This is a genomic window from Caballeronia choica, from assembly GCF_001544535.1.
Classification (GTDB): domain Bacteria; phylum Pseudomonadota; class Gammaproteobacteria; order Burkholderiales; family Burkholderiaceae; genus Caballeronia; species Caballeronia choica.
Genome location: NZ_FCON02000014.1, coordinates 1 through 56,211, shown reverse-complemented (window position 1 = coordinate 56,211; position 56,211 = coordinate 1). Strand labels below are relative to the sequence as shown.

Sequence of the window (56,211 nt, the reverse complement as noted above, 5' to 3'; positions counted from 1 at the left end):
TGCGGTCGACCCGAGTTGGCGCTGTCGGCCAGAGTTAGCGCTTCAGCGCTTACTCTGGCCCCATGCGCCTTACTCCGTGCCCCTGCAACTTGTTACTGATGAGGCCAGTCTCGCGCCGGTTGCTCGTGCTCGTCCCTGTCGGTTCGTAGCGGCGCTGCCGGAAACGCGAAGTCCGGCGCGCATTTTAACCGCCTGGATACTCAGCGGGTCTTCTGCAACGCCTCGAACGTGACGATCCTGCCCGCCAGCGCGCTCGCCGCAACGGTGTAGGGGCTCGCGAGCCACACGTTGCCGGGCCCCGAACGGCCCGGGAAATTGCGGTTGATCGCGCTGATCGTGACGTCGGCGGAAGAGGTCGACTGGCCCGGCCCGCAATTCGCGCACGAGCCGCAGCCGGGCATCACGAGCGTGACGCCTGCCTGGTCGAAGGTCGGCAAATAGCCCTTTTCCTCGCAATAGCGGCGCACTTCCATCGTGCCGAACTGCAGGAACAATTGCGTACCGGCCGCGACTGTCATGCCGCGCTCGACGCCCCAGCGCAGCACCTCGTGGTAATAGTCGAAGTCCTCGCGCTTGCCCGCCGTGCACGAGCCGCCGTACGCAATGTTCACCGCGACTTCACAACCAAGCTGCGACGCCGCCACGCCATTGCCGGGGTCGCCGGGACGCGCGAGCATCGGCTCGATCCTGCCGGCGTCGATGCGGATCACGTCGGCGTAGGTCGCGCCCGCGTCACTCTTCATCCACCCTTCGACCGTGAAGTCGACATTGCGCCGCTCCTTCAGGAACGCGACCGTCTTCTCGTCCGGCTCGACGATGCCCGTGAATCCGCCCAGTTCCGCGACCATGTTGGTGAGCGTCGCGCGCTCGTCGATCGACATCTCGCGCACCGCCGACCCCGCGTATTCGAACACGAGGCCGATCGCGCCGCCCGCGCGGATCGACTCGGTCGCAAGCAGATACAGCACGACGTCCTTCGCTGTCACGCCCGCACGCAACGTGCCCTCGACTTCGACACGCAACGTCTCCGGCACCTTGCAGCGCACGTAGCCGGTGACCCAACTGTTCGCGATCTCGGTCGCGCCCGCGCCGAACGCAAGGCAGCCGAGCGAGCCGGAATGCGGCGTGTGCGAGTCCGTGCCCGCGACGATCTGGCCCGGCAGCGCGTAGCGTTCGGCCATCACCGCGTGACAGATGCCGTCGGAGCCGGGCACGCCATCGGGCAACGCGCCGTGCGCGCGCACCGGATAGCTGCGCGCAAAGGTGGTGTGGCCTTCCATCAGGTTCGCGACGCCCGGCAGCAAGCCGCCCTGCACGTGCGGCACGCTTTGTGGTGCGAGAATCAGATGGTCCTGGAATGCGATGATGTGATCCGGCGCGTGCAGCGCCGCCGGCTTGCCGAACGCGCGATGCATCAGGTGCGCGCACATCCCGGTGAAATAGTCGTGCGAGAAACGCCAGTCGGCAGCGACGAACACGCCGTCGCCGAGCTCGGCGCGTTCCGTGCCCGGATGCAGATGCCGCTCGATGATCTTTTCGACGAGCGTCTTCGGCTGACCGGTGCTCGCGCTCACCTCGCGCGGGCGTGGCGCGGGCCAGTCGGCGAACTTGCTGTACGCGAGCAGCCCGCCGCTGCGGATGATCTGCTGCGTGAGGGCGTCGCGGCCGCTCAGGAATTCGTCGATCGGCACCGGCTCACCCGCGAGAATGCGGTCGAGCACGGAGAAATCGGTGGTGGTCAGAATGCCGATGTTGTCGCAATTCTGCTGATAGATGCGCTCGAAACTCTCAGCGACGATCAGCCGTATTCCCGCCGACAATTCGGCAAGCGGGCTCGATTCCCGCGACGATCCCTTGCCATAGCGCTTGCCGGCGACCGTGATCTGGAAGCCGCCGTTCTTCACGTCGAAGTCGCCGATCGGTTTTTCGCCGCCCGCTTCGAAGCCGACGTACGGATACCGGCCGAGACGCTCGTCGTAGGTCAGCATGACGGTGACGGGCGTGATTTCGTCGGTCGATACGTTATCGCGCAACGGACCGGCCGCCGCCCGCGTCATCGGCTTGCCGGCGAGCTGCGCGCGGACGATGGCGGGATCCTGCGACAGGTAGAGCGCGCGGCCGCTCAGGCGAATCAGGTCTTCCATGGGCTTCTCCTTGCTACGCGTCACTATACGAGCGGCGCCCGGCGCGGCGAAGTATCGAGTTGGCAACGCTCGCGTCTCGGTTCGCGAGGCCTCTGCCCCTTTCCGCGCTCAACGCGCTAAGTGACTTCCTGCGCGAGAAACCGCACCAGCGCCGCCGCGCTCGCGCTCAACTGCTCGCGATGCTTGTAGACGATCACCAGTTGACGCACGGCCCACGCATCGGACAGTGGCACGATCGCGATATCCAGCGTGCCCAGATAAAGCTGCGCCGTCTGCTCCGGCACGATCGCCACGCCCAGTCCCGCGTGGACCATGCGGCAGAGTGCATCGAGGCTGCTCACGCGGATCTTGACGTCGAGTTGCGCGTGCTGGCGCGCCGCCTCGGCTGCGAGTTGCCGCGTCAGCGCGCTTTCATCGTGCAGGCCGACGAAGCGTTCGCCCGTCAACTCCGCGAACGCGACGCGCGCCGCCGCCGCGAACCGGTGAGCGCGCGGCACCGCGAGCGCGAGGCGGTCGGACCGATACGGCGCGTGCTCGACCTCTGCGGCATCGAGCCCCGTCGCGTTGCAGATGCCGAGATCGGCGCCGCGCTCGGCGATGAGACGCAGCACATCGGCCGTGTGGCGCTCTTCCAGGTCGATGTGAACGTTCGGAAACACGCGCTCGAATGCGGCGACGTCTTCCGGCAGGAACTGCACGATCGACGACAGATTCGCCACCACGCGCACGCTGCCCTTGGCCCCCGACTGAAACAGCGACAGTTCGGCGCTCATCGCCTCGATATCGGCGATGATCATCTGCGCGTAGCGCAGCACCGTCTCGCCGACCGGCGTCACCGCGATGCCGCGCGACTGCCGCTCGATCACCGGCAGGCCGATCAGCCCCTCGATCTCGGCGATGCGCCGGCTCACCGCCGACGACGCGATGAACTCGCGCTCCGCCGCCCGCGCGATGTTCTTCTCCTGGCAGACGGCCACGAAAAGCCGCAGCGAAGTCAAGTCGAGTTTCTTGAGCAGGTTTTCCATCGCGTCGCGCGCTCCGTGAGTGTCCGTTGGTGCCCGTTAGTGCCGCTTAGCGAGGCCCGACGCCGTGCGTGAGCAGCGCGACAGCGTGGCGCGCGATCTGCTCGCTCGTCAGCTTGCGTTCGCCTTCGCGCCACTTCCAGGTGGCAAGCGGGAATACCGTCAGGCCGAACAGCGACACGAACACCAGCGACGGCTCCAGTTCCGGGTTCAGCTTGCCCTCCCTCTGCCACTTTTCGATGCGTTCGATCGTCGCCTTCCGGTGGGCATCGCCGAAACGCTCGGCGATGCGCAGCCGGAGCAAGCCGCCCTCGCTGATCACTTCGCGGACCCAGAGCGACGCGAACCACGGATGCTTGTCGACCGTTGCGACCAGCGCTTCGGCGAACGCGCGCAGGGCATCGGCCGGCTCGTCCGAACTGGTGAACGCCTGGCCGAGTTCGGTCCGCAACGGGCCGAAGCGCTCGTCGATCAGCACGTCGAGCAACTGGTCGCGTGTCTTGAAGTAATAGTGGACCATCGCCGGCGTCACGCCCGCCTCGCGCGCGATCGCCCCGAGCGTCGTCTCGACGATGCCCTGCCGCGCGAACATGCCGAGCGCGACATCCAGTAATTGCTCGCGCGCGTCACTGCCGTGCGCGCCAGTCGGACGGCCGGGGCGCCGGCCCGCCTTCTTCGGCGCGGCGGGCGGCGCGATTGCCAAGTCAGTTTCAGTAACAACTTTTGTCATGGACGCATTGACCTTGTCAGATACCTGGCCTATATTAACTTCCGTGTTAATTAATTTCAACCGAGTCCCTGCAATGGCAGCTTTGCACCAAACCGCGGCCGCCGCGCAAGCTTCCGAAAGGCCGCCGATCCGCCTGCTCTTCACGGCGCTCCTGCTCGTCATGTTGCTCGGTGCGCTCGACCAGACCATTGTGTCGACGGCGCTGCCGACCATCGTCGGCGAACTGGGCGGGCTTGAAAACTTGTCGTGGGTCGTCACGTCATATCTGCTGACTTCGACGATCGTCGTGCCGCTCTACGGCAAGTTCGGCGACCTGTTCGGCCGCAAGGTCGTGCTGCAGGCATCGATCCTGATTTTTCTCGCCGGTTCGATCCTGTGCGGCGTAGCGCAGGACATGACGCAGCTGATCGTGTTGCGCGCGTTGCAGGGCCTGGGCGGCGGCGGCCTGATGGTCATCACGATGGCCGCGATCGCCGACGTCATTCCGCCCGCCGAGCGCGGCCGGTTCCAGGGTCTGTTCGGCGGCGTGTACGGCCTCGCGACGGTGGTCGGGCCGCTGCTCGGCGGGTTTATCGTCGAGCATTTGTCGTGGCGCTGGATCTTCTATATCAACGTGCCGCTCGGTATTGCCGCGCTCATCGTGATCGGCGCCGTGTTCAAGCCGCACACGGCGCACGTCAAACACAAGATCGACTATATGGGCGCGGCGTTTCTCGCCTCCGCCCTCACCTGCATCATCCTGTTCACGAGCCAGGGCGGCACGCTGTTGCCGTGGAGTTCGCCGCAACTGTGGTGCACGCTGCTGCTGGGGCTGATCTCGATCGGGGGTTTTGTGTATGAGGAACGCCTCGCCGCCGAACCGATCATGCCGCTCTCGCTATTCAAGGAGCGCACCTTCGTGTTGAGCGGGCTGATCGGATTCATCATCGGCTTTTCGCTGTTCGGCTCGGTCACCTTCCTGCCGCTTTATCTGCAGGTCGTGAAGGGCTCGACGCCGTCGCAAGCCGGCTTGCAGATCACGCCGATGATGGCGGGCGTGCTGTTCTCGTCGATCGTGAGCGGGCGCGTAATCAGCAAGATCGGCAAGTACCGCTTGTTTCCGATCGCCGGCACGGCGCTCGTCGCCAGCGCGATGCTGCTGCTTTCCACGTTGCAGATCGCCACGCCGATTCACGTCATGTACGCCTACATGGCGGTGCTCGGCCTGGGACTCGGCATGGTGATGCAGGTGCTCGTGCTCGCAGTGCAGAACGCCGTGGAGTTTCGCTTCATCGGCGTGGCGACCTCCGGTGCGACGCTGTTTCGCTCGATTGGCGGCTCGGTGGGCGTCGCCGCCTTCGGCGCGATCTTCACGAACGGACTGCGCTCGCGGCTCGAAGCGGCGATTCCAGCAGGCGTCGAGTTGCCGCGATCGCTTGGGCCGCAAGCCATCCAGCACTTGCCGGCCGCGCTGCATGACGATTACCTGAACGCCTTCGCAGCGTCGATGCACACGGTTTATCTGGTCGCGGCGGGTGTCGTGTTAATTGCGTTCGTGCTCGCGTGGTTCATGAAGGATCAGCCGCTGCGCAAGCGTTGAGCCGACCGTTCGGCACGAGCCTCGCGCGCCTTGAGGTAAGCTCGCAGCCCCGATCCCAGGAGAATCTGATGCAGCAGGCGAAATATCTGGCCTTCGTGGCGTTGTGCGCGTTGGCTGCACTGTCGACGGCCGCCCGGGCGGAAACGTATCACTTCGCGGAGGGCGCGTCTTCCATGCCGGGACAACACTCCGGCGCCCACTCGTCTCATGCGCCCGCGAAACACAAGAGCCACACGTCGAAGCATCGCGCCGGGCAAGCCGGCAAGACGCTCGATAGCCACCAGTAGCCACCAGCAGCAGCCGACAGCGGCCGATAGCCACATTCGAGCGGCGGCGAACTCAGGCCACGGCGAGCACGAGATGGCCCGTCTCGGCCGCGGTCCGCTTCACCGTGATCTCGATGTCGTATCCGAGGCGCGTCAGGCAATCCATCAGTTTGCGTTCCGAAAGATTGGCGAAATCGCCGCGCAGCAGGCCGGACACCTTTGGTTGCGGGATGCCCATGCGGCGAGCCGCCTGCTCCTGAGTGAGCTCAAGCCGACGAATGGCCTTTGCGATCTCGAACACGAGCCCGGACTTGATCTTGAGCTTTTCGGCGTCGGGCAGACCGAGGTCGGCGAAGACGTTACCCGAACCGACTTCGAATTCCACACCATCAATGATACGTTTTTCCACTTCGTAGCTCCTTGGCCAAGATTTCCACCACTTTCAGCCGCGACCGGACGATGTCCATCTCTTCGCTTGGCGTGGCGATACCGCACTTGCTCTTCTTCTGGAAGCAGTGCAGAACAAATACCGCTTCCCGATACCGCACCGTATAGACCGCGCGATAGGTACCCGCAGCGTCGTCCTCCACGATCTCCAGCACGCCCGCACCGCCGAAACTGCGCAACACTTTCGCCGCCTGATGGTGACTACCGCGTTGCGCGACATCGAGCGCGTGACCGAAAAACTGGCGCACCTCCGCTGGAAGCGCGCACAGATCCTTTTTGCTGCTGCCCACCCAGAAGAGCGGTTTTTCGTCTGACTGCATGTATTTATACTCGAACAGGTATACAAACGCAAGTCGCTTTTTGTCGCAACTCATGGACGGCGTCGTGGGGACGTTGGGGAAAGTCCTGGTCATAACGCCAGTTCGAGCATCGCCCGGCGATGAAAGACGGGCAATTCAGCCGGATGGCATACGCCCGGATGCACCAAAGGCCTTGCGGCTCACGCCGCAAGGCCTTTGGGTACAACTGATGAGATTCACGTTGCGAGCCGCACGGCCTCGAACCAGGGGACTGCACCGGGCGATCGGATGCAGGGAAATCAGAATCTCGCGCAGCGCTTGCTAGCTCATCGAAGGATCGCGTCTACTTTCAAGCACCTGACGAAAGTCGAACGTCGAACTTTCGTGCCGGCCCGGATCACGCACTCATCGTCCGATGTCACCAGGCGCGCTCTGCGAACCCGCACGAGGATTGACTCTAATCAGCCGCCATCGGGGCTTTCACTAACTCCGTAACTATTTTGGGATGTTAATCTGCTGCGGATTCTGACTGGACACGATCCGCGGAATAGAAAACCGTGCGGTGCGACTCGCGCCGCCGCCCCGGAAAAGAGACCTGCCGGGATGTATCGACCACCCTCTGGAGTTTAAAACAGTGAAAAAACTGCTTGCCGCCCTGACGATGTCCCTCATCGCAGTCACGTCGCTTACCGCCGTCACCGCCGCACAGGCCAAGGACTATTCCACGATCCGCTTCGGCGTCGACGCTAGCTATCCGCCGTTCGAATCGAAGGGACCGGACGGCAAGCTGGTGGGCTTCGACATCGACCTCGGCAACGAAATCTGCGCGCGCCTGAAGGCGAAGTGCGTGTGGGTCGAAAACGACTTCGACGGCATGATCCCGGCACTGAAGGCGAAGAAGTTCGACGGCGTGCTCTCGTCGATGTCGATGACGCCGCAACGCGCCGAGCAGATCGCGTTCTCGAGCAAGCTCTTCAACACCCCGACGCGCCTCGTCGCGAAGAAGGGCAGCAACATCCAGCCGACGCCGGAAAGCCTGGCGGGCAAGACGGTCGGCGTGGAGCAAGGCACGATTCAGGAAACCTACGCCAAGACCTATTGGGCGCCCAAGGGCGTGAAGGTCACGCCGTACCAGAACCAGGACCAGGTCTACGCCGACCTGATCGCAGGCCGTCTGGACGCGGCGCTGCAGGACGCGGTGCAGGCTGAAATCGGCTTCCTGAAGACGCCGCGCGGCGCGGGCTTCGAATACGCCGGCAAGAACATCGACGATCCGAAGACGCTCGGCAACGGCGCCGGCATCGGCCTGCGCAAAGAAGATACGGACTTGAAGTCGAAGATCGACAAGGCAATCGCCGACATCATCAAGGACGGCACGTACAAGAAGCTGGAGAAGAAGTACTTCGACTTCGACGTGTACGGCAGCTAAGCCACGCCGCAAGCGATCCGAAAGCCGCGCAGCAAGCAGCTTTCACGACGGGCTCCGCGCTTTGCGCGGGGCCCGTTTTGTTTGGACTGCGCGCTCTCCAAGGATTCGCCGCAGCCGTTTTCGGCTAAGATCGAACGTCTGGAGCGCGCGCTGCCGGGCCGAGACACCCGGGCTTCGCCGCGCTCCACTTCCCTTTGCAACCATCCAAAGCGCGACCGGATGCATTCGTCGTGCGCTCGAAGACCATGCAGACCAAAAGCCATAACCTGATTTCACCGACGCTCGGCACTGCCCGCGCCATCACGAGTTTTCACTACGGTCCCGGCGGCGGCCAGAAGATTTATATCCAGTCGTCCCTGCACGCGGACGAACTGCCCGGCATGCTCGTCGCGTGGCGCCTGCGCCGCCATCTCGCCGCGTTCGAGGCGGCGGGGAAGCTGCGCGGTGAAGTGGTCATCGTGCCGGTGCCGAATCCGATCGGCTTGAACCAGCTCCTGCACGGCCAGTTGCTCGGCCGCTTCGAGGCGAACAGCGGCCACAATTTCAACCGCAATTTCCACGATCTCGCCGCGCTCGTCGCGCCGCGCATCGAAGCGCGCCTGACCGGCGACGTCGATGCGAACAAGCTCGCCGTGCGCGCCGCCATGCTTGACGCGCTCGACGAACAGACGCCGCATACCGAACTCGAATCGCAACGCCTCGCGCTGCAAAAACTATCTTACGACGCCGATGTCGTGCTCGACCTGCATTGCGACCTCGACGCCGCGCTGCATCTGTACACGAATCCGGACATCTGGGAAGAAGTCGAACCGCTCGCGCGCTACCTGGACTCGAAGGCATCGCTGCTGGCTCTGAACTCGGTCGGCAATCCGTTCGACGAGATCCACAGTTTCTGCTGGTCCGACCTGCGCGCGCGGTTCGGCGAGCGCTACCCGATCCCGAACGGCGGCATCTCGGTGACGGTCGAACTGCGCAGCCAGCATGACGTGTCGTACGAATTAGCCGACGCCGACTCGCAGGGCATCGTCAATTACCTGATCCATCGTGGCGTGATCGATGCGCCCGCCGCGCCCATGCCGCCGCTCGCCCATCCCGCGACGCCGCTCGCGGGCGCCGAGCCGATCGTCGCGCCGGTGTCGGGCGTGCTCGTGTTCCGCGCTAAGGTCGGCGCGTTCATCGAGGCGGGTGACGCGATCGCCGATGTCGTCGATCCGCTCACCGATACCGTGACCACGCTCAATTGCACGACCTCGGGCGTGATGTACGCGCGGCACATCACGCGCTTTGCGACGGCCGGACTCGAGGTGGCGCGCATCGCCGGCGCGAAGGCGTTCCGCACCGGATCGCTGCTGTCGGCCTAGCTGCACGTTGCGCGGTAATTGCATAGCTAAGACGCTCCGGCATAGCATTGCGCGACCCCTGCCTGCCGCGAAGGCAAAGGAGCGCCCGTTTGACACCGTCCGACTATGACGTCGCCATCGTCGGCGGAGGGCTGGCCGGCGCGACGCTTGCGCGCGCGCTGGCCGGGAGCGGCATCCGCACGCTCGTCGTCGAGCGCGCGCTCGCGTTCAAGGATCGCGTGCGCGGCGAAGGGATGCTGTCTTGGGGGCGTCCCGAGGCCACCGCGCTCGGCATCGACGGCCTGCTCGATAGCGCCGGCGCGATCGAAGTCCGCTACTGGAAGCGCTATCTCGGCGGCGCGCCGCGCGACTGCCGCGATCTGATTGCGACCACACCGGGGCACCACGGGTGCCTCGACTTCTATCATCCCGCCATGCAGCGCCAGCTTCTCGACTCCGCGGAGGCAGCCGGCGCAGACGTTCGGCGCGGCGTCGAAATCACCGCGGTCGAAGCCGGCACGCCGCCGTACTTGCGGATGCGCGGCGCGCACGGCGAAGAGCGAATATCGGCGAGACTCGTGATCGGCGCCGATGGCCGTGCCTCGAAAGTGCGCGCGACGGCGGGCTTCACGGTCGATCGCGACCAGCATCCGCTGATGATCGCAGGCGTTCTGCACGAGGGTCTGTACGTGCCGGACGATACCGTTCAGTACGTCCAGAATCCGGCTGTCGGACGAGCGGCGCTGGTCTTTCCGCTCGGCAAGCAGCGCTTTCGGTCGTATTTCGTGTACTCGTCGGCCAATACGCCGCGCACGATGAGCGGCAGCGGCCATGCCGGCGACTTCGTGACCTCGTGCGTCGAAACGGGTGCGCCGCGGGAGTGGTACGAAAAAGCCGAAGCCGCCGGTCCGCTTGCGGCCTATCCGGGCGCCGATACGTGGGTCGAGCATCCGTATCGCGACGGCGTCGTGCTGATCGGCGATGCTGCCGCAGCCAGCAATCCGGCCTGGGGCTGCGGCCTTGCGCTGACGCTTCGCGACGTGCGCGTGCTGCGCGACCGCCTGCTGGCAACGAATGACTGGGACGCGGCCGCCCACGCGTACGCGCGCGAGCACGATGCGTACTACGGCGCGCTGCATCGCGTGCAGAGCTGGCTCATGCTGCTGATGTACGAGACTGGCCCTGCCGCCGACGCGCGCCGTGCGCACGTCTTCCCCAACCTGGCGAAAGACCCGGGCCGCGCGCCCGACATGCAGGGCCTCGGCCCCGAGACGCCCAGCGACGAAGCGGCACGCCGCCGCTTCTTTGCCGAAGATGTCGTTTGAAGGGAGTCAGAACGGAACGAGGCTGCATTGCGCAGCGATGATCCGCCAGCCGCCGCCTGTTTCACACCACGTGCGCGTGTACCGGAGACTGCCGGCGAACGGCGCGCCGCCGAACGTGCCACGCAACGCGACGCGCGTCACCGTGACGGCGCATTTCTCATACACGCGAACCGTCTGCTCTTCCACGTCGAGTTGCTCGATGCGCTGAACGCCGTATCGATGCCCGTTCAAGTCGTCCGTTTTGGTCCAGACCTTGCCCGTTGCATCGACGAAAGTCAGGTCGTCGGCGAGCAGCGTGCCGAGCGCGTCGACGTCGGATGCCAGCATTGCTTGTTGCAGGCGCGTTTCGAGTTCGCGGATTCCGTTTTCGTCCATGGGTTCGCTCGCTGTCGATTGAACCGCGAGCATAACCTGAAGCCCGGAACGACGAAACGACGGAACGCCGGAACGATCGCGCTGAAACCCCCGATGGCTAACGCGCGCTCGCAATCGGCGCCAGGAATTCGCCGATTCCGGTCAGCATGATCTGCACGCCGACGCACAGCAGCAGGAACGACGAGATCCGCATCGCCACCTTCGTGCCATCGATGCCCAGATAGCGCGAAAAACGCGCGGAGTGGCTGAGCGTCAAATAGACAGCACCGGCGACCAGCGCCGAAATCGCAATCGATGCCACCGCCGACGCCACGAATTCCGACAGCTTGTGCGTGCGATTGGCGTTGAGCGCAATCGCCGTGGCGATGGAGCCCGGGCCGGTCGTGAGTGGAATGGTCAGCGGGAAAAAGGCTTTCGACATCGCGTTGTCGGCATCGACGTTGCGCACGGTCGCTTCCTTCGTGCTGACGTCGGGCGCGTTGAGCATCTGCCAGCCGCTGACCGCCACCGCAAGCCCGCCGCCGATGCGCAGCGCCTGCATCGAAATGCCGAACAGATGCAGGATCGGCGTGCCGGCAAAGAACGCGACCAGCAGCACGCACATCGAATTGATCGCCACCTTCTTCGCGAGGGCGTCGCGCTCTTCCGTGGTGAGGCCCTCCGTGCGGTCGAGAAACACGAACGCGACGCCCAGCGGATTGATGATGCTGATCAATCCGGTGAAGCCGAACAGGATGTCCGAAATCAGACTGCCGATCATGAGTGCCCTCGCTTTTTCATCGATTCCAGCGCCACTGCAATCAATACACCATCGGCGGGCGTTTTGACATGCCGCCTGGCACCCCATCCCGGCGGGAATCAAAGAGAGCACCTATGATTCGATCATCCCCCCAACGTCTGCCAAAGGAGTCGTGTCATGGTGAAGGCCGCATTGTTCGTCCGCCTGGAAGCGAAGCCGGGCAAGGAGCAGGAAGTGGAGAGCTTCCTGATGAGTGGACTGCCGCTCGTCGAGCAGGAACCTGCAACGATCGCGTGGTTCGGCCTGCGCATCGGCCCGTCGACGTTCGGCATCTTCGACGCATTTCCCGACGACGCCGGTCGCCAGGCGCACTTGTCGGGCAAGGTCGCCGAGGCGCTGATGGCGAAGGCCGCTGATCTGTTCGCGAAGCCGCCCGAGATCATGAACATCGACGTGCTCGCGGCGAAGCTGCCTTCGTAAGGTGCCTTCATAAGCGGCCTCCTGGCGTTCGGGCGCGGCGCTTGCTATCGTCGGAGCGCATGAACTCCCGCCCAAAACCTTCCGTCGAAGCATCGCGTGCCGGCTTTGTCCGCGTTCGCGGCGCGCGCGAACACAACCTCAAGAACATCGACGTCGACATTCCCCGCGATGCGCTCGTCGTGTTCACGGGCGTGTCCGGTTCGGGCAAGTCGTCGCTTGCGTTCGGCACACTCTATGCCGAGGCGCAGCGTCGCTACTTCGAATCCGTCGCGCCTTACGCGCGGCGGCTGATCGAACAGGTCGGCGTGCCCGAAGTCGACGCGATCGAAGGGTTGCCGCCCGCCGTCGCGCTCCAGCAGCAGCGCGGCACGCCGAACGCGCGGTCGTCGGTGGGCAGCGTCACCACGCTGTCGAGCCTCGTGCGCATGCTCTATTCGCGCACTGGCAGCTATCCGCCGAAGCAGCCGATGCTCTTCGCCGAGGACTTCTCGCCGAACACGGTCCAGGGCGCGTGCCCGACGTGTCACGGACTCGGGCGCGTCTACGAGGTCACGGAAAAATCGCTGGTTCCCGACGATTCGCTGACGATCCGCGAGCGCGCGATCGCCGCATGGCCGCCGGCGTGGCACGGGCAGAACCTGCGCGACATCCTCGTGACGCTCGGCTACGACGTCGACACACCGTGGCGCGATCTGCCGAAGCAGGATCGCGACTGGATTCTCTTCACCGACGAAACGCCGACCGTCCCCGTCTACGCCGGCCTGACGCCCGAGGCCACGCGCGTCGCGCTCAAGCGCAAGCTGGAGCCGAGCTACCAGGGCACGTTTTCCGGCGCGCGGCGCTACGTGCTGCATACGTTCGCGAACACGCAGAGCGCGCTGATGAAAAAGCGCGTCTCGCAATACATGGTCAGCAGCGAATGCCCGGCGTGTCATGGCAAGCGGTTGAAGCGCGAGGCGTTGTCGGTGAAGTTCGCGGGGCTCGATATCGCCGCGTTTTCGCGCCTGCCGCTGGCGCGCGTCGCCGACCTCCTCGGACCGATCGCGCGCGGCGAATTGCCCGCACACACGCACGGGAACGATGGCGACGGCGCGATCCTCGGCAAGCGCGCCATGCGCGAGGCGACCGAGCGGCGCGTCGCCGCCGGCGGCTCGGCGCACAAGGCGTCGCCCGATGTCAGGCGCACGCCGAACATGTCGGACGAGAAACGGGTCGCGGCGCAGCGTATCGCGGCGGAGCTACTCGAACGCCTCACGACGCTCACCGATCTCGGCCTCGGCTACCTCGCGCTCGATCGTGCGACGCCCACGCTTTCATCGGGCGAATTGCAGCGCCTGCGTCTCGCGACCCAGCTCGCATCGCAACTGTTCGGCGTCGTATATGTGCTCGACGAACCATCGGCGGGCCTGCATCCGGCCGACGGCGAAGCGCTCTTCGCAGCACTCGAGCGCCTGAAGGCGGCGGGCAATTCGCTGTTCGTCGTGGAGCACGATCTCAGCATGATGCGTCGCGCGGACTGGCTCGTCGATGTCGGACCGGCGGCGGGCGAACAGGGCGGACATGTGGTCTATAGCGGGCCGCCAAAGGGGCTCGCGAACGTCGAGGAATCGCAGACGCGCAAGCATCTCTTCGCCACGCACAAGCCCGCCGCGCACACGCCGCGCAAGCCTTCGGGCTGGCTGCGGCTCGCGAAGATCACGCGCAACAACCTGCATGAGCTCGATGCGTCGTTTCCGCTCGGCTGCTTCACGACCGTGACCGGTGTGTCGGGGTCGGGCAAGTCGAGCCTCGTCAGCCAGGCGCTGCCGGAACTCGTCGCGGCTCATCTCGGGCGCACGCTCACGCCCGATGCCGACGAAGAGCTCGATCCGCTGCTCGCCGCCGACACTGAACCGACGGGCGGCGATATCGTCGAAGGCATGAGCGCGATCCGGCGGCTCGTACGCGTCGACCAGAAGCCGATCGGTCGCACGCCACGTTCGAACCTCGCCACCTACACGGGACTCTTCGATCACGTCCGCAAGCTCTTTGCCGACACCCCCGCGGCTCGCAAGCGGCGCTACGACGCGGGCCGCTTTTCGTTCAACGTCGCGAAGGGCCGCTGCCCGACGTGCGAAGGCGAAGGCTTCGTCAGCGTCGAACTGCTGTTCCTGCCGAGCGTCTATGCACCCTGCTCCACCTGCCACGGCACGCGCTACAACGCGCAAACGCTCGAAATCGACTGGCATGGCAAGAGCATCGCGCAGGTGCTGGGACTGACCGTCGACGCCGCCTGCGAGTTCTTCGCCGGCGAAGCGCAAGTCATGCGCGCGCTGAAGGTGTTGCAGGACATCGGCCTCGGCTATCTGCGGCTCGGCCAGCCCGCGACGGAACTGTCGGGCGGCGAGGCGCAGCGCATCAAGCTCGCGACCGAATTGCAGCGCGCGCAACGCGGCGACTCGCTCTATATCCTCGACGAACCGACCACGGGCCTGCATCCCGCCGACGTGGACCGGTTGATGACGCAACTCCAGGGACTCGTCGATGCGGGCAATACGGTGATCGTCGTCGAGCATGACATGCGCGTTGCCGCGCATAGCGACTGGCTCATCGACATCGGCCCCGGTGCCGGCGATGACGGCGGCAAAACCGTGGCTTGCGGACTGCCGCGCGAAGTCGCCAAGGTCGGCGCGAGCCGCACGGCGGCGTACCTGCGGGAACGGCTGTAAACGAAGCACATCGGCCGAAGCCGCTGTTTTTTCGATGCGTCGCGCGCGATGACTCAGTCCGCGGTTTCGAGCATCGGATAGTCGGTATAGCCTTCGGCACCCGGGGCGTAGAACGTCGACGCATCCGGCGCGTTCAGCGAGGCATCGACTTCGAAGCGGCGCACGAGATCCGCGTTGGCAATGAACGGCTGACCCCAGGCCACAGCGTCGGCGTCGCCGCGCTCGAGCGCCGCCTGCGCGCTTTCCTTCGTGAACTTTTCGTTCGCGATATACACGCCGCCGAACGCCTTCTTCAACTGCGGTCCGAGGCTGTCCGCGCCAACGTATTCGCGCGCGGCGATGAACGCGATCTTGCGCTTGCCGAGTTCGCGTGCCACGTAGCCGAAGGTTGCGGCGCGGTCGCTGTCGCCCATCGAGTGAGAGTCGGCGCGCGGCGCGAGGTGAACACCTACGCGATCCGCGCCCCACACGTCGATACATGCGTCCGTCACTTCGAGCAGCAGACGCGCACGGTTCTCGATCGAGCCGCCGTAGATGTCGGTGCGCTTGTTGGTGCTGTCCTGCAGGAACTGGTCGAGCAGATAGCCGTTCGCGCCATGCACTTCGACGCCGTCGAAGCCCGCGCGCTTCGCGTTTTCCGCGCCCTTGCGATATGCGGCCACGATGCCCGGAATTTCGTCGAGTTCGAGTGCGCGCGGCGTCACGTACTCACGCTTCGGACGCACGAGGCTCACGTGCCCCGATGCCGCGATCGCGCTCGGCGCGACCGGCAGTTCCCCATTGAGGAATACCGGATCCGAAACACGGCCGACGTGCCACAGTTGCAGGAAGATCTTGCCGCCCGCGTCGTGAACGGCCTTCGTGACGAGCTTCCAGCCTTCGACCTGCTCATCCGACCAGATGCCCGGTGTATCGGCGTAACCCACGCCCTGCGGCGTGACCGAAGTCGCCTCGCTCAGGATGAGGCCGGCTGCCGCACGATCGGCGTAGTACTTCGCCATCAGCGCGTTCGGCACGCGCGCGGAACCTGCGCGCTGGCGCGTGAGCGGAGCCATGATGATGCGATTGCGCAGCGTAAGGGCGCCGACTTGAAGCGGGTCGAAAAGGTTTGGCATGAGTAGTGATCCTGAATGAACTATGAGGAACATGGAACTGCTTCGACGATTTTCACGACCTGCTGTACCGACGCGGGCCTGGAAGTCCTAAAGGCCCTTGTTGATGTGATCGAGGAACGCCTGGATCACGGCCTCGTCGCGCTTGAAAAACACCCACTGCCCGATGCGCTTCGACGTGACCAGTCCCGCCTTGTGCAGCGTGGCGAGATGCGCCGAAACAGTCGACTGTGACATCGCACAACGCGCGTCGATCTGACCCGCGCAGACGCCATTCGCCAGCGGCATTTCCTGCTGCATGAAATGCGCCTCCGGCTCTTTCAGCCAGGCGAGAATCTCGCGGCGGACCGGATTGGCCAGGGCCTTGTGAATTGCGTCGATGTCCATTTGAGTGCCGAAGGGACCTTCTGAATCGTCTTGAAGCGAACTATATATCGATAAAGTCCGATATGCAAGATTTGACACTACCGGGCATACGGGTAATCCCGGAAGTTCGCGACGCGTGCGATCGACCCTTGGCCTGATGGCCAGGTGCCGCCCGCGGGCGGTTATTCCTCGTACACTGAGGTCGCTGGTGAGAGGACTTTGACGCTGAATCTGGACCCCGTGCGAATGTGAGCATTCCTACAGGACTGGTCAAGTGAGTCGGTTGCAGCGTTATGAGCTTTCTTGACTATTTTGCGATGATGAACCGACTTAAGATCGAGGCTGGAAATGGGAACGCTCCACAAAATTGACTCTCGCGCAGGCGGCCCTTCAACGAACGGAACAGGACAGGAGCCACCGAATATGGAACTCGCGGAACGTGTAACAAGTCTTGAACGAGAACTTCCAGCCATGAAAACAGATATTGCAGTCGTGAAGTCGAACTACGCCTCGAAGGCGGATTTATCGGATGCCAGGAATGCCATCATCGTCTGGGTGGTCTCCGCCGTCTTCATGGCGCAACTCCTTCCGGTGTTCCTCAAACGGTTCGGCCTGTAGTTAGGGAAGCTTCGGCGAGGCTGGCGGCCGCGCGCCGCGCGCCTTCGCCGATGGCGCGGCAACTCAATCTGCTTCGAGGATCGAAAGCACATTGCCAGCCGGGTCCTTGAACCACGCGATCACTGGGCCGCCGCTCGCGCGGCACACGCCCTTCTCATCCGTCTGCAGGTTTGGCTCGTTGTAGTGCTCGAAGCGCACGCCCCGTTTCACGAGCATATCGACGGTGTCATCGACGCTTGCCACCGGGAAATTGAGTACCGTGAACGTCGCCGGCGTGTGATTCGGCTTTGGGTAGATCAACACGTTGTTGCCGCCAGCGAGATGCAGCGTCAGCAGTCCGTTCGACTCGGACACGTTCAGCCCGAGCGTGTCTCCGTAGAAAGACTTCGCCCTCGCGACATCGTTCACCGAATAGCCGCTGAACGCGCGACTCGTTTTCAGAAGGTCATGTTCCTGTTGCATCGTCTGTCTCCTGTTGACCAGAGTGAGCGCTTACTCTGGTCCCATGCAAAATAGTTGCGGTTAGCTCAATGCGTGCCGCCCCAGCGACTGAGATCCCTCACCGGTCGCAGTTCGACGCAGCCCAGTCGCGCCGCCGGAATCGCCGACGCCACGCGGATTGCGTCGTTCAGGTCCTGCGCCTTGATCACGATGAATCCGCAGAGTTGCTCCTTCGTCTCGGCGAACGGGCCGTCCGTGACCGACACGCGGCCGCCCTGCACGCGCAGCGAAGTCGCGGTCGGCGTCGGTTGCAGCGCGTTGGAGGTCACGTAATGACCGCTTTCGCGCATGCGTTCGTCGTAGTCGACCGCTTCCCTCACGAGCGCATCGAATTCCGACGACGAAAGCGCGTCGAGCTTGTGTTCGTCGTAATAGATCAGACAGAGATATTTCATCGACGTCTCCAATGTGTGCCCACATAGTCGTCGTTCGGCGTGGCCGCAAATCGACATGCGGCGCGAAAAAAATATCGGGCACACGAACTCTTGGAGTCGTCATTGCAGAAGGCGCCGTTCAGGCTGCTGCTGCGCGAGCGAGGACGCATTGCCGAACGTGGCGTGCGCGATGGTAAAGCGACAGATCGCCGCGTTCGAGCATCCCATCCACCAGCGCAAAGCCGAGGCGCGGCCCGTCGGGCCCGCTGCAACGCACCCATGGCAACCCCGCGAAATACAAAACCGACGCCGCGTCTGGTAACCTGCGCCCTTTATTCAGCCGCTATTTTTCATCCCATGCAAACGGAACCCCCATTCAACGAGCGAGGCGTCACGCTGTCGCGCGCAGGCCTGAGCGCAGCGGGTCAGATGTTTCCGCTGCGCGACCTGCGCTCCGCCCGTGTCGTAAGAATTTCGCGCAAAAAGCCGCTGCCGATCATCATCGGCGTGATCGGACTCGTCGCGCTCGTCGTTGGCGCGATCATCGGATCGGGGCCGGCGCTCGTGCTCGGCCTGATGATCGCGGTGGTCGGCTATCTGTCCTGGATCACGCAGGACGTCATCTATCAGTTGCTCGTGACGACGCCCGACGGCGAGCGCGAAGTGCTCATCACGAAAGACCAGGAATTCGCCGACCGCGTCGCCGTACTCGTGCACGAGGCCATTGCGAAACACGCGCGCAATACCGCCGCAAGCGCAAATTGATGCTTTGTTTACGCCGGTGACGGCGAGTTTTGTGCGCCGTTTAGGCGCGGCCAGATAGAGTGACTCTGTTATGGCTACCGGCCGTCGCAAGACGGCCCTTCTCGATGTACCACTCAAGTGAAGTTTTCCCGTCGGTCGCGACGACCCTCAGCGCGCACCCGATGCGCATCCCACGCAAGCGACGCATCGAAACCGTCGTCACGCTCACCGTTACGGTTCCCGGTTCGAGTTCGAGCGGCCCGCGCCGCCAGTTGCTCGACGCGCTCGGCGAACGCGTGCGCGTGTATGTCGCGGCGACCGACCGCCGGCACGATTGCATCACGTTGCGTGTCGAAGTCCCGAACGCGAGCCTCGATGCCGTGATCGGGGCGCTCACCGCGAATCTCGCGCAAGCCACGTTGGGCCGCGCGACGACAACCGCCGTGCGTCGCTGACGGCTCCCGGGCGCGGCGGCGGATGGGTCATCAAGTCAAGCTCGAACTCAAGCTCAACTCAGCGTCAGCGGCTCGACGTGCCAGATTTCCTGCGCATACTCGGCGATCGTCCGGTCCGACGAAAAGATGCCCATGCCGGCGACATTCTCGATCGCGCTCCTCGTCCACGCCTCCTTGTCGCGGAACTTCTCGTCGACTTCGGCCTGCGCCTTGTCGAAGCTGTCGAAGTCGGCGAGCACCATGTAGTGGTCGCCCCAGTCGACGAGCGTGTGGAAGATGTCATAGAAGCGATGCGGCTCGTCCGCCGAAAAATGGCCGAGCCGGATCTGGTCGAGCGCGATCTTCAATTCCGGGTTGTGCTCGTAGATCTGCCGCGGCCGATATCCCGCCGCACGCAACGCTTCGATTTCGTCCGTCGAGTGGCCGAACACGAACATGTTCTCCCGGCCAACGGCGTCGCAGATTTCGATGTTCGCGCCGTCGAGCGTGCCGATGGTCAGCGCCCCGTTCAGCGCGAGCTTCATGTTGCCGGTGCCCGACGCTTCCGTGCCGGCCATCGAAATTTGCTGCGACAGGTCGGCGGCGGGAATGATCAGCTCGGCCACGCTCACGCCGTAGTTCGGGATGAAGCCCACTTTCAGCCGGTCGCCGACGAGCGGATCGGCGTTGATCTTCTTCGCGACGTCGTTGATGAGCTTGATGATGTTCTTCGCCATCTTGTACGCGGACGCCGCCTTGCCCGCGAACATCACGACGCGCGGCGTCCAGTCGCGCTCCGGCTCCTCGCGGATGCGGTTGTAGCGCACGATCACGTGCAGGATGTTCAGCAGTTGCCGCTTGTATTCGTGGATGCGCTTGACCTGCAGGTCGAAGAGCGCATGCGGATCGATCACCGCGCCGGTCTCGCGCTTCGCCCGCTCGACGAGCCGCAGCTTGTTCGCGAACTTCGCATCGTGAAACGCTTTCCGGAAATCGGGATCGTCGCGCCATTCGCGCAGCCGCCCGAGTTCGAACAGATCGGTGCGCCAACGCGGCCCGAGCCGCTCGTCGATCAGCGACGATAGCGACGGACTCGCCTGCGCGAGCCAGCGGCGCGGCGTAATGCCGTTCGTCACGTTGGTAAAGCGCTCGGGATACATGCGCGCGAAGTCGGAGAAGATGTTTTGCGTCATCAGTTGCGAATGCAACTTCGACACGCCGTTCACCTTGTGACTCGCGACGATCGCCAGATGCGCCATGCGCACGCGGCGCTGGCCGTATTCGTCGACGAGCGAGATGCGGCGAATCAGGTCGGCGTCGAGGCCGAACTTCTCGGTCACCTGCTTCAGGAACTGCGCGTTGATGTCGAAGATGATTTCCAGATGGCGCGGCAGCAGGCGCGAGAGCATCTCGACGTCCCACGTTTCGAGCGCCTCGGGCATCAGCGTGTGATTCGTGTACGAGAACATCTGCTGCACGAGTTTCCACGCCTTGTCCCACGGCACGTGATGTTTATCGACGAGCAGGCGCATCAATTCGGGGATCGCGAGCACGGGGTGCGTGTCATTCAGGTGCACGGCCACCTTCTCGGCCAGCCGCCCGAAATGCGAGTGCGTGCGCTGATAGCGGCGGATCAGGTCCTGCATCGTCGCGGAGACGAAGAAGTATTCCTGCCGCAAACGCAGTTCGCGGCCGGCTTGCGTGGAGTCGTCGGGATAAAGCAGGCGCGACACGTGCTCGGACGTGTTCTTCGCCTCCACCGCGCGGCGGTAGTCGCCCTGGTTGAACGCGGACAGGTCGAATTCATCGGTCGCGCGCGCGGACCACAGGCGCAGCGTATTCGTCGCGGTGGTCGCGAAACCGGGAATCACGGTGTCGTAGGCCATCGCGTTGACATGTTCGGTCTCGATCCATTCGGTGCGGTCGTCGTACTGCACCGTACGGCCGCCGAAATGCACCAGATAGACCACTTCGGGCCGCGGAAACTCCCACGGATTGCCGGCGCGCAGCCAGTAATCGGGCGTTTCGACCTGCGCGCCGTCGACGATGGTCTGGCGGAACATGCCGTATTCATAGCGGATGCCGTAGCCGAAGCCCGGAATGCCGACCGTCGCCATCGAATCCAGGAAGCACGCCGCCAGCCGGCCGAGGCCGCCGTTGCCGAGCGCCGCATCCGGTTCGAGATCTTCGAGCGCATTGATATCGACGCCCAGGCCCGAGAGCGCATCCCGCACTTCGTCGTGAATGCCGAGCGCGCGCAGTGCGTTGGTAAACGTCCTGCCGATCAGGAATTCCATCGACAAGTAATAGACGCGTTTCACATCCTGTTCATATTGCTGGCGCGTGGTCCGCATCCAGCGCGCGACGAGCCGGTCGCGCACCGCGAGTTCGACCGCGTGCAGCCAGTCGCGTGGCTGCGCGGTCACGGCGTCCTTGCCGACGCCGTACATCAGGCGGTTCGAGATGGAGCGCCGCAGCGCATCGACAGTACTGTTGAGCTGGTCGAATTCCAGGTCGACGGATGTCATCGAAGCCTCCGGTTTTTGCAACGTGTGCGACGAGGCAAGGCGCGCGCCGCGCATCCCAAATGTAAGCGGCGAGCCACGCCAGCCGGTCGTGGCGTGGGGTGAAGATGCAGGTTACGCTAGTTTTATTTTTTTTGGTATGTGCAGCGGAAGGATGATTTTTGACATGTCTCGCGTCAACGGCGTTCGATCCTGCAACAATTCGGAACGGAATGCCGGGTGGTCGTCGATATTATTCGTGATCCTCATGTTTATATCGAAATCGCCTTGTCCACGAAACAAACGCACCGCCGCGCCGGCGACTGTGAAGACGCACATCGCGTGCGCCGCGCCGCGCGGGCACTGCTTTTCGCAGCCACGATCTGTCAAGCGTGCACGGTCCGCGCCGACGACACCGCACGCCCCGCGCTTCAGGTGGTTGGCGGCAACATACAGAAGCGCGCCGACACCGTGCTCGCGCTGATGGGCTACTCGGCGGTGCCGGATCTGTCCGCGAGCTCGCTCAGCATCCGCAACGGCTCGACCGACAACCCGTCCCTCTCGATGACCCAACTGGGCGGCGGGTTCACGATCAGCAAGAGCTTTCCGCTCTACCTGGAAGGCGCGATCGGCGGCAGCCGCTACGATCCGACCTTCGTCGTGACCGACGGCGCCGAACGCCGCAAGCTGCCGACGCGCTGGACCAACGTCTCGGCGACGGGCGGCATCGGCTGGGATTTTCCGCTCACGGCGGACAAGGAACTCGTGTTCCGGCCGATCTTCAATTTTTCACTCGGGCAGGCCGTGAGCGACGCGCAGGCCGCGCAGTTCATCATCAACCGGCACACCGACCGCGACGTCGACGTCCTCACGCACGGCTCGATGAGCGCGTTTGGACTCGGCGGCGCGGTGATGCTCGACTACGAGCGCGTCCGGGAGGACTACGAAGTCGACATCGAGTGGCGCTATAGCTACATCCATTTGCAGAGCTTTGCGGGATCGTCGGCGGCGCACGGCAGTTCGGACGCGCAGACGGCCAATCTCTACGCCCGCTGGCGCGCGCCCACCGGCGCGATCGTGCTGCACAAGCCGTTGCGTTATGTACTCGAACTGTCGCATTCCACCTATCTCGGCGCCCAGGCCGGCGTTCTCGGCTTCAATCACCTGACGTCGCTCGGCGCGGGGCTCGAAGTCGATACGAGTGGCGTCACCAAGATGTTTTCGCGGGTGCGGCTCGTCGCCCGCTATGCGTTCGGGCAGAACATATCGGGCACGTCGCTTGGGCTGGCGCTCAGTTTTTGATGAGACGCCGGGGGCTGCGATCGCGCCAGGTCAACCGCGCCAGCGATTCAAACCACCACCAGTTCCGGCCCGCGCGCCGCGAGCGCGCGGCGCAGCGCCTTGTCCGGCGCGAGTTCGGTGATCAGATAGCGCACCTTCTCGAAATCGCGGATCCGCACGGGCGCGACCAGACCGAACTTCGAGTGATCCGCGACGACGACCGCCGTGCTCGCCGTCACGATCATGCGGCTGCGCACTTCGGCGGCGAGGCGCGAGTAGTCGGTGAGAAACGCGTCGGCGGTGATGCCGCCCGCGCCGACGAACGCAAAATCCGCGTGATACTGCGAGAGCTGCTGCATCGTGTCGAGGCCGAACAACGCGTCTTCGTGATCGGACACTTCACCGCCGAGCAGCGTCACGCGATTGTCGTTGCGGCGCGCGAGCAGCATCGCGATGCGCCAGTCGTTCGTGTACACCGTCAGCCGATGCCGGTCCGCGAGCGAGCGCGCGACGGCCTGCGTCGTGCTCCCCGAATCGATGACGACCGACGCGCCGTCCGGCACGAGTTGCGCCGCCCGTGCGCCGATCGCGCGCTTGGCCGCCGCGTTCGCCTGCTCGCGGACGTCGACGTGCGGCTCGCGATGATCGGCGGCGAGCGCGCCGCCATGGGTCGTGACGATCAGGCCTCGTTCGGCGAGCGCATTGAGGTCGCGACGGATCGTCTCGCGCGAGACATCGAGCGCGCGCACGAGCTCGGCAACCGACAGCGCGCCGTTCTTCGACAACTCCGACAGGATGTATTGGTGACGTTGTTCTGCGAGCATCGCGGGCGGTGCGGGCCTTGCGGCACGAGGGATTGAAGGCGCGCGTATTGTAGTACGCGGCCCCGCCGATCGTCGTTGACCGGCGGCGTCAACCCGCCCGCGCTCAATGCTTTCTTTCCTGAGCGGGGGCAATCATCGGCGCACCGGTTGTTAGACTCGGTGCTTCTTTCCCGCTTCCAGAGAAGGGCCAGCATGTACAAAAAGGGGGTAATCCTTGAGATCCAGTTTCCGCCCGAGCGCCTGAACGACGCAGCCGGCGACCCCTACTGGATCGACCTGACGCTCGACGAAGCCCGGCGCCTCCACGCGCAGCTTGGCGCGCGCTTCGCGGGCGAAGCGCGCGCCAACCAGCCACTCGACACGTTCTCGCTCGAGTGACGGTGTGCAGGTCTGAACAAGACCGAGCGCGGCGGGGTCGCCGATACTGCGGCCTTTCCCCGAGCGTTTCCTCGTCATGTTCATGTTCCTGATTGCCGCCGCGTTCGTCTTCCTCTGGTCGACCGGCTTCATCGTCGCCCGGGCGATCACGCCTTACGTCGATCCCAACCTGTATCTGCTGGCACGCTTTTCGGGCACGGCGCTGCTCTTCGTCGCGATCGCGTGGATGGCGCGCGTGAATTGGCCGCGCGGGCGTGACGCCGCGCGGCATCTGTGTGCCGGCGCGCTCTTGCAGGGCGTCTATCTCGGCGCGGGCTACTGGGCCGTGGCGCAGGGCATGGGCGCCGGCGTGATGGCGCTGCTCGGCGCGCTGCAGCCGCTCCTGACGGCGGCGATTGCCGCGCCGCTGTTCGGCGAGCGGCTGTCGCGGCGCGCGTGGACCGGCCTCGCGCTGGGACTCGCGGGCGTCGCGCTCGTGCTGGCGCCGAAAATCGCTGCCGGTGGCGGCCACGACTCGCAGTGGTTCGTCGTGATCGTGGCGGTGCTCGCCGTCGTGGCGATCACCGCCGGCACTCTTTACCAGAAGACCTCGCTTGCCCAAGCCGACATCCGCAGTGCGAGCGCGCTGCAAAACATCGGCGCGGCGCTCGTGGCGGGCGCGCTCGTGTGGGCGCTGGGCGAACATCGCTTCGTCGCATCGACGGTGACGTGGATTTCGCTGGCGTGGGGCGTCGTGATGTTGTCGGGCGTCGCGACGACGCTGCTCGTCTGGATGGTGAGACGCGGGGACGCATCGCGCGCGACGGCCCTGCTCTTTCTCGCGCCACCGCTCGCGGCGCTCGAGAGTTATGTCGCGTTCGGCGAGACGCTGGGCACGCTTCAGATCATGGGCTTCGGCGTGGCGTTGGCGGGGGTGCTGCTGGCGAGAGCGGGATAGGACTGCGCGACCGGCCAGACCGACGTCTTCAAGTATGGCCGGTGGCGGTCCGGTGCCCTGCGATCTGCGAGTTTCAGTGCAGCCGCGTCGACGCATCGCCCGAAGCGGACGCTCGGGCCTTGAGCGGCGTGTCCCGAAGGCGGCGCTGGCAAAGGCGCTGCGCGATCGCTTCCCCGATGTACGGCACCTCGGTCGTGAGCTTCGCCTGCGCATAGGCGTCGGGCGTGCCCGCGCCGTAAACCGCGATGTCCGAAGCGTAGTCTCCCAATTCGTGCTCGAGAAAGCGCCGGACTTCGGTGGCGGCGCAGCGGCGCGGCAGATTCCAGATCAGCAAAAGCACGGTGCTCACCGTTCGCGAAAGAAGTCGGTGCGCCGCGCAATCCGCACCGGACGAAGCTGCTTGCGTGGGTTCAATATCGCGCTGGCAAGCGTAGCGCCGACCAACAAAACAGACAGGCAAAGAACGATCATCACGGCTCCGGGAAACTAATTTCAAGACAAATACATGGTAGTCGCCGCGACGCGTATTTCCATGTGACATTTTGACTTTTGTGGATCGACTGGCGCGCGACGCCCGTCCATCGGGCCTGCGCCTGGACGAGCCGGAACGAAGTCCCATCGTCTCCGCGGGCCGCCGCGATTATTTCAAGATATGGAACCGGAGAATCACGAGCCCGTGCAGGTCAGGCTCGACAGATTGGGAAAGCGGTTCTCCCAGTCGCCTGCGATCGCGGACTGCGCCTGAGCCAGCGTGATGTCGCCGGTGCAGACGCAGCGTTTCAGGAACACCGCGAGCCGCTCCTTGCGACGCTGGCCCGCGCGCCCTTCCCAGCGCCGCAGGTCGAGATTGGCCGGCGCGCTCGCGAGGCCGCCGAGCAGCACGGGCATCCGATGATCGAGCGCATAGTCCGACGCGGACACATCGTCGATGCCGCGCTGCTTCAGCAGGCGCTGTTTCTGGCGCATCTGGGCATCGAACGACGGCGACACGCGATCGGCATAGCCCGGCACGCAGATCGTATCGACGATCGTCGCTTGCGTGACGCGTGGGTCGAGCCACTCGGCGTGCTGCGCGTGAAGCGGCGTAGCGGCGACCAACGCGGCGAGCGCGGCGAGCGCAAGGAGGCGCGTCTGAGTGCGGCGCGGACGCCGGCAGCAAATGAGATCGGGATCGAGCCTTCGATTCATGCGTCGGGAAAGTAGCGCATTCGCGGCGCAAAGGTCGCGGGCCAGTTCGGGATGGGCGAAGGCTCAATTAAAACACACGCCACCCGGCGCTCGCGCCATGCACGCCTAGATCGCGCGTTGCGCGAGCGCGGCGTCGAGCGCCGCGCCTTCATCGATGAACACGCGGAACGCCGCCGCGGTGTGCTCGTCCTCCTCGCCGTTGCGATCGTCGTCGAGGGCGCTCTGGCAGGCGACCTGGAGCGCGCCGCACGCGCTCGCGAACGGCGTCGCGCCGATCACGAAGGCGGCGCCCTTCATCCGGTGCGCGGTCTCGCGCAGTCGCGCGTAGTCGCAGGCGTCCATCGCGTCGCGGGCTTCGGCCAGATCCTGCGCGTTCGCTGTCTGCACGGTCTCGACGAGCGTGGCGGCCTCGGCGCCGAAGGTGTCGACGAGAGCAGGGTCGAACGCTTGGGCGACTTCGGGGACGTGCGGCGCGGGCCGCTCCGACGACGAGCGCGCCGCCGTTGTAAACCCGTTGCTTCGCATCGCCAGTGCCAGCGCGCGCCGCAGTGCGTCGAAGCCGACGGGTTTCGCCAGACACATCGTCATCCCCGCGACCACCGCCTGTGCCGCCGCCTCGGGCCGCGCGTCCGCCGTGACGCCGACGATCGGGACCGGACCGCGCGCCGCTCCGGCCCTGCCGGCGCTCGCCGCTTCATCGCCCCGGATCAGGCGCGCCAGTTCTTCGCCGTTCATCACCGGCATCGAGCAATCGGTCAGGATCAGGTCGAACGCGGCGGCGTCCGCGCGCCAGCGCGACAACGCGGCGGCGCCATCGTTGGCGGTTTCCACCGTGCAGCCGAACTCCGCAAGCTGACTCGCGAGCACGATGCGGTTCGCGGGGTGGTCGTCGACGATCAGAACGTGCAGGCCCGCGAGCCGCGCTTCTTGCTCCTGCGCGAGCGCATCGGGAACGTTGGCCGACGGCACCGCGAGCGGCGCCGCCGCGGGCAGCGTCAGCCGCACCGTGAAACGGCTGCCGCGCCCTGCTTCGCTCGACACCTCGACCGTCCCGCCCATCATCGACACGAGGCGCCGGCAGATCGTCAGCCCGAGGCCCGTGCCGCCGTACCGGCCGCTGCGATCGTCGTGAGCCTGCACGAACGGCGCGAAGAGCGCCGCCTGCTGCGCGGGCGTCATGCCGATGCCGGTATCCGACACCTCCAGCACCACCTCGCGCGCGCCGTCCACGATCTCGCCGATCGTGTACATAACCGTCACGCGCCCGTTCTCGGTGAACTTGATCGCGTTCGACAGCAGGTTGCCGAGCACTTGCCGCAGGCGCAGCGCATCCGCGTCGACCCATGCCGGGCCCGCCGCACCGCGCTTTTCGGTGGCAAGCAGAATGCCCTTGCCGCGCGCGGCCGGCCCATAGATCGCGACCACGCCCGCCACCCAGGCGTCGAGTTCCAGCGGCGCGGGCGCGAGCATCAGACGCTCCGCCTCGATTTTCGCGACGTCGAGAATGTCGTCGATCAGGCCGAGCAGGTCGCGCGCCGCCTGATGCGCGATCCCGAGCGAGCGTTCGGTCGAGGCGCGGTCGCCGGGGCTGCGCAGTTCGAGTTCCAGCAGGCCGAGCACGGCGTTCATCGGCGTGCGGATCTCGTGGCTCATCGTCGCGAGGAAGGTCGATTTCGCGCGGTTGGCGGTTTCCGCCTCTTCCTTGGCCGCGCGCATCGCCACTTCCGCCGCGACCCGGCGCGCGATCTGCGTGCGCAGCGAGACGGCCCAGGCCATCAGCAGCAGCACGACCCCAAGGCCGAGCGCCGCGCCCAGTTCGATTTGGGGGCGGCGCCGCTCCCAGAGCGTCTCCGGATGCTCGCCGAGCGACCAGCGGCGGCGGATCGCATCGAGTTCAGCGGGATGCAACTGACCGATCGCGCGGTCGACGATGCCGGCGAGCGTCGGCTCACGCCCCGACACCACCAGGCGGTACGGCGCCGGTTCGCCGCCGAGCGCGCCGCTCGCCACGAGCCGTCCGCGATACGCGTTCGACACCGCGTAGTTCGCGAACGCCATGTCGGCGACGGCGGCATCGGCGCGGCCATTCGCGAGCGCATCGAACTGGGCGTCGTAGTTCGCCGTCCGGACGATTCGCGCCGACGGCACGCGCTCGCGCACGAGCGATTCGACGAGTGCGCCGCCCGGCACCGCGACCCGCGCGCCGGCGAGCGCGGCCGCGTCGCGCCGGGGCGCGGCGCCCGCCCGCGTGACGATCAGGAACAGGCCTTCGCCGTATGGCCGGCTGCCGAGCAACCCGGGACCGGGCTCCGCCGACTGGCGGAACGGCGTCAGGAGCGCGCTGCCGTCGCGGATGTCGCGGTCGATCTCCTCGATCGAATCGTGCACTCGCGGCTCAAAGCGCAAGCCGGTGACGCGCGCGATCGCCGCGAGGATGTCGACGGCGAAACCGGCCGGGCGGCCGTTCGCGTCGCGGAAGGTCAGCGGCGCCGCGCGGCCGAGCATCGAATAGGGCACGACCGGGTGCGCCGCGATCCAGGCGCGCTCGGCGACGGTGAGCGCGAACGGTTCGTCGAAGCTGACCGCGGTCGCCGTCGCGCCCCAGCGCGCGCGGATCTCCAGCAGAAAGCGCGCGGGCAGCGCCGCGAGCGCCGTGTCGACTTGCTCGCGCCACGCCGCCGCCTCCGGCCGCGCGGCGGCGAACGCAAAGCTGTAGCCGGCCTCGTCGAAGGGCGCAAAGCCGGTGATCCGCAGCGCGGTGAAATCGAAATGGTCGATCGCGTAGGTGGTGGCGACGAGATCGCCGACGAAGGCGTCGGCGTCGCCGAGCGTCACGGCCAGCAGCGCGCCGGTGGCCGTGCGATAGCCCACCGGGCGCAATTGCGGATAAGCCGCGCGCAGCCGCTCGGGCGACGTCTGTGCCTCGAGATACGCAATGCGGCCCGTCGCCGCGCGCCGGTCGCGCGGCTCGACGTGGACCTGCTTGGTCGACAGATAGGGACGGCTCAGGAGGAGCGGCGCGCCGGGGTCTTCGCCGGTCGCGGTCGTGACGGCGTCGATCTCGCCGCGGGCGAGCGCCGCGATCATCGCGGGGCGGTCGGGATAGACGCGCCATCGCAGCGCGAGGTCGAGCGATTGCGCGATTGCGTGGGCGAAGTCGGCGGAAATGCCGCGCACGGCGGGCGGTGCATCGGTGCTCGCGGGCGGCGCGCTCAGGTCGAGCGGCGGGACCGCTCCGGGCACCGCGCCCACGACGAACTCCCCCTGCGCCGCCGACGCGGCGCCGCAGCACGCAATGGCGAGCGCGCAGAAGATGAGACGCGCGACGCGCAGGAGAGGGAGTGTGAAACGTGCCAAGCCCGTTGCCTTGAAGGAGGGTCCGGGCAGTGTCTCAATTATGCGAGCAGTCGGCAAATGGTGGCGGGCGCCTAGTGCCGGTGATGTCGCTGGCGCTAGTTGTAGGACATCGTGAAGGTGGCGAGCGCTTTCACGGAGCCCGCCGCGAGCGTGCCCGTCGTGCGCACGTACCGGGCCGACAGCGGAATGCCGAGCGCGCCATTGGGCGCCGCGCCGACGAGCCATTGGTTGGTCGTGCCGGGCGCGGCGGAGTCGGGGCCAAACGATATTTTCATGTCGTTCGCACGGCGCAATTCGATGCCGACGCCCGTTGCCGTCGAACCGCTCGCGAGACTGAGCACGCTGCTGGTGTTGGAGGGGTTCGTCGCATCGGTGAAGGTGATCGATACCTGCGCGCCCGCCGCGCACGACAGGTCGACGGAAAACGGCTGCGATCCGGCAACCGTTCCCGCGCCGGAATCGAGTGATCTCGTGGTGACCGTTGGCAGGGTGATCGCTTGCGCTGAATTCTGCACGGAGCAGGATTGCTGGCGGATGGTGCCGGAAGCGGTGCCGGTATACACGGGAGCCTGCGTCCAGCTCGCACCAGGCTGAAAGTCGCTGTTGTACCAGACCTTGAGTTGTGGGACCGACGTCAGCGTAAGCGTGCCCGCGGCGAGCGAGCCCGTCGCGACGAATTCGGCGACGACGGTCGCGGGAATCGACTGGTCACTCGGGATCACTCCGGATCTCGGACAATGAAGCTGAGCAGTCTTGTTTGTGACAACGGCACTTCGTTCCGTACATGCGTCCGCGTAGATCGTATAGCGGACGCCGACGCCGGCAATATCCGTGGGATATACGTCCACCGTGCCTGCGACAGGTGCGACGGCCACGTCGAAATGGGGAATATGCGTAGCGGTCGTGATAACCGGCGCATTGGCGTTGAATTGGCAGGTCATCACGAAAGGCTCGGGCGGCAGGGTCTTGATCGTCTGCCCGGGACTGGCATTCCTGGGGACGGACAGGTAGCCCGCGCTCAAGGTTTTGTTCGCATTCGCGATGCCGCAGGCGAGCGTCGCGTGCGCCGATGATCCCCACAGCAGGACGATCGCCACGGCGAGCAGCCGGAAGACGTGCACGAGCACCCAAAGCCCACGCGATTCGCTCGCGAAACGTCCCGGCAGGCAGTCACGGTCGGCTCGCCGTGAGGTCGTGTTGCACCGACGAACCGTCGGCCATTTTGCATCCTGATTCACTTAGATTCCCTCTCACTGTGCTGATCGCCTCAGCGCACACACCCGGCGACCCGGCCCGGCAACCAGTGCGCCGAAGTGCCTGGGTCCATTGGATGGACAAGAGAGCAATTTAAGTGTTAAGACATGTCACAAGAATGGGATGAATCTGAATCTCGAAATTGAATCGCGTTCCCGGCGAATCCACGGCGATCCAGCGCGTTTGTCTTCGGCTCATCGCACCGGCGATGAGCCTCGGCATCACACAACACTCAAGCCGGCACACTCTCCGCCTTCTGCGCCCTCGACCACACCCGATGCATGCCCAGTGCCTCGATGAATTTCTTCATCACCGCCTTCGCGTCGCCGCCAACGGCCACGCCTTCGTCGCCCGAAGGCAAATGCGCAGCGGCCAGCACATCCTCCCCGTCCCCGATCGCGCCGATGGACTTCAGGTGCTTGAACGCCTCCAGCACGAAGTGGCGCGCGTCGCCCGACTCCGACAGCGTCTTCGCGCTCGCCTTCCCGCCCGCGACGACCACGCCGTCGAACATGATCGACGGCATCGCGAGGATCGTCGCATCCACTTCGATGCCGCCGTCGAGCGTGCCGAGCATCGGCGCGATCACCTTGGCGTGCGCGCCCTCAGCCGCGAGCGCATCTTTGACGGCCTTGATGCTGGCGGCATCGGCGCCCTTCGCCGCGAGAATCGCGACCTTGCGCGTTTTCACGGAAGGCCGCGCCTTGGCCACAATCGAAAGCGCCGGCGACGCCTTCACCGACGACTTGCCCAGTTCCTCCGCGCTCGCGCTCTTCTTCGGCACCGGCAAGCCGAGATTCGCGGCGACGCGCGAGGCCAGTTCATCGTCGATATTCGCGAGAATGCCGAGCTGACGTTCGCGGATCGGCTTCCTTTCGACCTTGCTCAGCTCGAACGAATACGCGCCGACGATGTGATCCTTCTCCGGCGGCGTCATGCTGTTCCAGAAGAGCGTCGCCTGCGAGTAGTGATCGGCGAAAGACGGGCTGCGCACGCGGATCTTCGATCCCTCGACGCGCTCCGTATAGCTCTCGAACCCGCCGCCCGATGCCGCCGGAGCGGTTTCCTTCGGCCAGCCGCCGTCGATGGAATTCGGCTCGTAGGCCGCCTGGCCCTTGACGATCGTCTGACGATGCATCCCGTCGCGCTGTCCGTTGTGAAGCGGCGCGATCGGCCGGTTGATCGGGATTTCGTGGAAGTTCGGCCCGCCGAGGCGGCTGATCTGCGTATCGGTGTAGGAGAAGAGCCGCCCCTGCAACAGCGGATCGTTCGAGAAGTCGATGCCCGGCACGATATGCCCCGGACAAAACGCAACCTGCTCGGTCTCCGCGAAAAAGTTGTCGGGATTGCGATTGAGCGTGAGCTTGCCGATCATCGTGAGCGGCACGAGCTCTTCGGGGATGATCTTGGTCGGATCGAGCAGATCGAAGTCGAACTTGTGCTCGTCCGCTTCCTCGACGATCTGCACGCCCAGTTCCCACTCCGGGTAATCGCCCAGGTCGATCGAGTCCCACAGGTCGCGGCGATGGAAATCGCAATCCTTCCCCGCGAGCTTCTGCGCCTCGTCCCACAGGAGCGACGCGGAGCCGATCGTCGGGCGCCAGTGGAACTTCACGAAGCGCCCTTTGCCCTCTGCATTGACGAAGCGGAACGTGTGGATGCCGAAGCCCTCCATCGCGCGAAGGCTTTTCGGGATCGCGCGGTCGGACATCGTCCAGAGCACCATGTGCGCCGATTCCGGCACGAGCGAGACGAAATCCCAGAACGTGTCGTGGGCCGAGCCGCCCTGCGGCATCTCGTTGTGCGGCTCGGGCTTCACGGCGTGGACGAAGTCGGGGAACTTGATCGCGTCCTGGATGAAGAACACCGGCATGTTGTTGCCGACCAGGTCGAAATTCCCCTCCTCGGTGTAGAACTTGACGGCGAAGCCGCGCACGTCGCGCACGGTGTCGGCAGACCCGCGCGAGCCTTGTACCGTGGAAAAGCGCACGTAGACCGGCGTTTCCTTCGACGGGTCCTGCAGGAACGCGGCCTTCGTCAGCGCGGCCTGCGATTCGTAGACCTTGAACACGCCATGCGCCGCTGAACCGCGCGCATGGACGATCCGCTCGGGAATCCGCTCGTGGTCGAAATGCGTGATCTTTTCACGCATGATGAAGTCTTCGAGCAGCGACGGCCCGCGCGGGCCCGCGCGCAACGTGTTCTGGTTATCGGAAACCTTGACGCCCTGATTGGTCGTCAGCGCCTGATCGGTGGCGTCGGAGCGGAATGTTTCGAGGCTTTCGACCTTCTCATTGGTATTGCTTTGCGACGGGGTGCGGGCGACAGCGCTCGCGGGCTTTTTCTGGGTGGGCATCAGGGGAACTCCATTGTGACGATTGGCCTGGCGCGCGTTTTGATCGCGACAGGCCAATGGTCCGCAACTTGTGTTCCCGGCGCGTTCAGGCGGACCGGACCAGCCAGTTCTGGAGCCGAAGCTCGCCGATGCGCGAAAACTCGGCTGTGTTGTCCGTGACGAGCACCGCATCGAGCGCGAGGGCGTGCGCGGCAATCAGCATGTCGTTCGCGCCGATCACCTTGCCCGCGCGCTCGAGGTCAGCGCGCAATCGCCCATAGGCGTAATCGGCGTCGCCGGAAAGCGGCACAACCTCGATGCTCGCAAGCGCGCGGTCGACGCGGCTCGACAGCTCCGCAGAGCCTTTCTTCTCCACGCCATAGCGCAACTCGGCGGCCACGACGATCGACGTGCAGATGTCTTCCGGCTGTTCTTCCCCGATTCGCGCGGCGCATGAACCGCGCGTATTCCGGATTGCATCGGAAATGATGTTGGTGTCCAGCAGAAAGCGCGGCATTACAGATCCACCGGCTCGGGCGGCGAATCGTCGATATCGGGAAACGCGTCGTCGAGCGGCGCCCATTGCGTCAGCAGATCGCGCAGCGGCACCGCCTTCAACGGTTCGATGATGAGGTTCGCGCCTTCACGCCGGATGATTGCCTCGTTACCCGGCAATTCCAGTTCGCGCGGTATCCGGATCGCCTGGTTGCGTCCATTGCGAAAGAGCCGAACGTGTCGGCCTGCGGTCGTCGTCATGAGATTGCTCCTGGCCTATGCTATGGCATAGGCCAGTTTAGCGCGAAACCGCGATTGTCGCTACTCGGCCATCTGGCCTACTCCACCCTCTTCGCCGCCGTCATCTGCTGCAACGCAATAATGCGGCTCATCGCGACATGGTTCGTCGTCGCCGCCTCGTACATCTTCGCGAGGTCCTTTTTCAACTGCGTGCGCGATCCGCCGTCGAGATAGACCATGTGTCCCGATGGATAGAACGTCGCCGAGAGGTTCTGCCTCACCGTCTTGTCGATCAGCGGCATCTGCTGCAAATCGATCACGGTCTGGTAGAACGGCGTAACGAAGTCGTACATCCCGTTCGCCGACAACACCTTCAGGTCGACGTTCAGCGCCATGACCGCTGCCAGGTCGCCCGCGGTGTACAGGATGATGTTGCCGTGCGCATCGATGCCCTTTTGCGCGCCCGTCGGGTCCGTGTGCTTGAAATCCCAGTTGAGGAACGCCTGGTCGTTGAGGTCGGTGAACGACGACGTCGAGGTAAATTTCAACTGCTCGTTCAGGTAAGTGTTCCACATCGACGTGTAGACGCCGCTCACCGCCGTCATCGTCGGATCGTTGCCGCCGGAGTTCGGGTCGATCTTGCCGGCAATGCCGCTCGACACGCCCGTCACGCGCCCGTCGTAAGAACCGAGCGACAGCCCTTTCGACTTCAGCAGCGTCGTGAGAAAGAGCGAATTGCCGCGGCTGTCGTACGCCGCGATGTCGAGGCTCCATGCGAGCAGCGTCACCTTGTCGATGCCGGTGTACTCAGAGAGCTTCTGCACGACGTCGTCGTCGGTCTGCGGGAACTTGCGCAGCGCGTTGAGATAGTCGGTGCGGGCGAATTCCGCGACTTCCTCGGCAAAGTCCTCAAGGTTCGTCGGCGTCGGATGGACGCCCAGTTTCTTGTGATACCAGGCGTCGGCGGCGGCAGTCGGCAATGCGCCGACCGGATTGCCCGCCTGCCGGTAATCGAGAATCGACGATTGCAGCGTGACGCCGTTCAGGTCGACGCCGTCCTCGTGCAACAGGTAGGCCAGCACGCAACTGCGCGCCGTGCCGTACGACTCCCCGAACAGGAACTTCGGCGAATTCCAGCGGTTGTTCTTCGTCAGATAGCGCTTGATGAACTGCTTGATGGAATTCGCGTCCTGATCGACGCCCCAGAAATCGCGGTTCTTGTTCGGCGCGATCGCGGCCGAATAGCCGGTGCCGACCGGATTGATGAAAACGAGATCGCTCTTGTCGATCAGGCTGTCGGCGTTGTCCTCCATCTGGTAGGGCGCGGGCGGCGTGAAGCTCGGCATCGCGGTCTTGATGCGCCGCGGCGCGAACGAGCCGAGCAGCACGAACACCGACGACGACCCCGGCCCGCCGTTATAGAAGAACGTGACCGCGCGCTCTTCCTCCTTCTGGTTGTCCTTCGTGAACGCGACGTAGAACATCTTCGCGTCCGGCTTGGAACTGCTCGGATCGACCGTCACGAGATGCCCGACCGTCGCCGTGTAGGCGAGCTTGCTGCCGCCGATCGTCATCGTGTGATGCGTGACGGCGGCGTTCTCGTCGGCTTCCGTCGCCGCGACGGAATCGTCCGGGCCGTTGCCGTACGCGACCGGGTCGAAGTACGGCTGGTCGCGCTTGGCCGTGGTCTTCGTCGTCTTGGTCGGGGTCTTTTTCGGCGCTTTCTTCGCCGGCTCCGCGGCTGCTTTCGCGGCCGTCTCCGGCGCCCCGTCGGCGGGTTGTGGTGTGGTTGTATCGGAGTTCATCGTCGTCGTCGCTCCTGGCTTGGTCGTTGTTATTGCTTCAAGGCGGCTGCCACTTTCACTCCGTCCGGGCTGCCGAGTCCTGTGCAGGCGTCCCAACCGGGCGCCGCCGCGAAACTGCCGTTGTTACCCTGCGTGATGTCGCGGCAAGCGGTCTTCGCCTTGTACAGCTTCGGATTGACAAAGCCGGCCGGCTTGCCGTTCAGCGCGTTGATGCGCGCGACGAGCGCCGCCCACAAGGGAGCCACCGCGCTCGTGCCGCCGACCACCGTCTCGTTGCCGTCGATCAGCACTTCGTAGCCCGTCTGCGGCGAGGCGTCGCCGGCGACGTCAGGCACACCGCGCTTCGTCAGCGCCGTGTGTCCGCCGCCCGCGCGCGCCGCCGACAATCCCTTCTGCCACGCCGGCAACGCGAACGTGCCGCTCACGCCGCCGCCCCCCGCGCCGCCCTGGTCGCCGTCGTTCCAGACGACTTCCTGCTGGATGCCGCTCGCCGATGCCGACAGGCTCGTGCCGCCGCAAGCGAGCGCATACGGGCTCGACGCCGGGAAATCGACGTGATCGCCGCCGTCGCCGACGCCGTCGCTCGAACCGCTGTCGCCCGATGCGACGCACACCGTCACGCCAAGCGCGGCGGCGGTTTGCAGCACATCGTTGAACGCGCTGATCGACTGCGCCGACCACATCGACTCCGGCCCGCCCCAACTGATCGAGACGACCGACGGCTTGTGCGTCGTGTCGTGGATCGCGCGGTTGACGGCATCGACGAAACCGGAGTCGCTGTTCGGCGCGAAGTACACCGCGAGCAGCGCGCCGGGCGCGATCGCGCCCGCGATCTCGATGTCCAGCGTTACTTCGCTGTCGGGTCCGTTCGGGTTGCCGGTCGGCGCGTTCTTCGCGTCATCGACGCCGATCGCGACGACCTTCGGCGCCTTCACGCCAAGCTTCGAGAAATACGCGCTGAGGTCGCTCGTGCGATAGCCGCCGCCCAGTTCGATGATGCCGATGCACTGGCCGGCGCCGTCGCCGGGAGGGAAGTCGTAGAGGCGCGCCAGGTCGAGCGGTGTGAACGACGCCTGCGCGAGACCGCGGGCCGGCTTGAACGGCGGCCGGAAGCGAAAATGCGGACGCGCCTGCGGACGGCTGTCGAGACCGAGCACGGCGGTGACCGCGTCGTGCATGTCGGCAGGCACGTTGACCGGCCCCGTGCGACCGCGATACTCGCCAATGTTGTGATGCTGGAACCGTTCGAGCGTGACGTCGAAGGCCTTCTGGAACGCCTCGATCGTGCCTTTGAGCACGACACTGCGCGAGCCCGGATCGGCGCGCACGACCGTGAGCCCGTATTGGGCGGCAAACTTCTCGACTTTCGCGACATCCTCTTGCGACGCCCCGAAGCGCTTTTCGAACTCATCGCGCGGGACGGGGGTGCCCTCGCCCGCATCGATCTTTGCCATCAACTGGCGAAAGCCGTTTTCGTCCTGCCGCCGCAGCATCACGACCACTTCGATTTCTTCCGCCGGATTGCAGGCGCCCACGCACGTTGCGCCTTCGGGATGAAGCTTGTCGCTGCCGCTTACCGGTTGCTTCGCCATGGTATCGATGTTCCTCGCTTGCACTGAAGTTCAAGGGCTGCCCGATACTGCGCTCCACATTCTGGGTTGCCCGCGAAAGCAACGCGCCGCGCTTCCAGTCACACGTATCGTCGTATTTTCCAGCGCTGAATGCAATTCTTCGGACCGGTCGCAGCGACGGCGGTTCCTGCGCAGTCGTTACGGCGCGTTGCGGCGTCGCGCGATGTGCAAGCCTTTGCCGACGGGCACGGTGAGCGTGTCGAACTCACCGGTTGCTTCGACGGCGGCGATGTAGCCCGCGATTTCACCGGGATGCGAGAGCGCGTTGTCGGCGAGGAGGAGTGCGTCGGGCGTGAGCTTCGGCAGGAGCACGGCAAGCTGCGCGGGCGCGCTCACCCGATCGGCGTCGAAGAAGATGCAGTCGAACGGGCCGGCGAGCGATTCGCAGATCGCGGTCGCATCGCCTTCGATCACCTCGACGCGTTGTGTGAGCGAAGCCGCTTTCAGGTTCTCGCGCGCCGCCACGGCCTTGGCAGGATCGCGTTCGATGCTGATGACCTTGTCCGTGGAGTTCAGCTTCAACGCGTTGGCGAGCCAGATCGCGCTGTAGCCGTTCGAGGTGCCGATCTCCAGCACGCGAGAGCGCTTCGACGACGCGACCAGCCAGTACACGAGTTCGGCTGTCGGGCGCTCGAGGTTCAACATCTTCTGGCTGCGCTCGGCCGCATGGGCGTCGTTATCGGCGGCGTAGCGTTCGAGGCGGTCGAGCAGCGCGGAGGTGGGTGCGTCGAGGTGGATCAACTGGTATCTCCGTCAGGTTGTCGCGGCCGGTCTTCGTCGTATTCGGTACGCACGCCGGCCGGCAGCCACGGCTCGCGGCGCCGGCACCAAAGCTCGTACGCCGGCTCGTAGAGGCCGCTTTTATCGAACGCGCCGAGCGGCACGTCGATTTCGCCCGTGTCCGGATATTCCATGAACGCCACCGATCCGCAGACCGGGCAAAAGTGCCGCCACGCCTCGCTGGAACTGTGCCACGCCTCGGTTCGCCCGGAAAACTCCACGTCGCCGCGCTCGAAAACCGCATAGACTCCAAACGCCGAGCCGTGAATCCGGCGGCACGTCATGCAGTGGCACATGCCGACTCGCCGCGGCGCCGCGCCCACGCGAAACCGCACGGCGCCGCACGCGCAGCCGCCTTCCTGAACCGTATCCATGTTTCGTCCTCCATGCCCTGACAATCAGTCGAAGTAGCAACTCGCGAGCCTCGATCGGGTCCGCATCGGCGCGACGGTTTGTTACGATGGAGCCCCACGTCTCGGAGATGGCACACATGAGCAACCTGTCCTTGCTGAAGCTGCTTCCCGGCGTTGGGTCCGACTTCGGTCCCACGGCGTCCGACCTCGTCGCGCACGTGCTGTCGCACGACCGTTTCGATTCGGCGGCGAATGCGGTGTCGCCGCGCGAGACGTTCCGCTCGGTCACCGTCGACCATGTCATGTCCGACGAGTACGTGTTCCCGCTCGGCGCGACCGGCCAGTCGATCGTGCTGTCCGGCTACCGCATCGCGGCGGGCTTTCTCGCCGAGCGAGCCGCCGACGAATGGCTCGACCTGACGCACCGGGCGCGCATCGCGGAAGGCTTGCCGCCCGGCCCGCAGGCCGGCGAGCCGCACCTCGCGCCCGATCCGGCGGAGGCGGACCAGTTGCTCGACCGCGCGCTCGACTGCGTGCAGACGATCATCGATCCGGTTGCCGCGCATCAACTGATGACACTCTTCGAGACGCATTATCGCGGCGGGCGCGAGTTCCTGCGCCTGGCGTGGGAAGGCCTGCCCGAAGATCTCGTGCCCGAGTCGCGCCGGCCGCTCGTCGTGCTGAAGCCGGGCCCCGATCACGTCAGCCGCGAGAAGCGCGACTACGACCCGTATGGCCGCGAAGGCACGAGCGACTACGACGTGGACCGGCCGCTCGCGTATCGCGAGAAGATCGGGCCGTTCCACTTCACGATGACCTACCGCCACGAGTATCCGCAAGTCGACGACGAGCGTCTCGGCACCGCGTTCGCCGTGTTCCACGAAGTCGGCACGGATATCGTCGCGGCGGCGGTCGAACTGAAGCTCGTGAAGGTGCCGCGAATCCACAGCAGCGCCGATCTCGTCTACGTGCTCGATACGTATTCGGGCGAGATGCTGTCGCTCGCGCTCGCCGCGACCGAAGCGCTCGACGCCGACCTGTGCCGCGTGTTCAACGAGCATCGCGTGATCTATATCAGCACCTGGGAAGTGCGCAAGCCGTGGCGCGGCGAAGGGCTTGGCGTCGCGCTGCTGCATCAGGCGCTGGAGCGCCTGCCCATCGATGTCGACGGGAGGCCGAACGCGCTCTGCGTCGCGCCCGAGCCGTACCAGACGGAAATGAAGCATTTCGAGACGCTGCCGCCGGTGCTGCGCGAGGAACTGCGGGCGCCGGCGCATCGGCTTAACGATCACCTGACGAGCTGGCTCGAACGGTCGAAGCTGCCGGTCGCGATGCATTTTTTCGTGCCGATGGCGAAGCACGCGGGCATCGGCTCGGCGGGCGAAAACGCGCGGCTGATCGACCGGATCATGGAAAGTGAAACCTGAGGCGATGCTCGTGCTGGTCGATGTGCAGCAAAAGCTGTTGCCGCACATCGACGATAACGCCCGGCTCCTGCGCCATTGCACGGCGCTCGTGCGCGCGGCGGACTTGCTCGGCGTGCCGGTGCTCGTCACCGAGCAGAATCCGCGCGGGCTGGGCGCGACCGTCGAGGGACTGATCTCGCCGGAACATCGGGTGATCGAAAAAGACACCTTCGACGCCACGCTCAACGACGCGTTTGTCGCCGCCCTGCCGTCCGCGAAGGAATGCGTGCTGTACGTCGCGGGCGCGGAGGCGCATGTCTGCGTGCTGCTCACGGCGCTGGGCCTGCTGCGGCTTGACTATCGCGTGGAGCTGGTCGCCGATGCGGTCGGTTCGCGCGATCCGGCCAACCGGTCGATCGCGATCCGCCGTGCGGAGCAGGAAGGCGCACGCCTCACGAGCGCCGAAACCGCGATTTTCGGCTGGCTCGGCAGTTGCCGGCATCCACGCTTCCGGGAAGCGCTCGGCCTGATCAAGTAAGCCATGCGCGCCACGCATGGCTGGCATGCGCACATTTCGATTGTGACGGGATTTTGGCGTACCTAGAGTGCATCGACCTTCCTTCCACGTACACCTGCCCAGGCCATCATCATGACGACTCGCGTTTCCCGCTTCGCCAAGCTTCTCTCTGCGACGCTCGTGCTCACTGCCTCATTTGCAGCCTTCACGTCGACGGCGCACGCCGACGCGCTCGACACGATCCAGAAGAGCGGCGTCGTGCGCATCGGCGTGTTCATGGACTATCCGCCGTTCGGCTCGATCGGGCCGGACATGAAGCCGCAAGGCTACGACATCGACATGGCCGATTACCTCGGCCGGGCGCTGAAGGCGAAGGTCGAACTGGTCCCGATCACCGGTGAAAACCGCATGGCCTATCTCGCAACGCACAAGGCCGACATGCTGCTCTCCGTCGGCCAGACGCCGGAGCGCGAGAAGATCCTGGACTTCTCGCGTCCCTACGCGCCGTACTATCTCGCCGTGTTCGGTCCGAAATCGCTGCCGGTCAAGAACGCTGCCGATCTGGCGGGCAAGACGATCTCGGTTGCGCGCGGCACGCTGGAAGACCTGAGCGTGAGCAAGGTCGCACCGCCGAGCGCCACGATCAAGCGCTTCGACGACCCGAACGGCGCGATCTCCGCGTTCCTGTCGGGACAGGCGCAACTGATGGTGGTCGGCAACGATGTCGGCGCGACGATCATCGCGCGCAATCCGCCGATCCAGCCCGAGCAGAAGTTCGCGTTGTTCAGCTCGCCGGATCATGTCGGGTTGAACAAGAACGAGCCGAGGCTGCTGAAGGAAGTCGATGCCGCGATCGCGCAGGCGAAAAAGGACGGCACGCTGAATACGCTGTCGACGAAGTGGCTGAAGGCGCCTTATCCGGCGGATCTTTGATCCCTCGGGTGTTTCGGGCGGGACGCACGGGCGTCCCGTCTTCGCTGTTCTGTCTACGCGCTACCACCCCCTCTGACGTCACGCCGTCCCGCATTCCGCGGCAGATCGCCAATCCTGCGTTACGTTCAAGATACTCAGTGACGCGAACCGCCCTCCATTCGCGGAGATGGGCGAAACTGACCGTTAGTTGCGTCATCCACCACATCCAATCCTCTCCCAACCGCGTATAACAGAAAGAGCGACGACGCCCCGTTGCCGTCGAAGGAGGACGATCATGAAGATATCGACATTGCTCGCGGCTTGCGCACTCGGCGCGGTTTCGACGCTTGCGATCGCGCAGACCAGTTCAAGCAACTACGCGCAGATGAACACCTACGAGCAGATGGTCGGAACATCGACCACCGCCGCCGCCCCCGCCAACGCCCCGCTTTCCCGCGCCCAGGTCCGCGCCGATCTTGCCCGCGCCCGCTCCGACGGCACCATCCCGCGCTTCGGCAATCCCGATCCCTACGGTCCCGGACGAATGGCCCGTGGCGCGCCCTCCACGTCTGCGTACCAGATGAACTGACGCGAAACTGGCCGCCCGCTGGCATCAAACGGTCGCGCAACTTTCGCCACGGTCACGCGAATCTTTCGCCCGTTGTGCGAATTTACCGTCTGATGCAGCATTTACCTTCGAACAAATAGCCGACGTCCGCACGGACGGCGACTCTGCGCGCGTGGCACTGGACTTGCTCGCTGCGTTTGGTCGCGGCTCGCGAAGTCGAAGTAACACGGCGAGCCTCATCAGCGCGGCACCAGCCAGCGCGCCCGACGCTACTGCCCTCATCCGGCAACGCACCCGGCGAGCCAGCCAGCGCAGCGTCCACTCGACCGAGCGAGGAGCGTCGTATCGCCATGTCCCAGACCAAAGACAAGAATCCCCCGAGCAACGAAGATCATGCGCAGAAACCGTCGCGGCGACGCTTCCTGCAATCGGCGGCCGCCACGGTGGCGGTCACGGCCGCGCCCCACTTGCATGCCCAGCAACAAACCGCGGCGACGCCCGCCGTCGCGCCGCCACCCGCAGCCGCCTCGCTGATGCCGGTGCATCTGATGATCAACGGCCATCCATACGAATTGCAACTCGAAGCCCGCACGACGCTGCTCGACGCCCTGCGCGAATACGCGGGCCTCACCGGCACGAAGAAAGGCTGCGACCGCGGCCAGTGCGGCGCGTGCACGGTGATCGCGGGCGGCAAGCGGATCAACTCGTGCCTGACGCTCGCCGTGATGCACAGCGGCGAAGCGGTCACGACGGTCGAAGGCCTCGCATCCGGCGACACCCTCAGCCCGATCCAGCGCGCGTTCATCGAACACGACGCCTTCCAGTGCGGCTTCTGCACACCCGGTCAGTTGTGTTCGGCGACCGCGCTCATCGACGAATTCCGCGCCGGCGACGCGAGCGCGGTTACGTCGAATGTGCGCGCGCGACCGCCGCAACTTTCCGACGACGAAATCCGCGAGCGCATGAGCGGCAACATCTGCCGCTGCGGCGCGTATCCGAACATCGTCGCGGCGGTGTCAGCCGTCGCGTCGAACAAGGCGTAGGGGGCGACATGGATGCGATCTCCTACGAACGCGCGCCCGATGCCGCCGCCGCGATCCGCTTGGCAAGCCAGCCGGGCGTGGTGTTCATCGGCGGCGGGACGAACCTGCTCGACCTGATGAAGGGCGGCGTGGCGCGGCCCGTCAAGCTCGTCGACATCACGCACATCGACGGCCTGGACCGGATCACGGCCTTGCCCGACGGCGGCCTGCGCATCGGCGCCCTCGCCCGCAACAGCGACACGGCGAATCACGCGTGGGTGCGCGACCGCTATCCGTTGCTGTCGCAGGCGTTTCTCGCGGGCGCGTCGGCGCAATTGCGCAACATGGCGACGGTCGGCGGCAACCTGATGCAGCGCACGCGCTGCTATTACTTCTACGACGCGGGCTTTCCCCAGTGCAACAAGCGCAATCCGGGCAGCGGCTGCGCGGCGCTCGAGGGCAACAACCGCATCCACGCGATCCTCGGCGCGAGCCCGCAATGCATCGCGACGAATCCGTCCGACATGAGCGTCGCGCTCGCGGCACTCGAAGCGGTCGTGCGTGTTTCCGGTCCACAGGGCGAACGCGCGATTCCGTTTGCGGAGTTCCACCGCTTGCCGGGCGACCGGCCCGATCTCGATACGACGTTGCAGCGCGGCGAGCTGATCACGTCGGTCGATCTTCCGCCGCCGCTCTTCGCGCAGCACTCGCGCTACCTGAAGGTGCGTGACCGCGCGAGTTACGCGTTCGCGCTGGTCTCGGTCGCGGCGGCATTGCAGATGGACGGCGACACGGTGACGTCGGCGCGCATCGCGCTGGGCGGCGTCGCGCACAAGCCGTGGCGCGCGACCGAAACCGAACGGATGCTCGCCGGCAAGCCGCTCACGCGCGCCACGCTGCAAAGCGCCGCCGCGCTTGCCGTGCGCGACGCGAAGCCGTATCGCGAGAACGGCTTCAAGGTGGAACTGGCGCAACGGGCGATCGTCCGCGCCGTCGAACAGGCTGGAGGTGTCGCATGAGCGTCATTGGAAAACCGCTCGACCGCACCGACGGCGTGCTCAAGGTAACCGGCCAGGCCCGCTATTCGGCCGACAATCCCGAATCCAAGCTCGCGCACGCGGTGCTCGTGACGAGCACCATCGCCCGAGGCAGAATCGCGTCGATCGACGCGGCGCGCGCGCAGTCGATGCCGGGCGTCCTGCTGGTGATGACGTACCAGAACGCGATGCGCCTGCCGAACGGCGGCGTCGCCACTGCGGAGCCGCCCGCCGTGCGCCGCCTCACGCTCCTGCAAACCAGCGAGGTGCGCTACAGCAACGAACCGGTGGCCGTAGTGGTCGCGGATACGCTGGAGCGCGCCGTCGATGCCGCGCACCAGGTGCAGGTGCGCTACGAAGCCGCCGCGCCGAACGCCGATTTCCAGCGCGCGAAACCGCAGGCGTATCCGCCGGCCAAGATGAACAACCGCCCGGTGGCAACCGCGCGCGGCGACGTCGAGGCCGGCTTGAGCCAGGGCCCGACGCGGCTCGACGCCGTCTATACGACGCCCTACGAGCACCACAACCCGATGGAGCCGCACGCGACGCTCGCCCGCTGGGACGGCCCGAATCTCATGCTCTACGACGCCACGCAAGGCGTCTCGGGTGCGCGCGGCGCGGTCTCGAAGCTGCTCGGCATCAAGGAAGAAAACGTGCGCGTGATCTGTCCGTTCGTCGGCGGCGGGTTCGGCTGCAAGGGCTCGGTGTGGTCGCACGTCGTGCTGGCCGCGATGGCCGCGAAGCAGACCGGGCGGCCGGTGCGCCTCGTGCTCGAACGGCCGCAGATGTGGGGCATCGTCGGCAACCGGCCGTTTACCGAGCAGCACATGCAGGTCGCCGCCCGCGACGACGGCACGCTGACCGGCATGCGTCACGACGTGATCTCGACCACTTCGACCTTCGAGGACTGGGCCGAAACCTCGGCGATCGTCACGCGCATGCTCTACGCGGTGCCGAACCAGTCGACCTCGCACAAGCTGGTGAAGCTCGACATCGGCACGCCGACGTTCACGCGCGCGCCCGGCGAGACGAGCGGTTCGTTCGCGCTCGAATCGGCGATGGACGAAATGGCGTACCAGCTTCGCATGGACCCGATCGCGTTTCGCCTGAAGAACTACGCGGAAATGGAGCCGCAGGAGAAAAAACCGTGGTCGGGCAAGGCGCTGCGTGAGTGCTACCAGAGCGGCGCTGAGCGTTTCGGCTGGTCGCGGCGCAATCCGAAACCCCGTTCGATGCACGACGGCCGCACGCTCATCGGCATGGGCGTCGCGACCGCGACCTATCCGGCGAACCGCAGCGAAGCATCGGCGATCGCGCGCATCCTGCCCGACGGCACCGCGATGGTCGCCTCCGGCACGCAGGATCTCGGTACCGGTACCTACACGGTGATGACGCAGGTCGCCGCCGATGCGCTCGGCTTCCCGACCGAGAACGTGCGCTTCGCGCTCGGCGATTCGTCGCTGCCGAAGGCGCCGGTATCGGGCGGTTCGCAGTCGGTCGCCAGCGTCTCGCCGGCGGTGCAGGCCGCTGCGAACGAGGCGCGCGACAAGCTGATCGCGATGGCGCTCGCCGACTCCGGCTCGCCGCTCGCGGGCGCGTCTCGCGACGACGTCACGGTCGACAACGGCTGGGTGATCAGCCGCTCGACGCCGTCGAAACGCGATCCGGCGGCGGCGATCATCGCACGCAACGGCGGCCAGCCGATCGAGGCGACGGCGACCGTCAAGCCGGGCGCCGAGAAACAGCAATACTCGTTTCACTCGTTCGGCGCGGTGTTCGCGGAAGTCCACGTCGATGCGGACCTTGGCACGATCCGGGTGGCGCGTATCGTCGGCGTGTATGACGTCGGCAATCTGCTGAACGCGAAGACGGCGCACAGCCAGTTGATGGGCGGCATCGTGTGGGGCATCGGCTCGGCGCTGCTTGAAAAGAGCGATCTCGACGCGCGCTACGGCCGCTACACGAACGCGAATCTCGGCGAATATCACGTGCCGGTGAATGCCGACGTCGGCACGCTCGACATTTCGTTCGTCGGCGCGGGCGATCCGTATATCAATCCGCTCGGCGCGCGCGGGATCGGCGAGATCGGTATCACGGGGGTGTCGGGGGCGATTGCGAATGCCGTTTATCACGCGACCGGCGTGCGGGTGCGGGATCTGCCCGTGACACTCGACAAGCTGCTGCCGGGGACGACCGTCTAGGTGTTGTTGCTGTGCTGCTTGCACCGTTTGATGCGCAAAACCATCAAACGGTGCGAACTGCACCGAACCCCGTCCTATATCTCGGCTTTTTTTCAAGACTTGCGGGCAACTTCGACGCGCTGCACAATCCACGCATCCCACCCTGCGCATGACCGGCCATGACATATTCATCGAATGCGACCGGCATCCTCCTCGCCGCCGGTCTCGGCACGCGCTTCGATCCGTCCGGCATCCACAACAAGCTGCTCGCCACACTCCCCGACGGCACGCCGATCGTGTTCCAGTCCGCACGACGGTTGCTGTCCGTGGTGGAACAGGTGGTCGCCGTGGTGCGGCCGGGCGCGGAAAAACTCGCCGACGTGCTCAACGAGGCGGGCTGCAACGTGATTTTCGCGATCGACGCCGAACGCGGCATGGGCGCGGCGCTGGCCGCCGCCGTGCGCGCCACGCCGGAGGCGGAGGGCTGGCTGGTCGCGCTCGGCGACATGCCATGGATCGAACCGCGGACGATGGAAGCGGTGGCGCGCGCGCTCGACGGCGGGACGTCGCTCGTCGCGCCCTACTACCGCGACCAGCGCGGGCATCCGGTGGGCTTCGGCCAGGCGCACGGCGAGGCGCTCGGCGCCCTCGACGGCGATGCGGGCGCGCGCTCGCTGATCACGCTCAATCCGGTACGGCGCATCGAAGTGGACGACCCGAACATCCTGCGCGACATCGATCTGCCGAGCGATTTGCAAACGCAATGAGTCAAAGCGTGCCGCAGTGAAGCGCCGTTACGCCGCCAGCGCGGCATCCGGCTGCGCCACCCCCGGCATGGCCCCGAAATAGCGCAGGCCCACGTCCACGAGCGTCGCGCCGAAGCCCTTCTTCGCGCGGAAATCCGTGCGCGCGCTCGTCACGACGCGCGGCGCCGCACTCCATTCGATCCGCGCGCCCGTCGCGAGCAGCGCTTCGACCAGCGCCACGTCCTCGCTCGATTCGAGCGGCGGAAAGCCGCCCGCGCGCAGATACGCATGCGCCGACACGCCCAGGTTCGCGCCATGGATATGGCGATGGCCGTCGGCGTCGGTATAGGTTGCGCCGAAATGCTCGCGCACGGCGGCGATGTGCGGCGACCAGTCGTGCACGCCGACCACGCCGCACACCGCGTCCGCGCAGCAGTCGAGCTGCCGCACCAGCCAGTCATCGGCGACGGCGGTATCGGCGTCGGTGAACGCGAGCCAGCGCGCACCGAGCGCGAGCGCCCGCTCGGCGCCATGCGCGCGCGCCATGCCGACGTTGCGCGCCGCGACCTGCACGACCTCCGCGCCGAGCGCGCGGGCGATGGTTTCGGTGTCGTCGGTGCAACTGTCGAGCACGACGATTACGCGCACTTCCTCCCCGAGCAACTGATGATGGTTCGCGGCGCGTCGCGCGCACGTCACGCACTCCCCGATATGCGCCGCTTCGTTGTGGGCGGGAATGATGATGCCGAGCATTGTTGACTCCGTTCGTATGGTTCGGCGCGCCGGTTCCCCGGCCGCGATGCGGGCATTTCAGCAAACACCGTTCCCAGCGTTTCACGTTGTGCAACGAGCGCGCGGCCCAGACAAGCCTACGTCGGGCCGGCGGGCAAGCCTGCACGACCAAGCGCTCGGAAAGGCCGGACTCGAACGCAACCCGGGTGCCGGACGAAGTATTCGGGACGATCGTCGAGGCGCTCGTCTTCGCGAGCCAGATCGCCGGCGGTACCGCCAGCATGAGGACGCCGTTCAAGGCGTGGCCCAGGCTGAATGAGGCCCGCCGCACACTGGATGCAACAGGACGTAACCAGCGTCAACGTTCCTGTAAGCGGGGCGTTAATACCCTCGTTACCGTTCGCATTCGAGGCATATCGCTCACATGGCTGCTCTACCGTTCACCGAACTCCGCCAACAAAAACAACGCACCGCGCTCGTGCCGAAATCCGCCGGACAATTGCGGGTGGAGCACGACCGGATCGTCGCGCGCGTGCGCCTGCTGCTCAATGTGACGATCGCGCTCGCCTGCATCGGCGTCGCGGTGATCGCGTGGCTGCCGTTCTCGCCGGTGCCGGGCGAGTTCCGCTTTGGCGTGCAGGAAGTGCTGGGCGTCGCGGTATTCGCGGCGTGTCTGTTCGTGCTCCACGAGCGCACGGAACTGACGCTCAGGCTCTACAACTTCGAACCCGTCGAGCAGACGACGCAAGGCGAATTGCGCGCGCTGCTGCATCGCGTGCCGGAAGGGGCGTCGTATCAGAACGCGCTCGCCGCCGACAACCGGACCTTCGTGACCGGCGAAGTCGAAGCGATCCGCGAGCGCGCGGAAGCGTTCGTGCCGAAGAATCTGCCGGCCGATGAGGGGAACGGGGAGACGTGAGCGGGACAAGTGCACGCGACGGCACGCTTGGCAGCATCAAATGATGATAAAATTGATACTCCGCCAATGCACTTGGAGTACCTATGCGCACAACCTTGGCCCTCGACGACGATTTATTGACAAAGGCTCAAGCCATGACGGGCCTTTTCGAAAAGTCGGCACTGATTCGTGAAGCACTGCGCGCGCTCATCGAGCGGGAAAGCGCGCGACGCCTGAGTCGCCTGGGTGGAACCGAGGGCGATCTCGAACCAATCGCTCGACGCAAGCCAGAGCAATCATGATCCTCGTCGACACCTCTGTCTGGATCGACCATCTGCGTTCAGGCGAGCCGACGCTCCAGGCGCTGCTCGAACAGAACCGCGTCACGACCCACCCGTTCGTAATTGGCGAAATTTCACTGGGAAGTCTGCGCCAGCGCGATGTCGTGCTGGATGCGCTGAACGACTTGCCCCATGCAACAGTCGCGATGGACAGCGAAGTGTTTCGCATGATCGGCGATCAGATGCTGCACGGGCTCGGCATCGGCTATGTAGACGCGCATTTGTTGGCGGCGGTCCGTCTCACCCCCGGTTCGAGATTGTGGACAAGGGATCGCCGACTCAATGCGGTCGCCGAGCGTCTGGGCGTTGCCGCGCAGGTTCTACACTAGCCGCTTCGCACGACTGCCTGCAGAAGTCATACAGCAGCGCGTTTCTGACAACGACCCTCGCAGTCCGCACCCAACCCAAAGCCGCCGCCCGTCCCTACAGGCAGGCGGCTTTCTTTTTCCTATCTGCGCCGCACGCTTGAACCCGCCCCAAGCCTGATTATTGCTAATCCAACGGAGAAACCCGCTTCCGTGGAGAAAACCGCAATGAGCAAGCTACCGCGCATCGAGAAATACAGTCATCCGGCCGGCGGCTGGGGTTCCGCCAAGGCGGTCGCGTCGATCCTGATGAAAGAGCACGCCGCCCTGCATGGCGCGCGCATCCTGATGCACCAGAACAAGCCTGACGGTTTCGCATGCGTCAGTTGTTCGTGGGCCAAGCCCGCCGATCCGCATCTCTTCGAATTCTGCGAGAACGGCGCCAAGGCGACCGCCTGGGAGGTCACGGCCAAGCGCGTCACGCCCGATTTCTTCCAGCACCACACGCTCGCCGCCCTCGAAGCGTGGACCGATTTCGAACTCGAGTCGCAAGGCCGTCTCACCGAACCGATGCGCTACGACGCCGCCACCGACCGCTATCACCCGATCGCCTGGCAGCAAGCCTTCGATGAAATCGGCGCGCAGTTGCGCGGCTTCGATCCGAAGCGCGTCGTGTTTTACGCGTCGGGCCGGGCGTCGCTCGAAACGTCGTACATGTACCAGCTTTTCGCGCGCATGTACGGCAGCAACAACCTGCCGGACAGCTCGAACATGTGTCACGAGAGCACGTCGGTGGCGCTGCCGGAGACGATCGGCGTGCCGGTCGGCACCGTGACGCTCGACGATTTCCGCCACACCGACTGCTTTTTCTTCTTCGGCCACAACACCGGCACGAACGCCCCGCGCATGCTGCATCCGTTGCAGGAAGCGAGGCAGCGCCACGCCCGGATCATCACCTTCAATCCGATCAAGGAGCGCGGGCTCGTATCGTTCGCCAATCCGCAGTCGCCGGGCCAGATGCTCACGCCCGACGAAACCTGCATCAGCACGCAATATCACCAGGTCAAGATCGGCGGCGACATCGCGGCGGTCACGGGCATCTGCAAGGCGCTGATCGAAGCCGACGACAAGGCGCAAAAGGACGGCAGCCCGCGCGTGCTGGACGCCGCGTTCATCGCCGAGCACACGCACGGCTTCGAATCCTTCGCCGATGCGATGCGCGCGGCGAACTGGCGCGACATCGAAGCCGAAAGCGCGCTGACGCGTTCGGCGCTGGAAGCCGCCGCCACCGAATACGCGAAGGCGAAGGCGGTCATGATCCTCTACGGCATGGGCATCACGCAGCATCGCGAGGGCGTGCTCGCCGTGCAGATGCTCACCAACCTGATGCTGCTCGGCGGCAACATCGGCAAGCCGGGCGCGGGCATCTGCCCGATTCGCGGCCACTCGAACGTGCAGGGGCAGCGCACCGTCGGCATCACGGAGAAGCCGTCGCTCGTGCCGCTCGCCCGGCTCGCCGAGATGTACGGTTTTGAGCCGCCGACCGACGTCGGCATGTCGACCGTCGATGCCTGCGCGAGCCTGCGCGACGGCACGCTCGACGCATTCATCGGTCTCGGCGGCAATTTCGCGCGCGCGACGCCGGATCACGGCGTGCTCGAACCGGCGTGGAGGACGCTGCCGCTGACCGTCCAGATCGCGACGCACCTCAACCGCAGCCATCTGCTGCACGGCCGGGCGGCTTATCTGCTGCCGTGCCTCGGGCGCATCGAGGTCGACAGCCAGGCGAGCGGCGCGCAGATCGTCACGGTCGAGGACAGCACCGCGTGCATCCACGCGTCGCGCGGATTCGCCGAGCCGGCGAGCGAGCACCTGTTGTCGGAGCCGGCGATCGTCGCCGGCATCGCGAAGGCGACGCTCGAGCCGGAAAACGGTTCCGTCGACTGGGACGCGTGGGTCGGCGATTATTCGCTCGTGCGCGACGCGATCGAACGGACCTATCCCGACCAGTTCAAGGACTTCAACCGGCGCATGTCGCAGCCGGGCGGCTTTCACCGGCCGCTGGCCGCAGCCCGGCGAGAATGGAAGACGAAGACCGGCAAGGCCAATTTCATCACGCCCGAAGGCATGGGCGAGGACCTGGACATGTCGTTCGAGGGCGACCGCACGCTGCGCCTGATGACCACGCGCGGCGACAGTCAGTTCAACACGACGGTTTATTCCCTTGACGATCGCTTTCGGGGTGTCTTCAATACCCGACAGGTGTTATTGATGAATCGCGACGACATGACGCGGCTCGGCCTGGCGGAAGACGAAGCGGTGACGGTCACGACCGTCGCGAACGACGACGTCGAGCGCAAGATCGACGGGCTGCGCGTTCACGCGTTCGACATTCCGGCCGGCTGCGTAATGGGCTACTACCCGGAGTGCAATCCGCTGATTCCGCTCGCGCACCACGCGAAGCGCAGCAAGGTGCCGGCGGCCAAGGCCGTACCGGTCCGGCTGCGCGCGATGACTGCCGCGACGCGCGCATGAGCGGCGCGCAATGCCGAAACAACGGGCATGGCGCATGCTTGGGGCTTTCGGCCGTTTGAATCGTCAGACGGCCCCGACCTTCACGCCAGTTGCAGGAGCCACGATGCGATCCCGTCCTCTTTCACCGCTCGCCGACGAACTCGCGCTGATGCCGGACGCGCCCGCCGCGCCGCACGGCGTCCCGCTCCAGCCTGAGCGGGTCGACGCGGACTACGATGAACTGGTCGCGTTTCATGGCATCGAGCGGGAGCGGCTGGTGTTGATCCATCCGGGCAGCCACGGCGCGGCGCCCGCGTGGCCTGTCGAGCGCTACGCCGAAGTCGCGGACCAGCTCGCCGCCGATGGCTGGCAGATCGCGATCGTCGGCGATGCGCTCGAACCCGAGCGCACCGGCGCCGTGCTCGGCGCGATGCAGACGGCGGCCCTGTTCCTCGCCGGAACGATGTCGCCGGAAACGCTGACACGGCTGATCGGCGATGCGCGCCTCGTCCTCTCCGACGACGCCGCGACGCCCTCACCGGTGGCGGCGGCCCGCGCGCTCGGCACGCCGCAGATCGCGCTCGACGAGCGTCACGGCGACACATCGAGCGAAGCCGTCGCGCTGGACGCGCGCGCCGCCCTGGCGCGCGTGGGCACCGCGCATCCGGGCGACCCGTTCACCCTGCACACGCCGGCGCTGCACGAAGCGACGTGATGAAACGCCATCAGGCGGCCCGAGCCATTCCACCCAACCCGAGCGAGACCATGAACTTCGAGATGCAGACCAGCCCCGTCCCGGACCCGATCGCCGATCCGAACCGCGATCCGGAAGCCGACCCACTCACGCCGCCGTCGCCGGGGCATCGTCCCGACGAGCCGCAGCACCCGGACGCCCCGCCCAACAAGGACCCGATCTAGACCGATCGTTGCACGTCTGCTACCACACCGCCGAATAAGGGTTTTCCCGCCCCTACATCCGCGCCGCCGATTGCCGTAATGCCCTCATGCGCGGCGGCCCTTCGCCGCGCGCGAGAACATGAAAGGCGGCTGGCGGGACATGAACAAACTGACGTTGAATCAAAAGCTCGGCTCGATGATCGCCGTGCTGTGGATGGGCCTGATCGCGATCGGGATCATCGGCGCGTGGCAGAACCGCGCATCGATGATCGACGACCGCCGCGACCAGTTGACGACACTCGTCGGCGAGGCGCACAGCGTCGCCGCGCATTTCCAGGCGCTCGCGGCCAACCGCACGCTGACCGACGACGAGGCGAAGCAGAAGGCGCTCGAAGTCATTGGCGCGATGCGCTACGGCCGCGACGGCTACATCTCGATCAACGACTCGCGTCCGTTCATCGTGATGCATCCGATCAAGCCCGCGATGAACGGGCAGGACGTCTCGGCGTTCGCCGATCCGCAGGGAACGAAGCTTTTCGTCGAGATCGTGAAGGCGGGCAACCAGCCGGGCGGCGGTTTCGTGAATTACCTTTGGCCGAAGCCGGGCAACGAACAGCCGGTCTCGAAGCTGAGCTACTCGCAGCGCTTCGCGCCGTGGGACTGGTATCTCGTCACCGGCATGTACATGGACGATGTGCAAAGCGCGTTCTACGCCAGCGCGCTGCGCTGGCTCGCGATCACGGCGCTGCTCGGCGTGCTCGCCACCGTCGCGATGCTGCTGGTCCTGCGCAGCATCAAGCGCAATCTCGGCGGCGATCTGGAACTTGCGGTGAGCGCGGCGCAGCGGATCGCGCGCGGCGACCTGACGACGCCCGTGCGCGTGCAAGCCAACGACACGTCGAGCCTGCTCTACGCGCTTGCCACCATGCAGAGCGGTCTGGTCGAGACGGTGTCGCGCGTGCGGAACGGGACGGAGAACATCAACGTCGGCGCATCGGAGATCGCGGCGGGCAATACCGATCTCTCGCAGCGCACCGAGCAACAGGCGGCCGCGCTGGTCGAAACGGCGTCGAGCATGGACGAGATGACCGCCAACGTGAAGCAGAACGCCGACAGCGCCACGCAAGCGGCACGTCTCGCCGAACAGGCCGCGGACGTCGCGACGCGCGGCAGCAGCGTCGTCGACGACGTAATCCAGACGATGACACGCATTACCGACAGTTCGCGTCAGATCGGCGACATTATCGGCGTGATCGACGGAATTGCTTTCCAGACGAACATCCTCGCGCTGAACGCCGCGGTCGAGGCAGCGCGCGCCGGCGAGCAGGGACGCGGTTTCGCCGTGGTCGCGGCGGAAGTGCGCAGCCTCGCACAGCGCTCGGCCACGGCGGCGAAGGAAATCAAGGCGCTGATCGAAACCTCGACGCAGACGGTTGAAGAAGGCGCGTCGCTCGTGTCGAACGCGGGCGCGACGATGGGCGAGATCGTGCAGTCGGTGCGGCGCGTAAACGAAATCCTCGACGAGATCAGCCACGCTTCGCGCGAACAAAGCGCCGGCATCGAACAGGTGAACCGGGCAGTGGTCGAGATGGATCAGGTCACGCAGCAGAACGCCGCGCTGGTCGAAGAAGCGGCAGCGGCAGCGCATTCGCTGAAAGATCAGGTCGATGTGCTGCGCGAGGCGATCGAGAGTTTTTCGCTGCCGGCTTGAGGTTGAGTCGAGTCATGCGCATGACACCCGTTATGCGCATAAAGTTTTATAAAACTTATTGCGCAAGATACCGTTCGACCAGACGCGTCCAGTAGGCCGCGCCGATCGGCAGGTTCTTGTCGTTGAAATCGTAGTGCGGGTTGTGGACCATGCAGCCGTCCTCGCCCGCTCCGTTGCCGATCCGCAGGAACGAGCCCGGCCGTTCCTGCAGCATGAACGCGAAATCTTCGCTGCCCATCAGGATATCGGCGTGCCCGAGCACCTTGTCGTCGCCGACCAGTTCGCGCGCCACCTGCGCGGCGAACTCGGTCTCCGCGTCCGAATTCACGACGACCGGATACCCTTCCTCGTACTTCACGATCGCCGTCGCGCCGTAGCTCGCCGCCTGCGCCTGCACCAGTTCGGTGATCCGGCGCTTGAGCAGCGCGCGCACTTCCTCGCTGAACGAGCGCACGCTCAGTTCCATCGTCGCCGAGTTCGCGATGACGTTGTTCGCCGTGCCGGCATGCAACGAGCCGACCGTGACGACAGCCGGCTGCGACGGATCGACATTGCGCGCGACGATGGTCTGCAGCGCCATCACGACGCTCGACGCCACGACGACCGGATCGACCGTCAGATGCGGCCGCGCCGCGTGTCCGCCAACGCCTTCGATCGTGATCGTGACCTTGTCGCCCGCCGCCATGAACGCGCCACGGCGGAACAGGAACACGCCCGGCGCCATGCCGGGATGGTTGTGCACGCCGAACACGGCGTCGCAGGGAAAGCGCTGGAAGAGACCGTCGGCGATCATCTTCTGCGCGCCGCTCGGCACGCCGTGCTCTTCCGCCGGCTGGAAATACAGATGCACGGTGCCGCTGAAGCGCTTCGTGCGCGCGAGTTGCCGCGCGGCGCCGAGGAGCATCGTCGTGTGGCCGTCGTGGCCGCACGCGTGCATCTTGCCGTGCGTCGCGCTGGCGTAGGGCTTGCCGGTCTGCTCGACGATCGGCAGCGCGTCCATGTCCGCGCGCAGGCCGATGCTGCGCGTACCCTCGCCCACCTTCAGCGTACCGACGACGCCCGTCTCGCCGACGCCGCGCGTCACTTGCCAGCCCCATTCGGCGAGCTTGTCGGCGACTAGTGCGGCGGTTCCCACTTCTTCATACGCGAGTTCGGGGTGGCGATGGATATGGTGGCGGATGTCGCGCAGCACGGGGGTGTCGTCGGTGAGGTCGGCGATTTCGGTGTAGCGGGGAGTGGTCATTAGGGTCTTCTTGAACTGGCGAAACCAACATTATGAACAGTTTGAGGGAAGCGACAAACGCGTCGAATGCTGTTCGCCAATGTTGCGACCGCGAAATCCGCCTTCATCCGGCGTTCTGTTCCCCTTATCGCATATCGATGATTACCCTCATGGATTAAATCGCCTTGAAATACTATGTGACGTCTCATAATAATCGCGTGGCCATCTCATATTAATGCGTTGTTTGCGACCACGTTTAGATCGGCTACGCTTGCCTCGCATCTTCGAAGATGTCTCGCGCGTGCGCACCCGCGATGTTGCGTGCAAATATCATTCGCCGGCTTTCCTGCGGAGCCGAATATCGGATTCTGTTATCCGAAATCGACTGCCTTAGTGCCAGCGCCGGATTGCCACACATGGTGATTTTCCTGCGATCAGTCGACATGGATACCATCAGCCTCAACCGGTAGTTTCATCGGCCATTCCGGCCGGAATCAAATTTTCATGCGTAATCACGCTGCTAAAATTATTTAAAGGCTATATGCCACGCCAGAATCTTCAGGTGCCGTCGACTATATTCATCGCCATTTACGCACTGAATTTCTTCCGAATTGGTTATCAAACCGTCGCCATCGCGTGGTTTGCCGCGCAAGCGACGGGCCGGGCTAACTCGATCGCACAAATCCTGTTGGCATCCAGTATTGCGACGTTATGCATGTCGCCCGTTATGGGCATGTCGTTATACACAACGTCGCTGTCGCGCCACGACAGCGAGAAAGCTCGTTTACTTTCAATGACATAGAGCAGCG

55 protein-coding genes are annotated in these 56,211 nt (G+C 65.3%); 28 read left to right on the top strand and 27 right to left on the bottom strand.

All coding sequences use genetic code 11. The features are described 5' to 3' along the window. Positions 1-200 precede the first annotated feature (200 nt). The 3 genes from AWB68_RS08975 to AWB68_RS08965 form a co-directional block, all read right to left on the bottom strand. Positions 201-2,144 (bottom strand): aconitase family protein, encoded by a 1,944-nt coding sequence (locus AWB68_RS08975; protein WP_087644004.1) that lies wholly within the window; start codon positions 2,142-2,144, stop codon positions 201-203. Positions 2,145-2,260: 116 nt separating this feature from the next. Beyond that, on the bottom strand, positions 2,261-3,169 hold the full coding sequence (locus AWB68_RS08970) for a LysR family transcriptional regulator (RefSeq protein WP_087644003.1): 909 nt from the start codon (positions 3,167-3,169) through the stop codon (positions 2,261-2,263). A 46-nt stretch (positions 3,170-3,215) separates the two neighbouring features. Then, a complete protein-coding gene (locus AWB68_RS08965; protein ID WP_087644002.1) occupies positions 3,216-3,896 on the bottom strand; it encodes a TetR/AcrR family transcriptional regulator in 681 nt (226 codons plus the stop codon). 73 nt (positions 3,897-3,969) lie between these two features. Here AWB68_RS08965 and AWB68_RS08960 point away from each other — a divergent pair, with 73 nt between their 5' ends. Next, positions 3,970-5,475, top strand: coding sequence for an MDR family MFS transporter (locus AWB68_RS08960; protein WP_087644001.1), 1,506 nt, complete (start codon positions 3,970-3,972; stop codon positions 5,473-5,475). A 68-nt stretch (positions 5,476-5,543) separates the two neighbouring features. Next, the gene (locus AWB68_RS08955; protein WP_087644000.1) at positions 5,544-5,762 is read left to right on the top strand and encodes a hypothetical protein; all 219 of its coding nucleotides are present in this window, start codon (positions 5,544-5,546) and stop codon (positions 5,760-5,762) included. A 52-nt stretch (positions 5,763-5,814) separates the two neighbouring features. On the opposite strand, the gene AWB68_RS08950 is transcribed toward AWB68_RS08955, so the two are convergent. Together AWB68_RS08950 and AWB68_RS08945 are read right to left on the bottom strand one after the other, a co-directional pair. Continuing rightward, entirely contained in the window at positions 5,815-6,150 is a 336-nt protein-coding gene (locus tag AWB68_RS08950; protein ID WP_087643999.1) for a helix-turn-helix domain-containing protein, read from the bottom strand. Further along, entirely contained in the window at positions 6,131-6,508 is a 378-nt protein-coding gene (locus tag AWB68_RS08945) for a type II toxin-antitoxin system RelE/ParE family toxin (protein WP_087644054.1), read from the bottom strand. The genes AWB68_RS08950 and AWB68_RS08945 overlap by 20 nt, the downstream gene beginning before the upstream one ends. A 613-nt stretch (positions 6,509-7,121) precedes the next feature. Here AWB68_RS08945 and AWB68_RS08940 point away from each other — a divergent pair. From AWB68_RS08940 to AWB68_RS08930, 3 genes are all read left to right on the top strand, one after another. Further along, on the top strand, positions 7,122-7,916 hold the full coding sequence (locus AWB68_RS08940; protein WP_087643998.1) for an ABC transporter substrate-binding protein: 795 nt from the start codon (positions 7,122-7,124) through the stop codon (positions 7,914-7,916). Between the two features lie 245 nt (positions 7,917-8,161). Continuing rightward, the gene (locus AWB68_RS08935) at positions 8,162-9,277 is read left to right on the top strand and encodes a succinylglutamate desuccinylase/aspartoacylase family protein (protein ID WP_087643997.1); all 1,116 of its coding nucleotides are present in this window, start codon (positions 8,162-8,164) and stop codon (positions 9,275-9,277) included. Positions 9,278-9,366: 89 nt separating this feature from the next. After that, positions 9,367-10,581, top strand: coding sequence for an FAD-dependent oxidoreductase (locus tag AWB68_RS08930; RefSeq protein ID WP_087643996.1), 1,215 nt, complete (start codon positions 9,367-9,369; stop codon positions 10,579-10,581). Positions 10,582-10,587: 6 nt separating this feature from the next. Here the strand turns inward: AWB68_RS08930 and AWB68_RS08925 are convergent, their stop codons facing one another. Both AWB68_RS08925 and AWB68_RS08920 read right to left on the bottom strand, forming a co-directional pair. After that, positions 10,588-10,956 (bottom strand): nuclear transport factor 2 family protein, encoded by a 369-nt coding sequence (locus AWB68_RS08925; RefSeq protein WP_087643995.1) that lies wholly within the window; start codon positions 10,954-10,956, stop codon positions 10,588-10,590. A gap of 97 nt (positions 10,957-11,053) precedes the next feature. Further along, positions 11,054-11,716 carry a MarC family protein gene (locus AWB68_RS08920; protein WP_087643994.1) on the bottom strand — a complete coding sequence of 221 codons (663 nt, stop codon included), beginning with the start codon at positions 11,714-11,716 and terminating at the stop codon, positions 11,054-11,056. 156 nt (positions 11,717-11,872) lie between these two features. On the opposite strand from AWB68_RS08920, the gene AWB68_RS08915 reads away from it, so the two are divergent. Continuing rightward, on the top strand, positions 11,873-12,175 hold the full coding sequence (locus tag AWB68_RS08915) for a putative quinol monooxygenase (RefSeq protein ID WP_087643993.1): 303 nt from the start codon (positions 11,873-11,875) through the stop codon (positions 12,173-12,175). 59 nt (positions 12,176-12,234) lie between these two features. Continuing rightward, the gene (locus AWB68_RS08910; protein WP_087643992.1) at positions 12,235-14,883 is read left to right on the top strand and encodes an excinuclease ABC subunit UvrA; all 2,649 of its coding nucleotides are present in this window, start codon (positions 12,235-12,237) and stop codon (positions 14,881-14,883) included. A gap of 53 nt (positions 14,884-14,936) precedes the next feature. Here AWB68_RS08910 and AWB68_RS08905 read toward each other — a convergent pair whose 3' ends face one another. After that, positions 14,937-15,998, bottom strand: coding sequence for an alkene reductase (locus AWB68_RS08905; protein ID WP_087643991.1), 1,062 nt, complete (start codon positions 15,996-15,998; stop codon positions 14,937-14,939). Between the two features lie 87 nt (positions 15,999-16,085). Continuing rightward, positions 16,086-16,382, bottom strand: coding sequence for an ArsR/SmtB family transcription factor (locus AWB68_RS08900; RefSeq protein ID WP_087643990.1), 297 nt, complete (start codon positions 16,380-16,382; stop codon positions 16,086-16,088). Between the two features lie 402 nt (positions 16,383-16,784). On the opposite strand from AWB68_RS08900, the gene AWB68_RS46395 reads away from it, so the two are divergent. Then, entirely contained in the window at positions 16,785-16,979 is a 195-nt protein-coding gene (locus tag AWB68_RS46395) for a hypothetical protein (RefSeq protein WP_125482904.1), read from the top strand. Between the two features lie 63 nt (positions 16,980-17,042). Here the strand turns inward: AWB68_RS46395 and AWB68_RS08895 are convergent, their stop codons facing one another. Further along, a complete protein-coding gene (locus tag AWB68_RS08895) occupies positions 17,043-17,441 on the bottom strand; it encodes a VOC family protein (protein ID WP_087643989.1) in 399 nt (132 codons plus the stop codon). Between the two features lie 65 nt (positions 17,442-17,506). Further along, positions 17,507-17,875 (bottom strand): YciI family protein, encoded by a 369-nt coding sequence (locus tag AWB68_RS08890; protein WP_087643988.1) that lies wholly within the window; start codon positions 17,873-17,875, stop codon positions 17,507-17,509. Positions 17,876-18,211: 336 nt separating this feature from the next. Here AWB68_RS08890 and AWB68_RS08885 point away from each other — a divergent pair, with 336 nt between their 5' ends. After that, the gene (locus tag AWB68_RS08885) at positions 18,212-18,619 is read left to right on the top strand and encodes a DUF6232 family protein (RefSeq protein ID WP_087643987.1); all 408 of its coding nucleotides are present in this window, start codon (positions 18,212-18,214) and stop codon (positions 18,617-18,619) included. 104 nt (positions 18,620-18,723) lie between these two features. Then, on the top strand, positions 18,724-19,053 hold the full coding sequence (locus tag AWB68_RS08880) for a hypothetical protein (protein WP_087643986.1): 330 nt from the start codon (positions 18,724-18,726) through the stop codon (positions 19,051-19,053). A gap of 53 nt (positions 19,054-19,106) precedes the next feature. Here the strand turns inward: AWB68_RS08880 and AWB68_RS08875 are convergent, their stop codons facing one another. Beyond that, positions 19,107-21,560, bottom strand: a complete 2,454-nt coding sequence (locus tag AWB68_RS08875; protein WP_087644053.1) for a glycogen/starch/alpha-glucan phosphorylase — start codon at positions 21,558-21,560, stop codon at positions 19,107-19,109. 264 nt (positions 21,561-21,824) lie between these two features. On the opposite strand from AWB68_RS08875, the gene AWB68_RS08870 reads away from it, so the two are divergent. After that, a complete protein-coding gene (locus AWB68_RS08870; RefSeq protein ID WP_374729566.1) occupies positions 21,825-22,838 on the top strand; it encodes a hypothetical protein in 1,014 nt (337 codons plus the stop codon). A 47-nt stretch (positions 22,839-22,885) separates the two neighbouring features. On the opposite strand, the gene AWB68_RS08865 is transcribed toward AWB68_RS08870, so the two are convergent. Beyond that, positions 22,886-23,641, bottom strand: coding sequence for a DeoR/GlpR family DNA-binding transcription regulator (locus tag AWB68_RS08865; RefSeq protein WP_087643985.1), 756 nt, complete (start codon positions 23,639-23,641; stop codon positions 22,886-22,888). A gap of 192 nt (positions 23,642-23,833) precedes the next feature. Between AWB68_RS08865 and AWB68_RS08860 the strand changes: the two genes are divergently transcribed. Continuing rightward, positions 23,834-24,019, top strand: a complete 186-nt coding sequence (locus AWB68_RS08860) for a hypothetical protein (protein WP_087643984.1) — start codon at positions 23,834-23,836, stop codon at positions 24,017-24,019. 76 nt (positions 24,020-24,095) lie between these two features. Further along, a complete protein-coding gene (locus AWB68_RS08855; protein ID WP_087643983.1) occupies positions 24,096-24,956 on the top strand; it encodes a DMT family transporter in 861 nt (286 codons plus the stop codon). A gap of 73 nt (positions 24,957-25,029) precedes the next feature. Here the strand turns inward: AWB68_RS08855 and AWB68_RS08850 are convergent, their stop codons facing one another. The 11 genes from AWB68_RS08850 to AWB68_RS08800 all read right to left on the bottom strand — a co-directional run bounded on the left by AWB68_RS08850 (position 25,030) and on the right by AWB68_RS08800 (position 38,415). Further along, positions 25,030-25,296, bottom strand: coding sequence for a hypothetical protein (locus tag AWB68_RS08850; RefSeq protein ID WP_087644051.1), 267 nt, complete (start codon positions 25,294-25,296; stop codon positions 25,030-25,032). A 326-nt stretch (positions 25,297-25,622) separates the two neighbouring features. Then, a complete protein-coding gene (locus tag AWB68_RS08845; RefSeq protein ID WP_235028264.1) occupies positions 25,623-26,144 on the bottom strand; it encodes a hypothetical protein in 522 nt (173 codons plus the stop codon). Between the two features lie 105 nt (positions 26,145-26,249). Continuing rightward, positions 26,250-29,501 carry an ATP-binding protein gene (locus tag AWB68_RS08840; RefSeq protein ID WP_087643982.1) on the bottom strand — a complete coding sequence of 1,084 codons (3,252 nt, stop codon included), beginning with the start codon at positions 29,499-29,501 and terminating at the stop codon, positions 26,250-26,252. A 95-nt stretch (positions 29,502-29,596) separates the two neighbouring features. After that, the gene (locus AWB68_RS08835; protein WP_125482903.1) at positions 29,597-30,739 is read right to left on the bottom strand and encodes a fimbrial protein; all 1,143 of its coding nucleotides are present in this window, start codon (positions 30,737-30,739) and stop codon (positions 29,597-29,599) included. A 248-nt stretch (positions 30,740-30,987) separates the two neighbouring features. Continuing rightward, positions 30,988-33,282: a catalase HPII gene (gene katE / locus AWB68_RS08830; RefSeq protein WP_268810921.1), complete on the bottom strand. Its 2,295-nt coding sequence runs from the start codon at positions 33,280-33,282 to the stop codon at positions 30,988-30,990. Continuing rightward, positions 33,197-33,607 carry a type II toxin-antitoxin system VapC family toxin gene (locus AWB68_RS08825; protein ID WP_087643980.1) on the bottom strand — a complete coding sequence of 137 codons (411 nt, stop codon included), beginning with the start codon at positions 33,605-33,607 and terminating at the stop codon, positions 33,197-33,199. The genes katE and AWB68_RS08825 overlap by 86 nt, the downstream gene beginning before the upstream one ends. Beyond that, positions 33,607-33,846, bottom strand: coding sequence for an antitoxin (locus tag AWB68_RS08820; protein WP_087643979.1), 240 nt, complete (start codon positions 33,844-33,846; stop codon positions 33,607-33,609). Before AWB68_RS08820 ends, AWB68_RS08825 begins: the two co-directional genes overlap by 1 nt. 77 nt (positions 33,847-33,923) lie before the next feature. Then, positions 33,924-35,630: a S10 family peptidase gene (locus tag AWB68_RS08815; protein ID WP_087643978.1), complete on the bottom strand. Its 1,707-nt coding sequence runs from the start codon at positions 35,628-35,630 to the stop codon at positions 33,924-33,926. A gap of 29 nt (positions 35,631-35,659) precedes the next feature. Continuing rightward, entirely contained in the window at positions 35,660-37,222 is a 1,563-nt protein-coding gene (locus AWB68_RS08810) for a S53 family peptidase (protein ID WP_087643977.1), read from the bottom strand. 177 nt (positions 37,223-37,399) lie between these two features. Beyond that, positions 37,400-38,002: an O-methyltransferase gene (locus tag AWB68_RS08805; protein WP_087643976.1), complete on the bottom strand. Its 603-nt coding sequence runs from the start codon at positions 38,000-38,002 to the stop codon at positions 37,400-37,402. Next, complete coding sequence (locus AWB68_RS08800) at positions 37,999-38,415, bottom strand: GFA family protein (RefSeq protein WP_087643975.1); 417 nt, start codon at positions 38,413-38,415, stop codon at positions 37,999-38,001. Before AWB68_RS08800 ends, AWB68_RS08805 begins: the two co-directional genes overlap by 4 nt. Positions 38,416-38,531: 116 nt before the next feature. On the opposite strand from AWB68_RS08800, the gene AWB68_RS08795 reads away from it, so the two are divergent. From AWB68_RS08795 to AWB68_RS08760, 8 genes are all read left to right on the top strand, one after another. Then, complete coding sequence (locus AWB68_RS08795) at positions 38,532-39,821, top strand: inositol monophosphatase (protein ID WP_235028263.1); 1,290 nt, start codon at positions 38,532-38,534, stop codon at positions 39,819-39,821. After that, positions 39,811-40,338 carry an isochorismatase family protein gene (locus AWB68_RS08790; protein ID WP_235028262.1) on the top strand — a complete coding sequence of 176 codons (528 nt, stop codon included), beginning with the start codon at positions 39,811-39,813 and terminating at the stop codon, positions 40,336-40,338. Before AWB68_RS08795 ends, AWB68_RS08790 begins: the two co-directional genes overlap by 11 nt. Positions 40,339-40,449: 111 nt before the next feature. After that, the gene (locus tag AWB68_RS08785; protein ID WP_087643972.1) at positions 40,450-41,250 is read left to right on the top strand and encodes a transporter substrate-binding domain-containing protein; all 801 of its coding nucleotides are present in this window, start codon (positions 40,450-40,452) and stop codon (positions 41,248-41,250) included. 274 nt (positions 41,251-41,524) lie between these two features. Then, the gene (locus AWB68_RS08780; protein WP_087643971.1) at positions 41,525-41,818 is read left to right on the top strand and encodes a DUF4148 domain-containing protein; all 294 of its coding nucleotides are present in this window, start codon (positions 41,525-41,527) and stop codon (positions 41,816-41,818) included. 329 nt (positions 41,819-42,147) lie between these two features. Next, entirely contained in the window at positions 42,148-42,840 is a 693-nt protein-coding gene (locus tag AWB68_RS08775) for a 2Fe-2S iron-sulfur cluster-binding protein (protein WP_087643970.1), read from the top strand. Between the two features lie 8 nt (positions 42,841-42,848). Next, positions 42,849-43,838, top strand: coding sequence for an FAD binding domain-containing protein (locus AWB68_RS08770; RefSeq protein WP_087643969.1), 990 nt, complete (start codon positions 42,849-42,851; stop codon positions 43,836-43,838). Further along, complete coding sequence (locus AWB68_RS08765) at positions 43,835-46,057, top strand: xanthine dehydrogenase family protein molybdopterin-binding subunit (protein WP_087643968.1); 2,223 nt, start codon at positions 43,835-43,837, stop codon at positions 46,055-46,057. Before AWB68_RS08770 ends, AWB68_RS08765 begins: the two co-directional genes overlap by 4 nt. A gap of 158 nt (positions 46,058-46,215) precedes the next feature. Further along, a complete protein-coding gene (locus tag AWB68_RS08760) occupies positions 46,216-46,803 on the top strand; it encodes a nucleotidyltransferase family protein (RefSeq protein WP_087643967.1) in 588 nt (195 codons plus the stop codon). A 27-nt stretch (positions 46,804-46,830) separates the two neighbouring features. Here the strand turns inward: AWB68_RS08760 and AWB68_RS08755 are convergent, their stop codons facing one another. Then, the gene (locus AWB68_RS08755; RefSeq protein ID WP_087643966.1) at positions 46,831-47,535 is read right to left on the bottom strand and encodes a glycosyltransferase family 2 protein; all 705 of its coding nucleotides are present in this window, start codon (positions 47,533-47,535) and stop codon (positions 46,831-46,833) included. Positions 47,536-47,938: 403 nt separating this feature from the next. Here AWB68_RS08755 and AWB68_RS08750 point away from each other — a divergent pair, with 403 nt between their 5' ends. The 7 genes from AWB68_RS08750 (at position 47,939) to AWB68_RS08725 (ending at position 54,180) form a co-directional block, all read left to right on the top strand. After that, positions 47,939-48,433 (top strand): hypothetical protein, encoded by a 495-nt coding sequence (locus AWB68_RS08750; RefSeq protein WP_087643965.1) that lies wholly within the window; start codon positions 47,939-47,941, stop codon positions 48,431-48,433. A gap of 83 nt (positions 48,434-48,516) precedes the next feature. Further along, positions 48,517-48,714, top strand: a complete 198-nt coding sequence (locus AWB68_RS08745; RefSeq protein WP_087643964.1) for a type II toxin-antitoxin system VapB family antitoxin — start codon at positions 48,517-48,519, stop codon at positions 48,712-48,714. After that, a complete protein-coding gene (locus AWB68_RS08740; RefSeq protein WP_087643963.1) occupies positions 48,711-49,082 on the top strand; it encodes a type II toxin-antitoxin system VapC family toxin in 372 nt (123 codons plus the stop codon). The genes AWB68_RS08745 and AWB68_RS08740 overlap by 4 nt, the downstream gene beginning before the upstream one ends. Before the next feature lie 204 nt (positions 49,083-49,286). Further along, positions 49,287-51,593 carry an FdhF/YdeP family oxidoreductase gene (locus tag AWB68_RS08735; RefSeq protein ID WP_087643962.1) on the top strand — a complete coding sequence of 769 codons (2,307 nt, stop codon included), beginning with the start codon at positions 49,287-49,289 and terminating at the stop codon, positions 51,591-51,593. Between the two features lie 103 nt (positions 51,594-51,696). After that, a complete protein-coding gene (locus tag AWB68_RS08730; protein ID WP_087643961.1) occupies positions 51,697-52,287 on the top strand; it encodes a glycosyltransferase family 9 protein in 591 nt (196 codons plus the stop codon). A gap of 50 nt (positions 52,288-52,337) precedes the next feature. Next, a complete protein-coding gene (locus tag AWB68_RS48835; RefSeq protein ID WP_200828660.1) occupies positions 52,338-52,490 on the top strand; it encodes a hypothetical protein in 153 nt (50 codons plus the stop codon). A gap of 148 nt (positions 52,491-52,638) precedes the next feature. Next, positions 52,639-54,180 (top strand): methyl-accepting chemotaxis protein, encoded by a 1,542-nt coding sequence (locus tag AWB68_RS08725; RefSeq protein WP_087644048.1) that lies wholly within the window; start codon positions 52,639-52,641, stop codon positions 54,178-54,180. A gap of 55 nt (positions 54,181-54,235) precedes the next feature. Here AWB68_RS08725 and AWB68_RS08720 read toward each other — a convergent pair whose 3' ends face one another. Together AWB68_RS08720 and AWB68_RS49315 are read right to left on the bottom strand one after the other, a co-directional pair. Beyond that, positions 54,236-55,423, bottom strand: coding sequence for a M20 aminoacylase family protein (locus AWB68_RS08720; RefSeq protein WP_087643960.1), 1,188 nt, complete (start codon positions 55,421-55,423; stop codon positions 54,236-54,238). A gap of 597 nt (positions 55,424-56,020) precedes the next feature. Further along, a partial coding sequence (locus AWB68_RS49315) for a hypothetical protein (RefSeq protein ID WP_235028261.1) occupies positions 56,021-56,211 on the bottom strand: 191 nt, incomplete at its 5' end.

What these genes read in the sequence shown, in the direction of transcription:
- AWB68_RS08955 (WP_087644000.1), top strand. Translation starts at nt 5,544, where the DNA reads ATGCAGCAGGCGAAATATCTGGCCTTCGTGGCGTTGTGCGCGTTGGCT.
- AWB68_RS08895 (WP_087643989.1), bottom strand. Translation starts at nt 17,441, where the DNA reads ATGCAACAGGAACATGACCTTCTGAAAACGAGTCGCGCGTTCAGCGGC.
- AWB68_RS08740 (WP_087643963.1), top strand. Translation starts at nt 48,711, where the DNA reads ATGATCCTCGTCGACACCTCTGTCTGGATCGACCATCTGCGTTCAGGC.
- AWB68_RS08780 (WP_087643971.1), top strand. Translation starts at nt 41,525, where the DNA reads ATGAAGATATCGACATTGCTCGCGGCTTGCGCACTCGGCGCGGTTTCG.
- AWB68_RS08975 (WP_087644004.1), bottom strand. Translation starts at nt 2,144, where the DNA reads ATGGAAGACCTGATTCGCCTGAGCGGCCGCGCGCTCTACCTGTCGCAG.
- AWB68_RS08730 (WP_087643961.1), top strand. Translation starts at nt 51,697, where the DNA reads ATGCGATCCCGTCCTCTTTCACCGCTCGCCGACGAACTCGCGCTGATG.
- AWB68_RS08820 (WP_087643979.1), bottom strand. Translation starts at nt 33,846, where the DNA reads ATGACGACGACCGCAGGCCGACACGTTCGGCTCTTTCGCAATGGACGC.
- AWB68_RS08720 (WP_087643960.1), bottom strand. Translation starts at nt 55,423, where the DNA reads ATGACCACTCCCCGCTACACCGAAATCGCCGACCTCACCGACGACACC.
- AWB68_RS08905 (WP_087643991.1), bottom strand. Translation starts at nt 15,998, where the DNA reads ATGCCAAACCTTTTCGACCCGCTTCAAGTCGGCGCCCTTACGCTGCGC.
- AWB68_RS08815 (WP_087643978.1), bottom strand. Translation starts at nt 35,630, where the DNA reads ATGAACTCCGATACAACCACACCACAACCCGCCGACGGGGCGCCGGAG.
- AWB68_RS08775 (WP_087643970.1), top strand. Translation starts at nt 42,148, where the DNA reads ATGTCCCAGACCAAAGACAAGAATCCCCCGAGCAACGAAGATCATGCG.
- AWB68_RS08910 (WP_087643992.1), top strand. Translation starts at nt 12,235, where the DNA reads ATGAACTCCCGCCCAAAACCTTCCGTCGAAGCATCGCGTGCCGGCTTT.
- AWB68_RS08900 (WP_087643990.1), bottom strand. Translation starts at nt 16,382, where the DNA reads ATGGACATCGACGCAATTCACAAGGCCCTGGCCAATCCGGTCCGCCGC.
- AWB68_RS08890 (WP_087643988.1), bottom strand. Translation starts at nt 17,875, where the DNA reads ATGAAATATCTCTGTCTGATCTATTACGACGAACACAAGCTCGACGCG.
- AWB68_RS08855 (WP_087643983.1), top strand. Translation starts at nt 24,096, where the DNA reads ATGTTCATGTTCCTGATTGCCGCCGCGTTCGTCTTCCTCTGGTCGACC.
- AWB68_RS08885 (WP_087643987.1), top strand. Translation starts at nt 18,212, where the DNA reads ATGCAAACGGAACCCCCATTCAACGAGCGAGGCGTCACGCTGTCGCGC.
- AWB68_RS08785 (WP_087643972.1), top strand. Translation starts at nt 40,450, where the DNA reads ATGACGACTCGCGTTTCCCGCTTCGCCAAGCTTCTCTCTGCGACGCTC.
- AWB68_RS08965 (WP_087644002.1), bottom strand. Translation starts at nt 3,896, where the DNA reads ATGACAAAAGTTGTTACTGAAACTGACTTGGCAATCGCGCCGCCCGCC.
- AWB68_RS08765 (WP_087643968.1), top strand. Translation starts at nt 43,835, where the DNA reads ATGAGCGTCATTGGAAAACCGCTCGACCGCACCGACGGCGTGCTCAAG.
- AWB68_RS08960 (WP_087644001.1), top strand. Translation starts at nt 3,970, where the DNA reads ATGGCAGCTTTGCACCAAACCGCGGCCGCCGCGCAAGCTTCCGAAAGG.
- AWB68_RS08750 (WP_087643965.1), top strand. Translation starts at nt 47,939, where the DNA reads ATGGCTGCTCTACCGTTCACCGAACTCCGCCAACAAAAACAACGCACC.
- AWB68_RS08935 (WP_087643997.1), top strand. Translation starts at nt 8,162, where the DNA reads ATGCAGACCAAAAGCCATAACCTGATTTCACCGACGCTCGGCACTGCC.
- AWB68_RS08810 (WP_087643977.1), bottom strand. Translation starts at nt 37,222, where the DNA reads ATGGCGAAGCAACCGGTAAGCGGCAGCGACAAGCTTCATCCCGAAGGC.
- AWB68_RS08945 (WP_087644054.1), bottom strand. Translation starts at nt 6,508, where the DNA reads ATGCAGTCAGACGAAAAACCGCTCTTCTGGGTGGGCAGCAGCAAAAAG.
- AWB68_RS08880 (WP_087643986.1), top strand. Translation starts at nt 18,724, where the DNA reads ATGTACCACTCAAGTGAAGTTTTCCCGTCGGTCGCGACGACCCTCAGC.
- AWB68_RS08860 (WP_087643984.1), top strand. Translation starts at nt 23,834, where the DNA reads ATGTACAAAAAGGGGGTAATCCTTGAGATCCAGTTTCCGCCCGAGCGC.
- AWB68_RS08735 (WP_087643962.1), top strand. Translation starts at nt 49,287, where the DNA reads ATGAGCAAGCTACCGCGCATCGAGAAATACAGTCATCCGGCCGGCGGC.
- AWB68_RS46395 (WP_125482904.1), top strand. Translation starts at nt 16,785, where the DNA reads ATGGAACTCGCGGAACGTGTAACAAGTCTTGAACGAGAACTTCCAGCC.
- AWB68_RS08800 (WP_087643975.1), bottom strand. Translation starts at nt 38,415, where the DNA reads ATGGATACGGTTCAGGAAGGCGGCTGCGCGTGCGGCGCCGTGCGGTTT.
- AWB68_RS08755 (WP_087643966.1), bottom strand. Translation starts at nt 47,535, where the DNA reads ATGCTCGGCATCATCATTCCCGCCCACAACGAAGCGGCGCATATCGGG.
- AWB68_RS08770 (WP_087643969.1), top strand. Translation starts at nt 42,849, where the DNA reads ATGGATGCGATCTCCTACGAACGCGCGCCCGATGCCGCCGCCGCGATC.
- AWB68_RS08825 (WP_087643980.1), bottom strand. Translation starts at nt 33,607, where the DNA reads ATGCCGCGCTTTCTGCTGGACACCAACATCATTTCCGATGCAATCCGG.
- AWB68_RS08920 (WP_087643994.1), bottom strand. Translation starts at nt 11,716, where the DNA reads ATGATCGGCAGTCTGATTTCGGACATCCTGTTCGGCTTCACCGGATTG.
- AWB68_RS08795 (WP_235028263.1), top strand. Translation starts at nt 38,532, where the DNA reads ATGAGCAACCTGTCCTTGCTGAAGCTGCTTCCCGGCGTTGGGTCCGAC.
- katE (WP_268810921.1), bottom strand. Translation starts at nt 33,282, where the DNA reads ATGCGGTGCTCGTCACGGACAACACAGCCGAGTTTTCGCGCATCGGCG.
- AWB68_RS08745 (WP_087643964.1), top strand. Translation starts at nt 48,517, where the DNA reads ATGCGCACAACCTTGGCCCTCGACGACGATTTATTGACAAAGGCTCAA.
- AWB68_RS08845 (WP_235028264.1), bottom strand. Translation starts at nt 26,144, where the DNA reads ATGAATCGAAGGCTCGATCCCGATCTCATTTGCTGCCGGCGTCCGCGC.
- AWB68_RS08865 (WP_087643985.1), bottom strand. Translation starts at nt 23,641, where the DNA reads ATGCTCGCAGAACAACGTCACCAATACATCCTGTCGGAGTTGTCGAAG.
- AWB68_RS08970 (WP_087644003.1), bottom strand. Translation starts at nt 3,169, where the DNA reads ATGGAAAACCTGCTCAAGAAACTCGACTTGACTTCGCTGCGGCTTTTC.
- AWB68_RS08915 (WP_087643993.1), top strand. Translation starts at nt 11,873, where the DNA reads ATGGTGAAGGCCGCATTGTTCGTCCGCCTGGAAGCGAAGCCGGGCAAG.
- AWB68_RS08875 (WP_087644053.1), bottom strand. Translation starts at nt 21,560, where the DNA reads ATGACATCCGTCGACCTGGAATTCGACCAGCTCAACAGTACTGTCGAT.
- AWB68_RS48835 (WP_200828660.1), top strand. Translation starts at nt 52,338, where the DNA reads ATGAACTTCGAGATGCAGACCAGCCCCGTCCCGGACCCGATCGCCGAT.
- AWB68_RS08925 (WP_087643995.1), bottom strand. Translation starts at nt 10,956, where the DNA reads ATGGACGAAAACGGAATCCGCGAACTCGAAACGCGCCTGCAACAAGCA.
- AWB68_RS08760 (WP_087643967.1), top strand. Translation starts at nt 46,216, where the DNA reads ATGACATATTCATCGAATGCGACCGGCATCCTCCTCGCCGCCGGTCTC.